The sequence below is a fragment of the Bacillus cereus group sp. BfR-BA-01311 genome (assembly GCF_022664295.1).
GTDB lineage: Bacteria > Bacillota > Bacilli > Bacillales > Bacillaceae_G > Bacillus_A > Bacillus_A cereus.
This window is the reverse complement of the sequence record NZ_JAKUHC010000007.1, coordinates 115,343-173,013: the sequence shown is the minus strand read 5'-3', so window position 1 is coordinate 173,013 and position 57,671 is coordinate 115,343. Positions and strand designations below refer to the sequence as shown.

The window sequence follows — 57,671 nt, the reverse complement described above, 5'->3', positions numbered from 1 at the left end:
TTTCAATAAAGAAGAAAATTTTATCTATTGCGTTTTTAGTTGGTTATGTTGCGATGCCGCTCGATTTAATTCCAGACTTCTTACCGTTTATCGGTATTTTAGATGATATTGGAATTGTATTATTTATTTTGAACCGAATTGTAAAAATGGCGCCAGTTCAATTACAAGAAAAGCATAACGTAAACGTAGGATAGGAGTTGGGATAGAAAATATGGAGCAAATTATTTTAGATATAATCGAGTTTTTAAAGCAATTTTCTTATTTTGGAGTTGTGTTAGCATTAACGTTTGAATTTATTCCAGCAGAAGTAGTTTTGCCCATGGTTGGTTATTGGGTGTACGAGGGAGATATGAATTTTTGGCTTGCTGTATTAGCCGGAACCCTCGGCGGAACGACAGGACCTTTAACGTTATATGCACTCGGTTATTACGGTGGTCGTCCTCTATTAATAAAATACGGGAAATACTTCTTCATTAAAGAAGAACAAATTCAAAAAGCAGATGATTTCTTTGAGAAATATGGACCGGTTGTAGCATTTGTTGGACGCTTTGTGCCAGGAGTTCGAACGCTTATTTCTGTTCCATGTGGTATGGCGAAAATGAACATATGGAAATTTAGCATATATACATTTGTAGCAATGTTCCCGTTAACGACTTTGTATGTTTATTTTGGAATGAAATTAGGTCCACATTGGGAAAAAGCAGCGGATGTTGTTGGGCAATATATGTTACCGATATTAGGAGGCGTTATTCTTATCGTTGCTAGTATCTTTGTCTATAAATATATGAAAAAAAGAAACAAAACAGAATCTATCTAGTCACATGAATATTTTTTGAAAATAGATGAATAGTACAGGCAAAAGACTCTGGGGGACATACACATATAGGGAATATAAAAGAGAGAGGGGAAACAACTATGTCTTGTGAGTGCTCAGGGTCAGCATTAACTTGTTGTCCAGATAAAAATTATGTGCAAGATAAAGTGTGTAGTCCGTGGTCTGCTACTGTAGTTGCAACAGCAATTGATAATGTTCTCTATACAAATAATATTAACCAAAACGTAATTGGTACTGGTTTTGTTAAATATGATGTTGGACCAGGCCCAATTACTGTAGAGGTACTTGATTCTGCTGGGGGTACAATTGATACACAAACATTAAACCCAGGAACGAGTATTGCTTTTACGTATCGCCGCTTTGATAGTATACAAGTTGTGTTACCTGCAACACCTGCTGGAACGTATCAGGGAGAATTTTGTATTACAACACGTTATCCACTTTCATAGCAGAATAGGAGAGGATCGAAATGGGAATGAGAAGTTCCAGTTTGTCTTGTTGTTCTAATAAAACACTTGTGCAAGACCAAGTATGTACAGACTGGTCTATTACAGGTGCTGGTACTCAAATTGTATATACAAATAATATCACGCAAGAAGTATATGGTTCAGGTTACGTGAAGTATGATGTGGGTGCCAACCCGATTACAGTTGATTTTTTAGTAGGTGCAACAGTGGTTGATACAATTACTGTACAACCACAAAGTAGTGGTACTTTCACTGTCCGATATTTTACTACTGTCCGAATTACTACGACAGGAACGACTGTTAATCAAGGAGAGTTTTGTATTACAGTACGTTATCCAATCTCATAAAAAGCATACCGTGAACGGTATGCTTTTTATATTAAGGAAATAATGAAATTGGTATTCTATAAGCAACATGTAAATTCGCAACAGTACTTGCCTTCTAAATATAGTGAAGGATTACTTGTTATATTGATAATATTGATCGACTGTAGGTCTTTTCCTGTGTACGATATTGTATTACCAGGAAACACAGTGAAAATATTGGTTACTGTTCCAACGATTTGAATTGTAATTGCTTCGTTGCTGCTAGTACTATTGTAAACCGAGACAGTACCTGATATAAGTAGTATCCCATCACTTTGCCATAGTATCATTAATTGTGATGCATCTTTGGCAGAGGAGATGGTGTTATTAGTTATGAGGAAATTCCCTGCAAATTCATTTGTTACTCGCTCGCAATTTGGATTTGGAGGAGGGGGCGGTGGACAAGGGTCTGGACAAATAATAGATAAAGGAGCGAAACAGCCGATATTTTTTTTATTCTTCAATACAACCCCTCCTTTTAAGTTGTCTTTTATTACTATTAAATGTAAAAGCATGGCCGATGTGTTAAAAAAAGAAGGAAATATTAAAAATTAAGATTGTCTAATAGGCTTAAACCTTAACTTATCATTAGTGTTATAGAAAAGATTATATGTGAATAGTCATAGGAAAAGAATGATCAGACTCTTTTAGACAAAAGGTGGTTGTATACAATAGTACGAGTAATGTTGAACTTAATTTCTAATTAACTGTATATTTACAAAAATCTAATAAAGTTCATTTGTTATTTAAACGACATTAACATGTATTAGATAAAATAGCCCTTGTAATGAATCAATTATTATGAGGAGGATTCACGTGGACAGAAATGCTTTAAGAAAAGTAAAAGGCCTTATTGGATTATTAATGTTTTTTGTATTAGCATTCGTATCATTTCCATGGAGTACATCAGTCAAGGCGGAAGAGAAAAAGCAAGAAAAGGCATCAAGTGAGAAGAAGATAGTTTTTCCAGTTGTAAGTGATGTGCATATTAAAAACAGTGGAACAGATGATACGTTTCGCTGGAAAAGAGCGATTGAACAGTTTAATACACTAGCACCAAAGCAAGATGCATTTGTTATTGTAGGTGATTTCACAGATACGGGATCAGTGCAGCAATATGATCGTTTCATGCAAGTGTATAATGAAAATGCAAATAAAGATGCCGTGAGAATGAATTCTCTTGGTAACCATGATTATTGGAACGGTTTATCTGTAGAGGGCGCACAGAAGCGTTTCTTAGAAAAAACAGGTATGGAATCAATTTATTATCATAAAGTGGTAAAAGGTTATCACTTCCTTGTTATGTCTCCAGAGAATGGAACAACTCATGGCTATTATTCGGACAAGCAAATTAATTGGTTAAAAGAAGAAATGGCAAAAGCGCAAAAAGATGATCCAGAAAAACCGATTTTTGTATTTTTACATCAACACATTAAAGAGACAGTATACGGTAGTCATGAATGGGGAACACAAGATAGCGCAAAAATTAATGCAGTATTAAAAGAATACCCACAAGTTATTACGTTTTCAGGTCATTCACATTATCCATTAGATGATCCGAGATCGATACATCAAAAAGACTTTACATCAGTTGGTACATCTTCAGTAAGTTATATGGAAGTTGAAGGTGGTAAAGTACAAGGGAATATCCCGCCAGGAGCTAGTACGTTAAGCCAAGGTTTATTAGTAGAAGTAGATGATAAAGAAGTAACGATTAATCGTCGTGATTTCCATACGAATTCTTGGACAGGCGAGCCTTGGAAAATTAAATTACCAGCAAAGAAAGACACATTTACACATGTAGAAGATCGTGATAAAGAAAAGCCTTACTTTGCTAAGGATGCAAAGCTTGCTGTATCAAATGTAACAGAAAATGCGGCAACAGTAACATTCCCACAAGCATTGGACAACCTCCTTGTTCACGCTTACCGTGTGCAGGCTAGAGATAAGCAAACGGGTGAAATAAAAAATAAATTGTTAGCATTCTCAGAGTTTTATCGTGATCCAGTGCCGAAAGATCTTACGTTTACGCTTGCGGGGTTAGATGGCGGGAAAACATATACACTTGAAGTCGTTGCAATTGATTCGTTTGGTAATGAAAGTGTGCAGCCGTTAACGGCAGAAATTACTACGAAAAAAGATGATATTGATCCGAATGTAAAAGTGCCAAAGGCTGATGTTTTTGATGTGAATTTTGCAGATGGTACATTTAAAGACAATTCACCATTTGGAACAAAAGGTGATGTGAAGGGCAATGTGACTATTGAATATGATAAAGCATTGAAAAAGAATGTTATGAAGTTAAACGGACAATCTAATACATTTGGATACCTTCCATTTTCAGCAGCACAAAAAGAGAAAGTAGCAAATACATTTACGTTAGAAACGGTATTTTCAATGAATCAAATCCGTGGACAAGGTATTTTGCAAAATACAGAGAGCGGCGGAATTGGATTTGAGTCTACAGGAAGTGGATATGTTGAATTATGGGCTCACATTGGTGGCAGCTATAAACGTGTTGGAGTTCAATTAGAAGCGAACAAAACGTATCATTTAACAGGAACGTATAACGGAAGTGAAGTAGCTATTTATGTCGATGGTAAAAAAGTAAATAGCCAACCAGCTACAGGGAAAGTGTATCATCCAAATGTACCATTTGCACTTGGAGCGGATCCTGATAGCAATGGAAATGGTGGCATTCCGTTAAATGGACAAATCGCGCTTGCGAAATTATATAGTAAAGCGTTAAGTTCTTCAGAAGTATTAGCAGCGTACAATGAGTTTTCTAACCGTACGAAATTAGAGCAAGTGAACGCGTTATATGAAGAGCTTGGAAAAGGGAAAGAAGTGTTAGCTGGTACGTATGAGTTTGGTGATAAGCCAGGTCAATATTCAAAGGAAGCATTTCAAGAACTAGAGAAAAGCTATAATAATGCAAAACAAGTGTTTGAAAATGTAGGGAGCACGGGAGAGCAAATCGTTCAAACATATAACGAATTAAAAACAGCTAATGTAACATTTGTACAATCTAAAGTAGTAGAACAACCGAAAACACCGAAAGAAAAATTACAAATCAATATTGAATCTGCAAAAGTAGTAGTGAAAAAAGCGCAAGATGCAAATGTAACGGACGGTTCAGTGAAAGCACTGAGTCAAAAAATTACAGTGGCCGAAGCTGTAGTGAAAGATGTAAAAGTAAAAGATACACAGGTAGAAACAATGAATCGTACATTAGAGTATACGATTTCACTTGTTGAAAAAAGCATAAACAAATAAGAGAGAAGAAAAGAAGCTTATCATGATAGGCTTCTTTTTTGTTATACTAAAATTAGTATAGAATGAAGGAGCGAATAATTTGGAACAGAAAAAGCTAAAAAGAATTCTTGAATATGTATGGATCGCGGTTGTGCTCCTTGTAGGATATTATTTCTTAAAAGAAAAAAGTATATGGGTTTTATTTTTAATGACGTTTTTATTAGCGGGTTTAGGCACGTTATTTATTAATTTCTTCTTTGATAGTTTAAATGCCTGGAAGAATAAAAAGAAGGGAACGAAGTAAAGGAGGGAATATATGCAAAAGTGGAAGCTCATATATCAGGTGATTATTTTCCTATTGCTTGTAGGTATTGGAATTGTGAAATACGCAACGCCAATAGGAAATTGGGCATGGTTTACAGCTTGCATCGGCATATTTTTCATTTTACAGTCGTTAACGAAAAAATATAATAGTACAGAAAAATAGCTCGCCGCTAAAACGGCGAGCTATTTTGTTATGCTTTTTTCTTTTCATCATTTGTTTTTTCAATAGCTAAATGACTATGTTTCCTAGAGTAGAAGAAATAGAAGCATAAGCCGACTATAAGCCAAACTGCAAAGCTAATCCATGTTGTTTTAGACAAATTGATCATTAAATATAAGCAGCAAAGAATCGCGACAACTGGTAATACAGGTACGAAAGGTGTACGGAATCCACGTTTTAAATCAGGGTGTGTTTTTCGTAAAATAAGTACTGCGCAGCAAACGAATGTAAAGGCTGTTAACGTACCGATGTTTACTAAATTCGCTAGCAAATGTAAGTCTAAAAGGCCTGCTAATAAAGCAGCAACAACGCCAGTAATCCACGTATTTAATAAAGGGATTTTTACTTTTTTATTTACACGTGCTAACGCTTTTGGAAGTAAACCGTCACGGCTCATCGCATACGAAACGCGAACTTGTCCATACATAACGACTAAGAGAACGGTTGTCATTCCAGTCATCGCTCCAACAGCGAGTAGTCCTGCAATTGTATCCTCACCAACGAAATGCAATGCAAATGCAACTGGATCAGAAACGTCTAATTGCGTATAAGGAACCATACCTGTTAAAACGAAAGATACGATCATATATAAAACAGTACAAATAAGAAGAGAACCGATAATACCAATTGGTAAGTCACGCTGCGGTTTTTTCGTTTCTTCTGCAGCTGTTGCGATTGCATCAAATCCTAAGAAGGCGAAGAACACAGTGGCAGCCCCAGTAATAATACCGTCGTATCCGAATGGGATGAACGGTGTCCAGTTTTCAGGTTTTACATATTTTGCACCTGCTACGATAAAAGCGATAATAACGGCTAACTTAATAAGAACCATAATATTATTAATGCGTGCGCTTTCGCGTATACCAAAACTTAAAAGGCCCGTAATAAGAAGTAAAATACAGACAGCAGGTAAATCGATGAGACCACCTTTTCCTACGCCGGGGGCCGAGGCGATTATGGCGGGCAGGTGTATATTGAACCCTTGTAGTAATGATTGCAAATAACCAGACCAACCGACAGCTACTGCTGCAACGGCAAGTAAATATTCGAGCATTAAACACCATCCGACGATGAAGGCGACGACTTCTCCGACTGTCATGTATGCGTAAGTATACACACTTCCTGAGACAGGAATAGAAGAAGCAAATTCAGCGTAACAAAAGGCTACACAAGCACAAGTAAATGCAGCAATAAGGAATGATAGCATAATACCAGGACCAGAATGTTTTGCTGCAACAATACCTGTTAATACAAAGATCCCTGTCCCAATTACGGCGCCGATTCCTAAAAATGTTAAATCAAGTGCAGTTAATGTTCTAGCTAGCTGCTTTGGTGATTCAGTACTAAGCGCTTTTTTTCGTAATAATGACTTCACTTTGGACTCTCCCCCCGTTTTTTCATTTCCATAACTGCGACTATAGTATGAGCCCATTAAAAAAGAGTAAGTAAGGAAGTGGAGGTGCAGTTATGGTATGTAGTTTTTTAAAATTGCTGGATTAATCTTAATATAATTCAGAATATTTTGTCAAATAAAAATATGACAAATAAAATGCGGATCAATAGGGGAAACTACTTGCAGAAATGGACGGGGGTTAACGACCCACTGATTAAAGTTAAAGTAGGAGCAGATGCTATGTTATTTTATTTTGAACTTGTCGTCATTTTACTTTGTACGAAATTAGCTGGTGACATTAGTGTAAGACTTGGTCAGCCTTCTGTACTTGGTAAGTTAATTGTCGGTATTATTATCGGTCCGGCTGTACTTGGTATTATTAATAGTTCTGAACTGATTGATGAATTGAGTGAGATTGGTGTTTTGTTACTTATGTTTATGGCGGGACTTGAAACAGATTTAGAAGAGTTAAATCGGAATTTGAAATCGTCGTTTGCAGTAGCGGCCGGTGGAATTATTTTTCCTTTCATCGGTGGTTATGTAACAGGATTGCTGTTTGGATTAATACAATCCCATGCCATTTTTTTAGGGTTATTACTTTGCGCAACATCGGTTAGTATTACGGTGCAGACGCTACGTGATCTAGGAAAAATGAATACGAGAGAAAGTACAACAATTTTAGGTGCTGCCGTATTTGATGATGTCATTGTCGTTATTTTATTAGCATTTGTAATGAGTTTTTTAGGAACGCAAGATGTGAATATAACACTGGTCATTGTAAAGAAAATTATTTTCTTTGTAAGTATTGTTTTTATTGCTTGGAAAGTGGTTCCTTGGATTATGAAAATGCTTGTCCCGCTTCGTGTAACAGAAGCGTTAATTAGTGCAGCTCTTATTATTTGCTTCTCTTTTTCTTATTACAGTGAAATGATGGGAATTGCAGGCATTATTGGAGCATTTGCAGCAGGAATTGCTATTTCTCAAACAGAGTATAAGCATGAAGTGGAACATAAAATTGAACCGATTGCTTATGCAATATTTGTTCCAGTATTCTTCGTAAGTATCGGAATGGAAATTACATTTCAAGGCATTGGAAGTCAGCTTTGGTTCATTATTATTATGACTCTCGTTGCGATTTTCACAAAGTTAATCGGATCCGGCTTAGGCGCAAGACTGACAGGATTTAATCGCCAATCTTCTATCAGTATTGGTGCGGGGATGGTATCACGTGGTGAAGTAGCGCTTATCATCGCAGCAAATGGACTTACGGCGAATTTATTAGCGAAAGAAAATTTCACAGCGATTGTTATTGTTGTTATATTGACGACGATTATCACACCGCCACTTTTGAAGAAATATTTTGTATAGACAGGAAGGGCTTATCTGATGTAGGTAAGCTCTTTTTTTATTCCCAAAAGCAATGATCATATAGCATGAAGGGTTTGTAATTATGGTAAAATCTATGTATGTGATATGACAAGGAGAGGGAAGTGTGAAGATTACGAAGGAGAAGGTTATCGGTGTAATCGTACTTATTGCAGTATGTATACCATTTACTGCATGGAAAGAATCAAAAGTGAAAGATTTTCCGGTTTCTATTTTTTCGGAAGAAGCAGATGGTGAGTACGGTCAGAAGCTGAAATATACTGCTTTTTTACCTGATGTTGCGATTTGGATGAACGGTTGGGAAAAGAAGTGGACAGAGGGGGAAAGAACTGTTTATCAAAAAGGGAATCGCATTGTAAATGTGTTTCATCCTCCTGGCGATGATGGTTATTACCTTCTTGAAGCAAGAGAAAATAAGTGAACGCAACCGTAAGAAGTGGAGGTTAAATAGTGAAAGCTTCAACATTACTATTTAAAATTGAAAGTAATATGGATCAATTTTCACCAGCTGAGAAGAAGGTTGCCATGTACATAATGGAGAATGCAGAGATTGTACCGAATTTAACGACGAAAGAAGTGTCAACGAATGCAGGCGCAAGTGAAGCGAGTGTCGTTCGCTTTTGTAAATCGATTGGAATCGGAAGTTTTAAAGCATTTAAGATAGCACTCGTTCGTGAATTAACGATTGCTGATTATAATATTAACGATTTTTCAGTGATGAATACAGAAGATGGACCGTATGATTTATTTAATAAAGTTACTTATGTGAATAAAGCTGCAATTGAGGCGAGTGTTACTGCGATAGATAAGAAGGAACTTGAGAAAGCAGCGGATCGTATCGTCAATGCGGGCAAAATTATATTTTACGGAGTAGGCGGATCAGCTACGCCAGCAATGGACGGGGCTTATAAATTTACGCGGCTTGGATTTACGGCGATGATGCTATCTGATTTTCATATGATGTTGCCACTTGTGACGAATTTAAAAGAAGGCGATATATTTGTTGCGATTTCAACATCTGGTCGAACGAGAGATGTGCTTGAAATGGCGCAGTATGCAAAGAGACAAGGTGCAACTGTTATTGGAATTACGAAATTAGATCAATCATCACCCCTATATAAAGAAGCGGATATTCGCCTTTGTATGCCAGATGTAGAACAAGATCATCGTATTGCGAGTATTGCTTCGAGAATGACACAATTGAATATGATCGATGCTTTATATGTGATTACTTTCAATCGAATTGGTAATAAAGTATTGGATCAATTTATGGAGACGCGAGAAGAAGCGTTGCGGTTACGGAAGTTAAAGTAGAAGAAAAGATGAGGAGACTCATCTTTTTTATTATCTTTGACACAAATATGTCATGTTGTGAAATTTTATTTCATAAAATAAGAAAGGGTTATTGATTTTTAGTTTCTTGAAGTTATAATAAAAGTGTGAAATATAATTTCAAAGAGGGTGGAAATATGTTAGAAAATTTATCGACAGAACATCGTAATGAGAAAACAATGAATCTGGATGAAATGAGCATAAAAGAAGTATTGCAAAGTATGAATGAAGAAGATCGAACTGTTGCGTTAGCAGTTGAAAAAGAGATAGAACAAATTGAAAAGGTTGTACAGACTGTTATTAAATCTTTTGAAGAAGAGGGACGCTTAATTTACATTGGTGCTGGTACGAGTGGTCGTTTAGGTATCCTAGATGCAGTGGAGTGTCCGCCGACATTTGGCACGGATGATAAAATGGTGCAAGGATTTATAGCAGGTGGATTGAAAGCGTTTACTAAGGCGGTGGAAGGTGCCGAAGATCGCGAAGAGTTAGCAGAAGAAGATTTAAAAAGTATTGGATTAAATGAGAAAGATACAGTGATTGGAATTGCTGCCAGTGGCAGAACTCCTTACGTAATTGGCGGCTTGAAATACGCACAGAGCGTAGGAGCGAGTACAGCGAGTATTTCTTGTAATAAAAATGCTGAAATAAGTAAATATGCAAATTTAAATGTGGAAGTAGAAACAGGTGCAGAAATATTAACAGGATCAACGCGTTTAAAAGCTGGTACAGCACAAAAATTAGTGCTGAATATGATTTCAACAGCTTCGATGATTGGTGTAGGAAAAGTATATAAAAACTTAATGGTAGATGTTCAATCCACAAATGAAAAGTTAGTAGAACGGTCAAAACGAATTATTGTGGAAGCAACAGGCGCTAGTTATGAAGTAGCGGCAGAGTATTATGAAAAGGCAGAACGTAACGTAAAAGCTGCCATTGTTATGGTGTTGTTGCAGTGTGAGTATGGGGAAGCACTGGAGAAACTAAAATACGCAAAAGGGTTTGTGAAGAAAGCACTATAAAGTAATAGGGAGGGGGATTCTATTATGAAGAAAGAAGAGAGAATGGCCAAGGAAATTTCGGAGCAACTTGGTGGAATAAAAAATATTCGTAGTATTGCTCATTGTATGACGAGACTACGTTTAACGCTTCATGATGAAAGTAAAGTAAATATGGACCTTTTGAAAAAAGTTGAAGGCGTTATGGGTGTTATAGAAGATGAGACGCTTCAAGTTGTCGTTGGTCCAGGAACAGTAAATAAAGTAGCAGCTGAAATGGAAGGTTTGACAGGACTACGAATTGGTGAGGTAGCAGATCATCACCTTGAAGATATTGGGCAAGAGATGAAATCAGAGATTAAGAAGAAAAATAATACACCGGTGAAAAACTTTTTACGAAAAATAGGAAGTATTTTCATCCCATTAATTCCGGGGCTTGTTGCGTCAGGAATTATAAACGGGGTTGCTAACTTTGCGAAAAATGCTGGTGCTGATCCAAATGCAACGTGGTTACAAATGTTACTACTCATTGGCGGCGGTATCTTTACATTCTTAGGAATTTTAGTCGGCTGGAATACAGCGAAAGAATTTGGCGGGACACCGGTTCTTGGGGCAATTGCTGGTATTTTAATTTTCAACCCGGCGATGGCAAACGTAAAATTGTTTGGTGAAGCATTAGTGCCCGGACGGGGCGGATTGTTTGCAGTTATTTTTGCAGCATGGCTTATGGTTGTAGTGGAAAGACAAGTTCGAAAAGCAGTGCCAAACGCAGTTGATATTATCGTGACACCACTCATTACTGTATTAGTTGTAAGTATCGTAACGATGTTAGCCATTCAGCCATTAGCAGGTTTCTTATCAGATGGTATTACGAGCGGAATTAATGCTATTTTAAATATTGGCGGAGCATTTGCTGGCGCAGTACTTGCGGGAACATTTTTACCTCTCGTTATGGTCGGATTGCATCACGGTTTAACACCAATTCATATGGAATTTATTAATCAAACACACGTAACACCTTTATTACCAGTGCTCGCAATGGCTGGTGCTGGCCAAGTGGGCGCAGCAATTGCGATTTATGTGAAAACAAAAAACAAACGACTTCGAAATGTAATTAAAGGTGGATTGCCAGTTGGCTTTTTAGGAATTGGTGAGCCGTTATTATACGGGGTGACATTACCACTTGGGAAACCGTTTATTACTGCTTGTTTAGGAGCGGCTGTCGGTGGTGCATTCCAAGCAGTTATGCAAACAGCTTCTCTTGGAATTGGCGTATCAGGGCTATCTTTAATTCCGTTAATTGCTGACAATAAATATTTACTCTATTTCTTAGGTTTAGTAATTGCATATGCTTTCGGATTTATCTTTACGTATTTCTTCGGATTTAAAGAAGAAATGGCAGAAAACATATAGAGAAAGGGATTCCTTTCTCTTTTTCTATTAATAGAAAGGAAGATTTATATGATCGGAGTTTCCATTTATCTTTCAAAAGAACGAGTAGAGAAACAAGAAGAGTGGCTAAAAGTAGCGAAGGAAAATGGGTTTACATCTATTTTTACATCACTGCACATTCCAGAAGATGATCCAAATACGTATAAAGAGTTAATTCAAATATTAGGGAAACAAGCTCTTGCACATGAAATGGAGTTAATGGTTGATGTTTCTCCAAAATCGTTACATCATTTAGGGCTAACATATGAAAATGTGGAAGAACTATTGGACTGGGGCATTACCGGTTTAAGAATGGATTACGGCATTGCGCCAAAAGAAATTGCAAGCGTATCTCATAAGATGAAAGTAGCTTTAAATGCGAGTACGATTACAAAGCCATTTTGGAAAGAATTACTTGCAGAACATATAAGAGTAGAGAATGTAGAAGCGTGGCATAATTTTTATCCACGTCCAGAGACGGGACTAGCAAAGTCCTTCTTACAAAAACAAAATCAATATTTACAGGAGTGCGGAATAAAAACGATGGCATTTATTCCAGGAGATGCGGAAAAACGAGGTCCGTTATATGAAGGGTTACCAACGTTAGAAAAACATCGCAATATGCGCCCGCTTGAAGCGTACTTAGAACTTGTTCAAGATTGTGGTGTTGATAAAGTATTGATTGGAGATATAAGCGCAAGTTTGGAAAGTATGCAAGAAGTAGCTAGTGCGAGTAGAGGGATTATTCCATTGCGTTACAAATCATTTATAACTGATAAAGAAGTATTAAAAGTGGTGGAGCAAGTGCATAAAAATAGACTAGATCCGGCTCGTGATGTTATTCGATCTGTAGAATCAAGGGAAGGAAATAGAGTGGTTTTACAGCCGATGCATACAATTGTAAGAAAGAAAGGCAGCATTACAATTGATAATGAATTGTACGGTAGATATGCAGGGGAGATGCAAGTTGCTACACATGATTTACCTGTAGATGAGAAAGTGAATGTTGTTGGAATAGTTGTGGAAGAGGACGTTTCTTTACTGCCTTATATTGGCGCTGGAAAAATGTTTAAACTTTTTCTATGCGATAGAATAAAAGCTTGAATTAGCGCTATTTTGTAGGAAAACATTATCCGTAAAACGGATAATGTTTTTTGTTTTCTTTAAAAAAGTATTTGACGAATGAAATAAAATACCGTATTGTTTTGATTTGTAAATAAAAGTTCACCATAATAAAACAAAAAGGAGAGTTCAAAATGAATCAATATATTGGGAATTTAATTATTCGTATCGTGTTAGGAGTTACGTTCTTTGCACACGGTTTAGCAAAGTTTCAATCAGGTATCGATAATGTAGCAGGATGGTTTACAAGCATCGGTTTACCAGGTGGCCTTGCATACGGCGTAGCAACTGTAGAATTAGTTGGTGGTATATTATTAATTATCGGTTTAGGTGTACGATATGTAGGATTGTTATTCGCTCTTATTTTAGCTGGAGCTATCGTAAAGGTAAATGGAGCAGCAGGTTTATTAGGAGATGGAAAGAATCCAGGATATGAATTAGATCTTGCATTATTATCAATGGGTGCGTATTTATTCGTAGTAAAAGCAGAAGGATATGTAGATCGTTTCTTAAAAGAGAAAGTAATGAAAACGAAGTAAATTTTATTTATAAATGTTGACTTGAAGAAGTATTGTAACTATAATGATTACAACAAATAGATTAAGAGTAAAACAATTTAAATATTTTTTTACACAAGATGTAACTGTATAGGTTACATCTTGTGTAAAAATAAATAAACGGGAGGAAGTAATATGCCTAAATCAAATTTAGAAATTATTCAAAGCACGTATGAAGGATCAGCGTCTTCGAATGCAAAGCATTTAGCAGAAGCCTTCTCTGAAAAAGTGGAATGGACAGAGGCAGAAGGTTTCCCGTACGGCGGAACATATAAAGGCGTAGAAGCTATAATGGAAAATGTATTTAGCCGTTTAGGATCAGACTGGGATGATTATAAAGCAAGTGTAAATACATATCATGAAGTAAACGGAAAAGATGTAATTGTTGCTGAAGGTATGTATTCTGGAGTTTATAAAGAAACAGGAAAATCATTTGAAGCAGAATTTGTTCATGTATGGCAGCTTGAAAATGGAAAAATCGTGAAGTTTAAGCAGTATGTAGATAGTCATATTGTTAGGGAAGCGATGAAGAGCTAATGCTTTTTAAATGGATTGTAGGTATATGTATTACCATTATGGTAATCATCTCTTCTATAGTTGGCGGAAAGAAATTGCTTGCATATGTGGAAAAAGAAAATACAAATATTCAAACCGAGCGAGCGGCAAACGAAAAAGAGAAAAAAGCTGCAGAAGAAGCCCCGCAAATTAGTGAAGGTGAAATTATTTCTACTATGCATAAAATGGTGCACCAAAAGGTAAAATCCTCTGAAAAATGGGGATTTGTAGAGATGACAAAAAAGGAAATTTCTAATGTAAAAAGAGATATTGAAAATAGTACAGGTTTTCAATATAAAATGAAGTTATTTTCTATTATAAATAGATGGGAAAAAGGAGATTTTTCTCAAACTGTTGAGGAGCATAACTTTTTATGGAGCCTTCAAGGTGGAGATACTGGCAAGGCGACGGAACGTTTATCGCCAGAAGAGGAAAAGCAGTATATAAAAGAAATGAAGAGAAAATAAAAACATCGCCAACCCAGATGACGATGTTTTTTCATTAAGAATGTTTTCGCATTAAAGGTCTAACAGGCTGAACGGCAACAGTTTTAAAATGAGAAAATAAATAACATCCTGTTACAACGACAATTGTCCCTAAAATTTGTATCCACGTTAATTCTTCTCCGAGGAATATGAATGCTAAAATGGCTGTGAAAATTGGATTGAAGTTTAGAAAAATACCTGATGTAGTTGCGCCTAATTTTTGTACGCCAATATTCCAAAATACCATACAAAGAACTGTCGAAATAAGCCCAGTATATAAAAGTGATGTGATGAAAGAAGTATTTATATTTGAAACAGTGAAGCTACCTATGTTAAACGGTAGTAATAAAATAACGCCGAAAATACCAGAGTACAACGTTGCCATAAGTGGTGTAGTTGTTTTTGTTGCCCATTTACTACAAACAGAATAGATTCCCCAAATACAAACTGCTGCAATCATCCATAAATCGCCGCTATTAAAATGTAGTGAAAATAAAAGCGAGAAATCACCTTTTAATAGGACGAGGATAACCCCGAAGAATGAAAGAATCATGGATAGGATTTGAAGTGTATTTACTTTTTCTTTTAGAAATAATACTGAAAATAATGCGATTGAAATTGCATTCAATGTAGAGATAAGACCTACATTCGTAGCGGATGTTTTTTCTAATGCTAAAAATTGAAAGATGTTAAAAAGAGCGACCCCTGAAATTCCCATCAATATTAAAGGAAGTATTGCGGTACGTGGTGGAAGGATTTTCTTTTCTTTAAACCATACCATCGGTAATAAACAAACAATCGCAATCATCCATCTTAAATTTGTCAATGTCATCGGCGATGCATGATCGACGAGTGATTTTCCAACGACAAAATTTCCTCCCCATAATAAGCTCGTTAGTAATAGTAAAAAGATGTAAAAATAAGGCATGCTAAAATCCCCTTTTTTGTAATCAATACGAATTGTAAATAATTTTAGCATTTTTCTTTATTATGTAATATATTCTTTTGTATAATGGTGAAAACTCGATAAAATATTTAGTTGCGAATGATATTTACGGAATGATATTCAGTTTTTTGTAAGGTATAAGGTGTTTTTTCGAATAATCATCGGTAAGAAAAAAGGGGGAATTGTAATGGAGTCGTCTGTTATTAAAGTGTTGGATGATTTGGATGTACAAATTTTAGATATATTGCAGAAGGAGTCACAAGTAAGTAATGCAGAGCTGGCACGTCGCGTTAATTTATCACCGGCTGCGATGCATGCAAGAATAAAAAGATTGGATGGGGAAGGTTTCATCGATAAGCAAGTTGCGATTTTAAATCAAGAAAAGCTTGGGTTTGATTTATTATGTTTTATTTTTATGAGTACGAATATTCATCAATTTGACAAGTTGGAAGTGTTGGAGAAAGAATTAGAATCGATGCCGGAAGTGTTAGAATGTCACTGTTTAACAGGAGAGTACGATTATTTATTAAAGGTTGCAAATCGTGATCGTAAAGAACTAGAGCAGTTTATTAGAAAGTTGAATAAGCTTGGTATTACAAGGATACAGACAAGTTTAGCACTTCGTGAAATTAAATATTCGACGGTATTGCCGATACGAAATGAGGAACCGAGCATCGATTAGATTGCTTGGTTTTTGTTTGTATAAATTGATTGACGAGGAGAAAAGAGAGATGTATTATTATATAAAATTATGAATTAAAATTCATTTTAAGTTATAAATATTAATATTGAGGGGCAAGGGGATGTAATATGAAAATCTGTAATGCAGTGACGAGTGATGTGAAAGAAATTTATAGTCTTATTGAGGTTTATGCAAAAGAGGGAGTTGTTTTACCACGTTCTCTTTTGTCTCTTTATCAATATTTGCAATGTTTATATGTTATGAAAGAAGATGAGAGAATTGTTGGAGTTGCTGGATTGCATGTATTAGGAGAAGATCTTGCAGAAATACGATCGTTAGTAGTTTCGCATACATATGCAGGGAAAGGGATAGGGCGTATGCTCGTAAATCATGTAATGGAGGAAGCTACGAAAATAAATGTAAGAAGAGTAATTTCCTTAACATATGAAACAGTATTTTTTCAAAAGTGTGGATTTGATTTTATAAATAAAGAAGCGTTGCCAGAGAAAGTATGGATTGATTGTAGACATTGTCCAAAGGTGGATTATTGTGATGAAGTGGCGATGGTGCGGTATGTTGGATGAAAATTTTATAGAGAAAAAGTTCCCACTATTATTTACATATATAGTGGGAACATATATTTCCATAAGAAATGGACAGGTTATTAAGAATTTGAATTCTTTTGTCTCACGGCAAAATTATAAAGTGGATCTTTAAGTTCATAGTTATACGTTAAACCGTCGACAATTCCTACAACTTTATCATTATCATAAAGGTCGAGCATAAATTGTGCCATTTGTTTTGCAGTGTGGAATTTTGGTACAACATTATCATATTGGAATTCATCAATATCAAATGAACGCTTCGCAAATTCTGTTTCAGTTGCAGCAGGAGCTAAAACTTTTGCTTGCAGTTTTGCGCCTTGTTCTTTCAGTTCGTGAGACAGCCCTTCTGTAAATGCACTTACATAGAATTTCGTAGCGCAATACGTAACAGCATCAGCAACAATTGTGTATCCGCCGCCCGATGAAACGTTAATAAGCTGTGTTCCATCAATCATTGAATAATCTCGAACGAAAAGAGAAGAGAGTATTGTTAGTGCTTCTATATTGACATGCAACATCGTCTCTATTTTATTTAAATTTTGTTCAGCAATTGAGGCGAAATTACCAAAACCTGCGTTGTTAATCCACGTTTCAATTTGAAAAGCTTGTAGGCTTTCATAAAGTTTATAAACATCTTCAGTCACAGATAAATCAGTTTTTCGAATGACAACATCCAACTCAGGATGCATTTCGTTAATTTTCAATTTTAATCCGTTTAATTCTTCTTGTCTTCGAGCTACAAGTACTAAATTTTTTCCGCGAGATGCAAATGCTAAAGCTGCTGCATAACCAATTCCGGAACTTGCGCCAGTAATAACCGTGTATTTCATATAAAATCCCCCTAAATTCAAATTCATTTATGGTTAGATTGTATTTGTTAGAGTATACTCTAAGTCAAACGTTTTTTATAAATTTGATACGGTTATAAAATATATGAGGGTAAGCATGTGAAGGGAGTTTTAGTATGTACACAATTAGCGAGGTAGCAAAATTATTAGGCGTGAGCACACATACACTACGTTATTATGAAAAGGAAAATATATTAATTGCAAATCGTGATACAAATGGAAATCGACTTTACGAAGAGTCACATATAAAGTGGTTGCAGTTTGTAATGAAATTAAAACAAACGCAAATGCCAATAGCGAAAATAAGAGAATACGCTAGATTATATACAGAAGGGGAGCATACAACAGAAGCTCGTTTACAGCTCCTAGAAGATCATAGGAAATCTATTCAGATTCAAAGAGAAAACTTAGAGGTTACAGAGAAGATGCTTGAGAATAAAATTCGTGCATACAAAAACTTATTGGAAAATAAATAGATGGTTGTTATGTGATGAAAAATGGATTTGATCTATGAGTATTTCATCATAAGTGTGCGGACAAATAAAAAAGAGCAGCTAGCAAAAGCTAACTGCTCCATTCAAGGGATCTCTCCAAGGGGGAGTGGAGAAAATATTATGTTACTAGCAGTATTGACAGATTATTAAGAAATATACAAATCAGATGAAAGAAATTTTAAATAAACTTTCGGCATTGACAGTTTTTAAAATGTTCATGTACAATATATATATATGAATGACATTCAGTCATTTTTATGTGACAGGATGCAGTTAGCTTAGAAATGGAACAAATACAATGGTAAATGAGGATGATAGTTGTTTTTATATAGTATTGATGAAAGAGTATATTTTTTTAAAATAAAAATGACTGATAGTCAGTCATAAGAGGTGAGAGGTATGAAAAATAGAGCATGGTTATATGTCATATTAACATGTATCTTTGAAATTTTTTGGGTGTTTGGTTTTAATACGGCTAATACTTGGTGGCATTGGATTATTATTTTAGGAGTTATCGCTGTTGATTTTCACTTCCTTTCTAAAGCGTGTGAACATCTTGCAACAGGGACTGTATATGCTGTTTTCGCCGGAGCTGGTACGGTAGGTACTTTCTTAATGGATTTATTTCTTTTCGGCGGAAGTTTCAGTGTAGGGAAGTTATTTTTTATCGTGATGGTTGTAGCTGGCGTTATCGGTTTAAAGCTAGCTGATAATAAAGAAGAAACTGTGGAAGGAGCTGCTTAAAAATGGGTTGGTTTTTCGTATTTTGTGCTGCAATTAGTGAAATAGTCGGTGTGATAGGACTTAAAATGTATAGTAAAGATAAGACATTAGCCAATGGTGCGATTTATATCGGTGGGTTTGCTACATCCTTCGCATTTTTGTATACTTCCTTCTTATTTTTACAAGTAAGTGTCGCATATGCGGTTTGGATTGGTATCGGAACAGCAGGTGCAGTTTTGTTAAACATGTTCTTGTTTGGTGAGTCGAAAAGTAAAGCGCGTATCATTAGTGTGTTTCTTATTGTATGTGGAGTGACAGGATTAAAGGCACTTTCTTAAAGATATATTGCATTTTTATCTCCTAATTGTTTATTAGGAGATTTTATTATAAAAAAATGAGTTCCTCTTAGAGTTCACTATCATTGACAGTACAATCGATTATCTTATAAAATGAGTGACAGTCATTCAATATGCGTGTGAAAGGGTTTAGATGATGAATAAAAAAGAGAAAATTGTCTATGCAGCTATTGAAGTGTTTCAGGAAAAGGGCGTCGAAAAAACGAAGATTTCTGATATCGTGAAATTAGCTGGCATTGCGCAAGGAACTTTCTATTTATATTTTCCTTCTAAGCTATCTGTTATGCCTGCAATAGCAGAAGTGATGGTTGAAAAGATGATACTTGCAGTGAAAGAAAAAGTACAAAAAGATGTACCTTTTTCAAATAAAGTGGCACAAGTAATCGATGCGGTGTTTCACTTTATAGAGGAATACCGTGAAATACAAGCTTTAATGTATGCAGGTCTTGCATCTACTGAACATATAAAAGAGTGGGAAGCTGTGTATGAGCCTCTTTATATGTGGTTAAGCGAATTTTTAAGTGAGGCGAAAGAAGCCGGTGAAATTCGTGATTCGGTTCACGCAGAGCGAACAGCGAAGTTATTTATCGCTCTTGTTGAATCAGCAGCGGAACAAGTTTATTTATATGATCATAAAGATGATGAGCAAGTGGATTTGCAAAAGGCAGAAGTACTAGATTTTTTAACACATGCACTACATATAAAGAAGTAGTAAGATGAACCTGTCTGAAAAGGTAGGTTCATTTTTGAGGAAAACTGAATGATAGTCATTCACCTAATACTTATGTATGTGTAGAAGGATAGAGTGAAATTCTAATGAGTGGAGGCATCCTCACTCATTACTAGCCCGCAAAGAGCAGGATAAAGAAAAAGCTTCTTGGGTATTATTTTTTGAGAGGAACTTATGGGAAGAGGTGTTAAAAAGTGAAGAAACCGATAAAAGAACAAAAGATGGTATTGGTTATTCTTTTGAGTAATATATTTATCGCTTTTTTAGGGATTGGATTAATCATTCCGGTTATGCCGTCCTTTATGAATGATATGCATTTAACAGGGAAGACGATGGGATATCTCGTTGCAGTGTTTGCAATGGCACAGCTCATTACTTCACCTATTACAGGCCGATGGGTTGATCTTTACGGTAGGAAGAAAATGATAATCATTGGATTATTTATTTTTGGTGTTTCAGAGCTTCTTTTTGGATTAGGAAAAGATGTGTGGATGCTTTATGTGGCAAGGGTATTAGGCGGAATTAGTGCTGCTTTTATTATGCCTGGTGTTACGGCATATGTTGCGGATATTACATCTATTCAGGAACGTCCAAAGGCGATGGGATACTTATCTGCGGCTATTAGTACTGGATTCATTATAGGGCCTGGAATCGGCGGATTTATTGCAGAATACGGTATACGTGTGCCGTTTTTCGTTGCAGCAGCAATTGCTTTTATAGCATGTGTGATTTCAATCTTTATTTTAAAAGAACCGTTAACGAAAGAAGAACTTGCAGAGATTTCTTCTAATACGAAAGAATCAAGTTTTATTGGTGATTTAAAGAAATCATTACATCCAATGTATGCAATTGCATTTATTATCGTATTTGTACTCGCATTCGGATTATCGGCGTATGAAACTGTGTTTAGCTTATTCTCAGATCATAAATTTGGTTTCTCGCCGAAAGATATTGCAGCAATTATTACAATCAGTTCAATCTTTGGGGTAGTTGTGCAAGTATTTATGTTTGGCAAATTGGTAGACATGTTCGGTGAGAAAGTATTAATTCAAATATGTTTAATTGTAGGTGCAGTATTAGCATTCGTCTCAACTGTAGTCTTTAATTATTGGATTGTACTTCTCGTTACTTGCTTCATTTTCTTAGCATTTGATTTACTTCGTCCAGCTTTAACGACGTTTTTATCAAAAGCAGCTGGAAAAGAGCAAGGATTCGTTGCTGGAATGAACTCGACTTATACGAGTTTAGGAAATATCGCAGGACCAGCGATGGGCGGAATATTATTTGATATGAATATTCATTATCCATATGCATTTTCAGGAGTTGTTTTAATAGTTGGTCTCGGCATTACATTTATGTGGAGAGAGAAACAGTTGGCTGAGAGTTTTGCGAAGTAATAAAACCCCTTACGACGGTAAGGGGTTTTTGTTTTATAAACTTAATCCAAACCGTTTTAATTCAATAAAAATCCCCTCTAATTGCTTTCCTTTATCCGTTAATGTGTACTCTACACGAGGCGGAACTTCTGGATATACTTTTCTCGTTATAATGCCTTGAGATTCTAATTCCTTTAGTCGAAGCGATAATGTTTTTGGACTAATCCCATCCATTGATTTTTGTAAATCACTAAAGCGTAATGTTCCTTCGATAAGAAGATCACGAATGATTAAAAATGTCCATTTTGTACTAATTACATCAAGCGTTTTAGCGATAGGACAAGGTATGCCAGGTAAACCTTTCGTTAATTCAACTGGATCTATATTGTTCATGGAACAAGCCTCCATAAAATTTTTTTGGATGAATTTGCTTTATAGTATCACAAAACTATACTTTTGGTAACTATATGAAAAAAATATCACTACTTCCATAAAGGAAGTTAGTGCATATACAATAGTAATACGAAACATAAAGGATTTATATGAGGAGGTGGTGATTTCCATGGGGATAAAAAAGTTATTTGGATTCCTTAGTTTGTTTGTTATTTGTATTGTGCTTGTAGCATGCGGCGCGGAACAAAAAGGTGAAGTTCAGTTATTAAAAGAAATGCCAAGGCCAAAAGCAATGACAATTGATCCCTCACTAAGTAAAAAAGAAGCGACAGAAATGGTTCATGCGGCGCAGCGTTTTTATGCATTTTGGGATACAGGTAAGGAGGAACTTATTCCGCAGACTGTTACTAAAGATTTCTTCGATAATACATTGCCGAAAGGGCGACCACAAGGCATTGAAGGATTAAAGTTTGCAGCGCAAAATTTTCGTAAAGTTGTGCCTGATATACATTGCGAGATTGAAGACTTATTGGTTGTTGGTGATAAAGTAACTGCCCGTCTTTCTTTTACAGGAACGCATAATGGTAAGAAAATTAATTTTTTTGCAATTGATATTTTACATGTGAAAGACAGAAAGATAACGGAGGATTGGCATTTAGAAGATAATCTTACACTACAGCAGCAACTCGGCTTAATAGCTGAAGAGTAGATCATATAAGGGAGAGGAAAGCGATGAAAAATATATTTATTATAAATGGTCATGAAAAATACGGTACAAAGGAAGGACGATTAAATAAAACGTTAGTAGATTATATGGTTACTCTATTAGGCGAGAATCATCATGTGAAAACAACAACGATTCAAGATGGTTACAATATTAAAGAAGAACAGGATAAATTTTTATGGGCCGATGTTGTTATTTATCAAACACCGATTTATTGGTTTAGTGTTCCAGGCTTATTTAAAACGTATATGGATGAAGTATATGAATATGGTTTGTTCTTTAAAGGTGCAGATGAATATGGAACAGGTGGTTTATTAAAAGAGAAAGAGTATATGTTCTCTACAACTTGGAATGCACCTGAAAAAGCATTTGGAGATAAGACGAAGTTCTTTGAAGGAGAAAGTTTAGAATCAGCGCTTAGTCATTTACACCGCGTGCAAAAGTTTCTCGGTATGAGTCCGTTAAAGAGTTTTGCTTGTTATGATGTGGTGAAGAATCCGGATATAGAACAATATTTATTGAACTTGAAAGATCACTTAGATAGAGTAATTAAATAATAGTTTATATTTGTATGTGAAGAAGGTACTACTAAGGATGTAGTACCTTCTCCTTTTATAAAAACTCACACTTTAATGCGTGGATGGCTGTATCCATAACTTCGCAAAATTTGCCCAACCAAATGAATCAATTGTTACGTTTTTTAAAGAAGAAGGGTATGTTTTTCTTTTTAAAACGTGATAGTTAAATAAAATGATGTGTTCTGCTTGTAAAAACTCTTCAATCTCATACATGAGTTCATAACGCTTTTCTTTATTTTCTTCTAGTAAAAATGTATCTAGTAAACAGTTAATTTGTTTTTCGTAGTGCGGGTCCATGAACCGATTTACGAAGCAACTTTTATTTTTAAATACATTTAAGAATGCAATTTCATGATTGGCAGCAAAGACTTCTCCCATGAAAATAATATCAGCATGTTTATCAATAGAGCGATCCATATAATCTGAAACGGGAAATGGGTGAAGCTCTACTTGTATACCTAAACTTTCACATCGTTCTTTTAAGAAATATGCATCATTTGCACTATCTTTAAATGCGAAGAAGTAAATATGTATCGTTTCTCCATTATATGTACTCTTTTTCAAATACTCTTTTGCTTTTTCTAAAGAGTAGGATCTTCTTGTTGCAAGGCGGCTTCTATCAGGGAAGAAGCTTGATGCAGCAATTGTCCGTCTACCCTCTATGTTACGAAGTATCATTTCAACATCATATAGTTCTCTCCAAGCTTTTCGAAAGTAAATGTCGTGATGAGGACCAGGTTTTTTAAAGTTGAAGCTAGCATAAATACAACCTATTTCTTCTATTTGTATATCATGCCTTTCATTTTCCTCTTCGTTTGGTAGTTCATAATCAGCATCTATTTGCACATGGTCAGGAATACCCCAAAATTCAATACGGTCTAATAACGCGCGCTCTTTAAAATAATGGGTGAACGCTTCGAGTACGATATTATCTTCCGAGTAATGAGCAAGTTTGAAAGGTCCAGTACCTATATAATGATGATTTTTAATACTCGTATCACGCGGTAAAATTGCGAGCTGCATGGAACTTACATAGTGTAAGAAGAATAAATTTGGTTTTGCTAAATGGAATCGAATTTGCAGTGGTGATGGCGTTTCAATTTGAACAATTTCTTCTGTTAACCATTCGAAAGGAGAGTGAACTTCTTTTAGTCTTTCAAATGAAAATTGTACATCTTTAGAAGTTAAAACTGTTTCGTTATGAAAATATACATCCTTTCGTAAATAAAAAGTCCACGTAAGCCCGTCTTCACTTAATTCCCACGTATGCGCAATGTGTGGTTCCATTTTTTCAGTAACATCGTTATATACGACTAACGTATCAAAAATTTGACTCGTAAGATGGCTCTCTGTAGTTACAGCCACAAAAGCCGGATCTAATGGGAATATCTTTCTTGATATAGGAATCTTTAATACGTCGTACATATCATTTGAAGGTTCATATCCAAAATGATGATGTAGTTTATTTTCTATCTTTTTTTGAAGTGCGAGGGGGAGGGGTTCTTTTAAAAGAAGAAAGATATCTTTTAATTTTTCTTGCGCTAACAGTTCATCTGTATAGGACTCAATCGCTTCTACGAAATTATGTATAAATAGAATTTCCGTTTTATTTCCGCGGCCTCGTCCTGGAGTCCAGCGAATTAATTGTTCCTCGCTCATTTTCTTTAATAAAATCTTTACGTTTTTCGTACTGCAATATAAAACATCAGCTAATTCTTGTAAGCTATTTTGTATATGTTTTTGATCTTGTGCATGTAGTCTTAGTCTAATGTAATAGTCCATAATTTTCATATATACACTTCCTTCTATCTATAAAAGGGGAAACTCTTTAGAATATTCTAACCTTTTTCTCCCTTTTTTTCAAAGTAAAATAAGTAAGCATAAGGAGGGGGAAACAATGGGATTTTGGAGTATGCATCAAAATATAAAAATTAGAATTATAACTTCGTTTTTAACACGTACTGTGTCCACGATGATTTTTCCATTTATGGCGATTTATTTTTCAATAAAGTTAGGTAGTGCGATTGCTGGTGCTTTACTACTCATTAATGTCATAGCTTCATTAGTAATTGGTTTATACGGTGGATATGTTGGGGATCGGCTTGGGCGTAAAAAGGTTATGATTATCGGTCAAAGTATACAAGTCATTTCCATTGCTTGTATGGGAGTTGCGAATTCGGATTATGTAGATTCACCGTGGTTAACATTTATCTTTATGCTAGTGAATAGTTTAGGATCTGGACTTATGAATCCTGCGACAGAGGCGATGTTAATTGATGTGAGTACACCTGAAAATCGAAAAGTAATGTACAGCATTAATTATTGGGCTATTAATTTATCCATTGCGATTGGAGCAATATTTGGTGGATTACTATTTGAAAACTATAGATTGCAATTGTTTATCGTATTAACGCTTGTTGCGATTATTACTCTATATGTGATGGCTGTGTATATGGAAGAAGTGTATGTAGCACGAAAAACGGTGGAGAAGAAAAATGTATTAAAAGGTATGGCAGATAGTTATAAAGTCGTGATGAAAGATAAAGCATTTTTAATTTTTTGTGCAGCGAGTATATGTACATTGTCTTTAGAGTTTCAAATTAATAATTATTTAGGTGTTCGCTTGCAGAAGGAATTTGAAACGGTGCACTTTTTCTTTGGAAATGGTGTTACGTTTGATTTAACAGGTATTCGCATGCTGAGCTGGATATCAGCGGAGAATACAATTTTAGTTGTGTTATGTTCAGCACTTCTTATTAAAATGCTGAAAAGCTTCAACGATTTGAAAATCTTATATGTAGGTTTATTCATTTATACAATTGGATTTACAATACTCGGAACGAGCAATAGCTTATGGATTTTATTAATTGCAGGGCTTTTCCAAACGGTAGGTGAGATGATGTATGTGCCAGTGCGTCAATCTATTATGGCAGATATGGTGCCAAATGAGGCAAGAGGTTCTTATATGGCGATTAACGGAATGGTCTTTCAAGTGGCAAAAATGAACGGGGCATTAGGTGTTATGCTAGGTTCATTTATTGCATCTTGGGGCATGAGTGCTCTGTACTTTATCGTTGGTATGAGCAGTATTTTATTATTTATGAAGGCGATAGGGAAAGAGAAGTATGAGGATGAGAGAAATGTTTCTCAAATTGGATGAAACTATATAAAAGCGAACCAGTTATACTGGGACTCGCTTTTTATATAATTTTTAGAACGGATCAACTTCAGCTAAATCAGGGTTAGCATTCGGATTTGTTAATAAGGTTTTCAGCTCACCTACTTCTGAGAGAGCAACGAGGATATAACCACTAATAAGAACGATGAGTCCAATGACCCGTAATGTTTGCAGTGTAATATCACGGCTATTGTTTTCGGAGTTGTCTTGGGGCGGAGAAGGTGGATTATTGTTCATAGTTAGGCTCCCATCTTTTGTATTTATATATGTGCGAAATCATTATTTAACTTATGGATAGGAATTATATAGTCATTTTCACTATATGAGAACTGCCTATGAAAAGTGATAAGGAATTTTTGGGCGAGAAAAGGGGGGGATCCAAAAGATTATTAAAACTGAACTTTTGGATTCCCCTCTTTTTATTTATCTTGCTATTTGTGGTGGTCGGATTGCCTGTAAACGACCAGTTGGTGGGGGCTAATTAATCAGTGGGGGATGAATAAAACCTCACTGATTAACTATTTTCATGTAAATAAAAGGAGGTTAGTTATCCTAATATACGCAACGATTCTTCAATAAACGCTGGGATGTCCTCTGGCTGTCTACTTGTTACTAGCTGATTTTGACATACGACAACCTCTTTGTCATGAAAGTTCCCGCCGGCATTTTTCAAATCGACTTCAATAGATTTATATCCAGTGACATCACGTCCTTCAAGTGTTTGTGCAGTGATGAGTAGCTGAGGTCCGTGACAAATAGCGAAAACAGGTTTTTCCGCATCCATAAATGCTTTACTAAAGCGAACAAAACGTTCATCTGCACGAAGTATATCTGGAGAAAATCCACCCGGTATGAAGAGGGCATCAAAGTTCTCTGGAGAAACATCATCAATACTTTTATCAATTACGACTTCACTTTTTCCTTGCTTACCGTGTACTGTTTTCCCTTTTTCCATTTCAATAGTTGTTAATTCATATTCCTTTTGATTAAAAGCTGCTACTGGCTCTGTGTATTCTGTGTCCTCGAAATAATCCGTTATTAAAATAGCAATTTTTTTACTCATTCTAATCCGCTCCTTATATTATATTATCGGTTCCAGAATCTTCCTTGGGCAATACCTTCTATAAATGATTCAATTGAAGTGTTTGTTAGGTTATAAACTCCTGCTCCATCCAGTTTAATCTTACTATTGTCCAAAGCATGAGGATTACTAAGGACATGAGCTATCGGTTTAAAATGTTTAAAAGTAGTTTCTGTAAATTCTAAAACAGGGGGGTGAATGACAGACTCACTACTAAACACTAATACTGCATCAAAAAGCGAAGAGTCTGTTGTTGTATAAGTATCAGTTACTTTAATGGAATCATTGAAATGATAAATTTTATTATCTATGATGCTATAGTTCATTCGGTGCTGTGCAAAAGCTTGAATCCATTCGGACAGAAGGGAGACGCTTGGGTCACCATTTAATAGAATTGCGACATTTTTAGAATCAGATTTAAAAATAGTATTGGACATACTTAGTGCAGGTGATTTTGCATCTGAATTTACTTCGTGATTTTCTTTAGGTAAAGGAGCTCCAACAATGTTAGCGACTTCTTGTGCTAATTGACGATCGACGTGGTTTAGGAGAGCAATTACATTTGCCTTCACCATGTCTGATTTACACTTCCCAACTTCAAAGCAAAAAGCTTCTTTTATGTGCTGCTTTTCAATAGGGCTCATACTATTGTAGAAAAGTTTAGCCTGAGAATAAAAGTTAAGAAAGCTTTTACTACGACCTCTAATTTTATGCCCATCAATCTTTTCTTGATAATGTTCATATCCTCCTTGTTCGGCTTGGACGGTTGCAGGTTGATTGTTATTTAATCCGTTAGGATGATAGCTTGTTTGACCGCGATGAATCTGCATTTGATGCATACCATCACGTTGATTATTATGAAAAGGACATACGGGTTGATTGATAGGGATTTGATGGAAATTAGGGCCCCCTAAACGAGATAATTGTGTATCTGTATAGGAGAATAATCTTCCTTGCAGAAGAGGGTCATTTGAAAAATCAATACCTGGTACGACATGACCAGGGTGAAAAGCTACCTGCTCTGTTTCAGCAAAGAAGTTATCAACATTTTTGTTCAATGTCATTTTACCAACTAATTTTACGGGAACTTCTTCTTCTGGCCATAATTTCGTTGGATCTAAAATATCAAAATCAAATTTATGTTCATCTTCTTCTGGAATTAACTGTAATCCAAGCTCCCATTCAGGATAATCCCCTTTTTCAATTGCTTCGTATAAATCTTGACGATGAAAATCAGGATTTTTCCCAGCAATCCTTTGAGCTTCATCCCATACTAATGAATGAACCCCAAGGGTAGGTTTCCAGTGAAACTTTACGAAATGGGCTTTTCCTGCTGTGTTAATGAGTCGAAATGTGTGAACTCCAAAACCTTCCATCATTCGTAAACTACGCGGAATAGCTCGGTCGCTCATTTGCCACATGACCATATGAGTGGACTCAGGATTATGCGCAACAAAGTCCCAAAAGGTATCATGAGCGCTAGCTCCTTGAGGAATATCATTATGTGGTTCTGGTTTAACTGCATGGACAAAATCAGGAAATTTAATAGCATCTTGGATAAAGAATACGGGCATATTATTACCCACTAAATCATAGTTTCCTTCATCTGTATAAAATTTTGTGGCGAATCCGCGTACATCTCTTACTGTGTCGTTGGATCCTTTAGAACCTTGAACGGTTGAGAACCGTACAAATACAGGTGTTTTCTTTGAAGGATTAGTAAGAAAATCTGCTTTCGTATATGCTTCTAACGATTCATAAAGCTGAAAATAACCATGAGCGCCAACTCCGCGTGCATGAACAATCCTTTCAGGAATTCGTTCATGATCAAAGTGGGTCATTTTCTCGCGAAAGTGGAAATCCTCCATTAAGGTTGGGCCTCTTAAGCCCATCTTTAAAGAAAATTCATCCTCGGCTATTTTTACTCCTTGGTTTGTTGTTAAAGCATGTTTGCGTTGATTATCCGTAACATGGTGCTTCAATTGCTCCATTTTTTTATTCACAATATAGGCCCCTCCTTTACTTTGTTAATTTAATAGATACCCTTTTTATTAGGACGTAAACATGTATTATGATTTTTGTATGTAAAAATCATAATTAAAACCTAAAACATGAAGGGGAAGAAAGGGAGTTTGTATAGCACTCTAAGCTTAAGAAAAACAGGAGTAACATACCTAAAGTTTTTAATTAAGTATGAACGATAGGTTTAACATTAAAAAATAAAAAGGCCAAGGAGATCATTTATTTTCTCCTTGGCTTTTAAGATAATTCTTTTCGTTAAAACGAAGAAATGCGTTGCTTCGTTTTTGGTACAATAATAAATTTGATCCAAAGTAACCCGATAATCATAATGATAAGGCTATGTAAAAATTGACCTGTAGCAATGAGTATAACAATTGAAAATACAACAAGTTGAATGCTTAGCAATATAAAGATTAAGTGAAGAAATTGATTCATTCGCTTTTCAGTATCAATTGGATATAATGCTACAATAATATTTCCCGAAAAATATTTCCACAGGGAACGGAGCTGCATAGAAATCATATATAGGACGATATATGCGATAGCGCCTTTTACGTATATGTTTGGTATAAAATATAAGGCGAAAGCACCGATCAATCCTAAGCGAATATATATACCGAAATAATCATTTCCACGTAAAAATGCTAATGTATGTAAATAGAAGAAAGTTGCTCGTTTTTTATGTAATAAAGGTTCAATCCAATTTGTAAGCCATTTTCTTTTATTTACTTGTTTATTCAGTTGCGGAACATCTGTGAAAATGCTAGCAAATTGATAAAAACGAACGTTCATTTTTTCTTCTTGCTCGATTATGTAATCCCACGGTATTCGTTTTGTAGGCTGTTTTTTCGTATATAGAAGTAGGAAAGCAAGTAGTAAGAGTAGTCCGCCCAATATGAGAACATTTGCGGAATAAAACAGCATGTAAATGATTAGGGCGTTACAAGTAATACGAATGATTAGCCATATATTTTTTTCGTGACTATCACGCCACATCCAATGTATGTACATGTTCCAGGCTTTCGTAATCATTAACACGATAAAGATTGTACATAAAAAAGGTACAGTTAATTGCAATGATTGCATAGCAAGTGGAACGAGAATAAGGAACGTAAATAATAATGGGAAAAGCTGCATGATGTAATTGTATAGAAGAGATTTTTTAAAATAAGATGTTAATTTCTCTTCTAGTGCTAGTAAATAGACAGCATCAGGTTTTTGAATAAATGTACGGATAGGGCATCTCGTTATAATGAATGTAAGTACAATCGTTATAATTATTAAAGATATTCCTTTAGAAGGAGATGCTTTTAGAAACTGAGCATAATAATATGCACCAACGCATGAAATAAAGATAAAGCTATATAGTAAACCGTTAATCATACGTGCAAAGTATGTAATGATATTTTGAATATGTTGTTGGAAGCGACTGCTCCATAGCGATTCGATTGACATGTTTTTCACCTCTTTGTTCTATTATATATGTTTTACAAAAGAAAAAACGAGCAAATTGCGTTATGCAACTTGCCCGTTTTTCTTTTCGTTATTTTTTTTCTGATCACGATTCATTAATGGATAGAAAGCAAATCCGATTACGAATAAACCAATTCCGAGAAGGAACGTTTTTATATCGGATGCGCCCGTTTTAATAACCCATAGTGCGTAGCAAAGTGCGATAACTGCGACTATGCCATCTGTAATTCTTGCCCGCATTTCATTTTTATATGTTTCACCAGTTGCGACTAGTTTTAACTGGAAGATTGGTGAAACGAGATATGGAATGAGGTAGGCCAGTGTTGATACGGTAATAACGAATGTATAAGCTTCCGCAATGGTTCCTGATAATGTTGAGAATAGGAATACTTGCGACATAATGTTTGTTAATCGTAATGAGTAAATTGGACTTCCTTTTTTATTTGTTTTCGTGAAGAAGGAAGGGAAGAAACCTTCTTTTGCTGCTTGATAAGGTACTTCTGAGCTTAATAAAATCCAGCCTAAGATAGAACCGAACAGGGAAGTAAGAGCAAGTAATGCCATCAGTTTCCCGCCGCCATGACCCATTGCAGCGTTTAGTGCATCTGCTAATGGACGTTCAGAAGCTTGTAATTTATCAACGTGAAGTACACCCATTGTTAAAATTGTGATTCCTAAGTAAATTGCAACTGTAATAAGTAATCCCGCAACTGTTGCACGTTTTACCGTTTTTGGAGAAACAGCACGGTTTGATAAAAGAACGGCTGATTCAATTCCGATAAACGCCCAAAGCGTTGTAAGAGCAGCTAAATTTACTTGTGAAAGAAGACCGTGTGATGCACCTGATTTATCAATCATCGGTGTGTACCATTGTCCAAATTTAGAAGCTTCGAATGCAAATAACGTAACGACGATGAATAAAAGGAATCCAGTTACTTTCGTTGTTGTTGCTAAGAAGTTTAGTTTTCCAGCTCCGCTTACACCGTTTGTTAATATAATATGAGTTCCCCAAAGTAAGATGGAACAAATCGTAAATGTAATTAGTTTTCCGACTTCTACGTTAAACGAGCCGATTGAAAATAGTAGTCGCGTATCTTTCATAATTGGGAAGAAGAGTGATAAATATCCCGCAAATGATGTAATGATGGCAACGTTACTTGCCCAGTTTGCAACCCAATATCCCCATACCATACTGAAACCAGCCATTTTTTTCTTTTTTGGTGTTGAGAATAAAGCATATGCATGACTTTGTGGCCCTGTCGTTAAATCAGGACGACGAATTGCTAAATTACCGAAAACAAGAGCTAGCATTAAAACACCAAACCCTGTAGTTAACCAAGCTAAAGTGACACCGAGTGGGCTTGCTGTTTGTGCCAACGTACTTGGCACCATGAAAATACCAGCGCCAACCATGTTACCGACAACGAAAGCTGTTAGTACCCAAAAGCCCCATTTTTTTTGTTGCATAGAAAATACCTCCAAAGTTAGTATAACCAAGTCAAGCGAGGAGATATGTATGTCTTCCTGAGTCAGGAAGAGAAGTCCCAAACAAAACAAAAAAAGCACGTAATTTGCCGCTACATGCTTTCTATCTTATAAGAAACCCACGACATACCTCTCGATAGCTCTCCACAAACGAAACGTTTGTGACAGTTCTGCACTTATTAAATGCAGACCCAGCAAGCGTGCATGGTGGACACGACTTACTTCGGCAACCATTCCTTTCTCATTCCTTCATCAATGCCACTACATCTCCTGAAATGATACTCTTAATGATTGCAACCTCTACCTCACCGAGATACGAATGAGGATTTAAATATTAAATTAACGTCTTTAAGAGTAACAAATGTATTTTTATACGTCAATGGATATAGTAATAATCAGATTATAGAGAAGAGTTTGTGATTAAAAGTAAGAGGGATTGTTATGTGATATTTGAATTTTCGTAATATAATACATGTTATTAGCAGCGCTAGATGATTGAAAAGGGGATGAAGTAAATGTCTGTATGTCATAAACATTCAGTAATAGGTGTGCTAGATTCGGGAATTGGGGGATTAACAGTTGCGAGCGAAATTATAAGACAATTGCCTAAAGAAAGCATTTATTATATTGGTGATAATAAGCGTTGCCCGTATGGGCCAAGAAGTGTAGAGGAGGTGCAATCTTTCGTATTTGAAATGGTTGAGTTCCTCAAACAGTTTCCATTAAAAGCGCTAGTCGTAGCATGTAATACTGCTGCAGCTGCTGCATTGACTGCGCTGCAAGAAGCACTTTCCATTCCAGTTATTGGCGTTATACATCCAGGAGCAAGAGCGGCAATTAAAGTAACAAAGAAAGAGAAAATCGGAGTAATTGGAACTGTAGGTACGATAAAATCTAATATGTACGAAAAAGCATTACACGAGCTTGATACATATTTGGAAGTGCATAGTCATGCGTGTCCGACTTTAGCTACAGTTGTAGAAAATCGATTAGAAGAGATAGCATATGTCACGCAGCAAGTGAAACAAGCTTTACTTCCATTAACGAAAGAAGATATAGATACGTTAATTCTTGGATGTACGCATTATCCACTTTTAGAGTCCTATATAAAAAAGGAACTAGGAGAAGATGTAACGATTATTAGTTCTGCAGAAGAAACGGCGATAGAGTTAAGCACCATCTTACAGCACAAAGGAATTTTGTCTGACAATCTGAATCCGAAGCATCGTTTTTTTACAACGGGATCTGTTTTATCATTTGAACATATTGCTGAGCGATGGCTAGGGTATCAAATTTCTGTAGAATGTGTACATTTGCCTATGAAAAATGCGTGTATGCATAATTAAGATTTAGTAAATTACGTTTTTAAATAAATCAGGTTCGTTTCATAAGAAGGAAAGAATAAGCTTTTAATTGAAATGATTAAGGTCATTTTAATTAAAGGAGAGGTTTGATTATGGAATTATCAAGATCTCAATTATTTGCTTTAGAGTATATTTCAAAATATGCAGAGAACGAAAAACGTGAGGCTAAAGCAACGATTAATCATATACTTAAAATGTCTAATATTACAGATGAAATATTTGAAGAGGCTGTCGCTAATTTGAAATCTCACGCAAGGATTGCTATACACTTTCATCCAGACAGACTAGATTCGAGTAAGAAAAGTGTTGCTGAAGCACTATTTGAGCAAGGAGTATATAAAAGTCAGTTTGAAACATTGCTATCTAATGGAAGCGTATCTGCTTATCCTGGTGGTGAACGTGACCTTTGGGAAAAGAGAATATTTGGAGGGGCATATCAATTAGAAGGCGTAACGAATGAACAACGTCCAAAATACGGAGCGCTAAATTTAATGTTACATCCAGATGGGCCGGCTCCGCGTTTTGGTTCCTGTTATTTTCTCTTATCTCCAAAAGTTTCTTCGCGTTCTACATATACATATTTAGATTCGCATCAAGATCCGAAAGAAAAGGGGACTTATGAGGAGTTTGATATGATTTTAGCTGCTCTTTTGGAAGAGACATTCGTAAGAGATTTTGCAATTGGTGAAGGAAATTTGACTCCAACAATATTAATTAATCATTTACTGGCTAATCTGAAAAGGCCGTTTATAGATGTAGTAAGCAAAGAGCCAGCCCGTAATCTTAATCATTATATTGAAGCGCAGATTCATGGAGAGATTTCTCTAAAAGAAGACGTGGAAGCGCTTGTTGCAGATCCTTCATTTAAGGGTACGGATGTAGGAAGAGTTTTAGAAGAAATTTGCCTGAAGTATGCTATTGATTTGTATTGGCACATCGGTTTTGTACTTGCATTAGACGAAGTTCCGATGGATTTTAGAGGTTCAAAAATGCCATCTTTAGCAAGACGCATTGCACGGAATCATTGTATCGATGCAAATATAATTGGCTCTGCTGTAGTGGATTTGAAACGCAATCCATTATCTTGGAGTGATCGTGGAACTTATGAAGAAGTGCTTCAGGAATTAAAATTATTATGGCATGTTTTAGTTCGATTTGGAAAACCAAATCGGAAGTAGAATGAAATACTCCGTTTTTGGAAGTATTTATATAGAAAAGAAGCTGATCTATTTATAGATCAGCTTCTTTTTATAAGATTAAACTAAGTTTAATACAGTTACTTTTTCACGTGTCATAGACTCAAGGCTCTTACGAATACCTTGTGCGCCCATACCTGAACCTTTTACACCGATGAATGGGAAGTGGTCAGGGCCGCGCTCTGTGCGTCCGTTAATTTGAACAGAACCAGTTTCGATTTTGTTAGCAATTGCAAATGCTTTGTTAATGTCTTTAGTGAAGACACTTGCTTGCAGACCGAACTCTGATTTGTTAGCAATTTCAATTGCTCGTTCATCTGAAGAAACACGGATGATTGGAAGGATTGGGCCGAATGGCTCTTCCCAAGCAACTTTCATCTCTTCTGTTACGTGATCGATTAATGTTGGGTAAATTAAGTTACGCTCACGTTTGTTACCGATAACGATTGTAGCACCTTTTTCTACAGCGTCGTCAACTAAACCTTGAACGAAGTCAGCAGACTTGTCGTCGATTAATGGAACGATTGTGCTATCTTGTTCTGGAGATCCAACTGATAGTTCAGCTACTTGTGCTTTTAATAAGCTAACAAGCTCGTCCGCTACGTTTTCGTGTACAAGTACACGTTTAATAGCTGTACAACGTTGACCAGAGTAAGAGAATGCACCGCTTACGATATGGTTTGCAGCATCTTGTAAGTCAGCATCTTCACGAACGATACCAGGATCTTTACCACCAAGTTCTAATACAAGTGGAATCATTGAAGCTTTTTTCGCTAAATGTTTACCTGTGTTTGTACCACCTGTGAACGATACCATATTGATGCCTTCGTGTTCTACTAAGTAGTCACCAATTACAGAACCGCGTCCTGTAGCTACGTTTACAAGACCTTTTGGAAGGCCAGCTTTATGAAGTGCTTCAACCATTTTAATACCACTAATTGCACCTTGAGTTGCTGGTTTGAAAATAACAGCGTTACCCATAATTAATGCTGGTGCAAGTTTTGCAGCAGATAAGTTTACTGGGTAGTTAAATGGTGCGATTGCTAATACAACACCAAGTGGTGCGCGTTGGATAATCGCAAGCTTAGATTTTGTACCGCCCGGGAAGCTATCGCCCATCATGCTTTCTCCGTGCATATGTAAAGCTTCTTCGATCGTGTAACGAATGAAGTCAGCTGTACGAACAACTTCTTTCTTCGCATCTTTATATCCTTTACCGACTTCTTTCATAATGATATCGGCAATTTCATCCTGCATATTTACGAGCTCATCAGCCCATTTATATAAGTATTTTGCGCGATCCTGTAGGGAAGCCTCGGCCCATGATTTTTGAGCTTCTTTTGCAGATGCAATTGCTTCATCTACTTCTCCGCGAGTAATTGCTTGTACTTGTCCAATTACTTCGTGTAAGTATGGAGATGGAATTTCGATTGTTTCTCCTGAAGAGCTTTCTCTCCATTCTCCGTTTAAATAAAATTTGTACGTATTGCTAGTTGTCATGATTAGTCCTCCTAAAATAGCAACTTGTAAGAGTGAGTATAAGGTGATTGTAGGGGGTTTGATAACATTTTTCAAATGAAATGTTTGTGAAAACGATTTCTTATTCTTTTTTTATTTTGTATGCCCTTTCTTATGGAATATTCCCTTATTTCAAATTAATTTATCGTATCATGCATCCGTATCATTTTTTATGATCGTCGTGTATTTTATATTATTTGTAAAAAAATAATTGACAGAATACTCAATAAAGTTGTAAGATTATAAATGGAAAATAAATGAAAGGGGTGTGCGTAATGATTGTAATCGTAAATGTAATGGGCTTAGCTCTGTTAAATGGCAGAAAACATTCATATCATTACGCAACCCGTACGGATATATAGGGCATCTTTGTCTTATAAAAAGCGTACGTTGCGTATATCGTAACGTACGCTTTTTATGCATTCCTGTGCATATCGTCAAGCGGCGGTATGCTTTTTTTTGTTTATTTTCCCTTGTTTAGTTCCGATAAAAAGCTTTGGAAGGTGGAAAAATGTGATGAGATTGTATGGGTTACGAAATGTAAATGTGATAGGTCTGGATAGTGGATAAAGAAATGAGAGGTAAACGAGAACGAGAAGGGAGAGGTTACATTGTTATCAGTATTACTAAAGCTAAAATGGTTTTTTAGGGAGCACTGGAAGAGATATAGTATTGCCATTGGAGCTCTTTTAATTGTGAATATAGTTGAAGTGATTCCCCCGAAAGTGTTAGGGGTTACGATAGATAACATAAAAACAGGAACGTTATCGAACGAAGCTATTATACAGTCTATTCTTATTTTAATAGGGGTTACGATCGTTGGATATGGCCTCACTTTCGTATGGCAACATCAATTGTTTGGCGGTGCATTCGTACTTGAGAAAACCATGCGCTCTAAATTTATGGGGCATTTACTTAAGATGACGCCGACTTTTTATCAAAAAAATCGTACTGGTGATTTAATGGCGAGAGCGACAAATGATTTGAAAGCAATCGCTATGACAGCTGGTTTTGGTATATTAACGCTTGTGGATTCTAGTTTATATATGCTTACGATTGTCTTTATGATGGGGTTTACAATTAGTTGGGAGCTTACATTTGCAGCGCTTATTCCGCTTCCAATTATGGCGTATGCGATGAATATATATGGAAAGAAATTGCATGAAAGATTTACAGTTGCGCAAGATGCGTTTGGTGATATGAACGATAAAGTGCTTGAATCAATCGCTGGTGTTCGCGTTATTCGTGCATACGTACAAGAGAATGCAGACGAGGAAAGATTTCATCATCTAGGAGATGACGTCTACGAAAAAAATATGAAGGTAGCAAAGATTGATGCATTATTCCAACCAACTGTGAAAATGCTTGTCGGTCTTAGTTATTTAATCGGCTTAGTGTACGGTGCATACCTTGTGTTCCAGTCAAAGGTGACCCTTGGTGAACTCGTTTCTTTTAACGTGTATTTAGGGATGATGATTTGGCCGATGTTTGCAATTGGGGAATTAATTAATGTTATGCAAAGAGGAAATGCTTCGCTTGACCGTGTGAATGAAACGTTAGCGTATGAGCCAGATGTAAAGAATCCGAAACATCCAAAGCTTGTGCAAGAGCCGGATTATATTCAGTTTGATGATGTGTCTTTCTCATATCCTTCATCAACTGAAGAAAATTTAAAAAAGGTTTCTTTCACATTAAAGCAAGGAGAAACGCTAGGGGTTGTCGGAAAAACAGGAAGCGGGAAAACGACGCTTGTACGTCAGCTTCTTCGCCAATATCCGCTTGGAGATGGAGATATTGCAGTTTCTGATGTGACTTTAGATAAAATGACGAATGAAAATGTACTCGGCTGGATTGGTTATGTACCGCAGGAGCATATTTTGTTCTCAAAAACAGCGCGAGAAAATATTTTATTCGGAAATAGGGAAGCGACTGAAGAAGAACTAGAGAAAGCAATTGAAATTGCTGCGTTTAAAAAGGATTTAGAGTTTTTACCAGAAGGGTTAGAAACGCTCGTTGGAGAGAAAGGTGTTTCTTTATCAGGAGGGCAAAAACAAAGGATCTCGATTGCACGAGCTGTTATTCAAAATCCAGAAATTTTAATTTTGGATGATTCTTTATCAGCTGTAGATGCTCGTACGGAAGCAGCGATCATTGAAAATATAAGAACGGAAAGAAGCGGAAAGACGACGATTATTACGACGCATCGTTTATCTGCAGTGCAACATGCGGATTGGATTCTCGTTATGGATGAAGGCGCAGTTATAGAAGAAGGTACGCATGATCAGCTTATCCAAAAGGGAGGCTGGTATGCTGAGCAGTTTGAAAGACAACAAGGTGAAAGTGAAAGTGCGGATAGTGGGGTGAAAATATGAGCGTTTCAAAACGGTTGTTTCAATACGCGATGAAAGTGAAGGGGACGATTTTTGCTGCGATGTTAATGTTATTTATTTTCGTCATCGCAGAGCTTGCTGGTCCTTTCGTCGCTAAAACGATGATTGACGATCATATCGTCGGGATAGAGAAACCTTGGTATGAAACAGAACAGAGTGAAGATGCTGTTTCGTATAATGGGGCTTTTTATAAGCGAAGTGATCGCTTTGAACAAGGCGAGAAAAAAGGAAAAGAAGTACGCGTAATGCAAGTCGGTTTTCAATATTATTTTGTACCGAATAAAGTAAATGCGGAAGGGTCACGGACTGTAAAAGGGGATATGATTACCGTTCAAAATGGTAAGGCGGTGCAAGTGTATAAAGCGAAAGCATTAACGAAAGAAGAAGTGTTTGCATTTTATAAACCAGAAATAAACCGTCTATTATTACTTGGTGGTGGCTATTTCGCTTTATTAGTAGTCGTGTCATTATTTGCATACGGAAAGCAGTTCTTCTTGCAGAAGGCAGCGAACAAAATTATTCAAATTATGAGGGAAGATGTTTTTTCTCATATTCAAACGTTGCCAATTCGGTACTTTGATCATTTACCGGCAGGGAAAATTGTTTCGCGTGTGACGAATGATACAGAGGCCATTCGTGATTTATATGTAACGGTGCTGGCAACATTCGTTTCTAGTATCATCTATATTATTGGGATATTCGCTGCGTTATTTTTATTAGATGTGAAGCTCGCTTCATTATGTTTATTAATTATCCCAATTTTAATTGTTTGGGCGATTCTTTATAGAAAATACGCGTCTGTATACAATCATAAAATGCGCTCTCGCTTATCTGATATTAACGGAACAGTGAATGAATCCATTCAAGGGATGCCAATTATTCAAGCGTTCCGTCAAGAGCGTGAAACGAAAAAAGAATTTGAAGAATTAAATGGCGATTATTTTAAGTATCAAAATAAAATTTTAAATTTAAATGCAGCAACTTCGCATAACTTAGTAGCCGTATTAAGAAATATCGCTTTCACAGGAGTAATTTGGTATTTCGGCGGTGCGTCATTAAGTGCTACAGGTATTATTTCACTTGGGGTACTGTATGCGTTCGTTGATTATTTAACACGATTATTCTCGCCAATTACGAATATGGTGAACCAGCTTGCAAACTTAGAGCAAGCGCGCGTTGCATCAGAACGTGTCTTTGAATTGTTAGAGGAAAAAGGGGAACCGGTAGAAGAAGAACGTATGCCTCGTTTAAAAGGAAATGTAAAATTTGAAAATGTATCATTTTCTTATAATGGAAAAGATGAAGTGTTAAAAAATATTTCTTTTGAAGCGAAACAAGGCGAGACAGTGGCACTTGTCGGTCATACTGGATCAGGAAAAAGTTCTATCATGAATGTACTCTTTCAATTTTATGAGTTTGAAAAAGGAAAGCTTACGATTGATGGTCACGATGTAAAAGAGATGCCGAAACAAGCAACCCGTGAACATATGGGAATCGTACTGCAAGACCCGTTTCTTTTTAGCGGGACGGTCGCTTCCAATGTAAGCTTAGAAAATGAAAAAATTTCAAAAGAGCGCATTGTAAAGGCGTTACGTGATGTTGGTGCTGAAAGATTTGCGAACAATATAAATGAAGAAATTACAGAAAAGGGAAGTACGCTTTCCACTGGAGAACGTCAGCTTATTTCGTTTGCTAGGGCGCTCGCTTTTGATCCGGCTATTTTAATTTTAGATGAAGCAACGTCTAGTATTGATACAGAAACAGAGGCGATGATTCAACAAGCACTAGAAGTTGTAAAAAAAGGAAGAACGACATTTATTATCGCTCACCGCCTTTCAACGATTAAAAGCGCAGATCAAATTATTGTGCTCGATAGAGGAACCATTTTAGAAAAAGGCTCTCATGATGAACTCATGAAAAAGCGCGGGCGTTATTACGATATGTATAAAACGCAAATGGAAGGCAATCAGAGTGCTTAATATGCATGGAGGAGAACTTGTGATTTTCACAAGTTCTTTTTTATTGATGAACATGTCGACTCTTTAGCGAATTACGACAGTTAAATAAGAAGTATTGTTTTACCTTTTTCTCCATAAATGCTATATTAAAAAATGTTACTTATTTTTTGTATGTAGCGTTATTTTTCCCTTTTGTTTGATTATGAAGAAAAAGGATAAACTAAATAAGAACATTTTCATTGAAAAATTGTTCAAGATTGCATACAATCAATATAGTTTTTAAATTCCTATCAGAATACTTGGAGGATTACTATCATGAAGAAATTATTTTCAGTGCTTGCAGTAACTACATTAGCGATCGGGATTGTAGCCGGCTGCGGTAAAGAAGAGAAAAAAGATACAGCTAGTCAAGACGCGTTACAAAAGATTAAACAAAGCGGTGAACTTGTAATTGGTACAGAAGGTACATATCCACCATTTACGTTCCACGATTCAAGCAATAAATTAACTGGATTCGATGTTGAATTAGCAGAAGAAGTTGCAAAACGTTTAGGTGTAAAACCTGTATTTAAAGAAACACAATGGGATAGCTTACTTGCTGGCCTAGATGCAAAACGTTTCGATATGGTTGCAAACGAAGTTGGTATTCGTGAAGATCGTCAAAAGAAATACGATTTCTCTAAACCATACATTTCATCTTCAGCGGCATTAGTTATCGCAAAAGATAAAGATAAGCCTGCTACATTTGCTGATGTAAAAGGGTTAAAAGGAGCACAATCTTTAACGAGTAACTATGCAGATATTGCTAAGAAAAACGGTGCAGAAATCGAAGGTGTAGAAGGATTTAGCCAAGCGGCAGAATTATTAGCTTCAGGACGCGTTGATTTTACAATTAATGATAAGTTATCAGTATTAAATTATTTAGAAACGAAAAAAGATGCAAAAATTAAAATTGTAGATACAGAAAAAGAAGCTTCACAAAGTGGATTCTTATTCCGTAAAGGTAGCGATAAGCTTGTACAAGAAGTAGATAAAGCGTTAGAAGATATGAAAAAAGACGGTACGTATGACAAAATAACGAAAAAATGGTTCGGTGAAAATGTATCTAAGTAGTGCATTAGTTTCAGATCGATTGTCTACTTGGATAGATATTATGCAGACTTCCTTCATGCCTATGCTGAAGGAAGCTGTTTTTACAACAATTCCATTAACGCTTATTACATTTATTATCGGTCTTATACTTGCGACGTTAACAGCGCTCGCACGTATTTCAGGTAGTCGTATTTTACAATGGATTGCTCGTATCTATGTATCTATCATTCGCGGAACGCCACTTCTTGTACAGTTATTTATTATTTTCTATGGTCTTCCAACTCTTAATATTGAAGTTGAGCCATATACAGCAGCAGTTGTTGGATTTTCATTAAATGTCGGTGCATATGCATCTGAAATTATTCGTGCTTCTATCCTTTCCATTCCGAAAGGGCAGTGGGAAGCAGCTTATACAATTGGGATGACATATCCACAAGCATTAAAACGTGTTATTTTACCACAAGCAACGCGCGTATCAATCCCGCCGCTTTCAAATACATTTATTAGCTTAGTGAAGGATACTTCATTAGCATCGTTAATTTTAGTAACAGAAATGTTCCGAAAAGCGCAGGAAATTGCGGCGATGAACTACGAGTTTTTAATTGTTTATTTTGAAGCAGGTCTTATTTACTGGGTTATTTGTTTCTTATTATCAATCGTACAACAGATGTTAGAAAAGCGTTCAGAACGCTATACATTAAAATAATCCTTTTACAAAAGGAGTTTTTGTTTTTATGATTTCAATTCAGCACTTACAAAAAAGTTTCGGAGATAATACCGTACTAAAGCATATAGATTTAACAGTTGAGAAGGGCGAGGTTGTTGTTATTATTGGGCCGTCTGGATCTGGTAAAACGACATTCTTACGTTGTCTCAATGTATTAGAAACGCCAAACGCTGGTAATATTCGTATCGGTAATAAAGAGCTTAACTTCTCTCAAAAAGTAACGAAGAAAGATATTGTTAATCTTCGTACGCAAACAGGTATGGTATTCCAGCACCATAATTTATTCCCGCATTTAACAGCACTTCAAAATGTAATGGAAGGGCTCGTTACAGTGAAAAAGATGGGGAAAGAAGAAGCGAAGAAAAAAGCAAACTATTTCCTTGAAAAAGTTGGTTTAGCAGATAAAGTGGATTTATATCCGTTCCAATTATCAGGCGGACAACAACAGCGCGTTGGAATTGCGCGCGCACTTGCGATGGAGCCGGAAGTGTTACTATTTGATGAGCCGACGTCAGCGCTTGATCCTGAACTCGTTCAAGAAGTTCTGAAAGTAATGAAAGAACTTGCTAAAGAGGGCATGACGATGGTTATTGTAACGCACGAAATGCGTTTTGCACATCAAATTGCGAACCGTGTTATTTTCATGGATGGTGGTGTCGTTGTCGAACAAGGTACACCAGAAGAAGTATTTACAAATCCAAAAGAAGAACGCACGAAGAAGTTTTTACAAATGTTGCAATAAATTAAGGAAGGTCTCAAGGCATATGCCTTGAGACCTTTTTGCCATATATATTTATTTGTGGAATCCGCCAAGGCTTTGCTCAGCCATTGCAACTAGACGTTTTGTGATTTCTCCACCAACTGAACCGTTAGCGCGAGCCGTAGAATCTGCTCCTAATTGTACACCAAATTCTTGAGCGATTTCGTACTTCATTTGATCGATTGCAGCTGTTGCACCTGGTACTACTAATTGATTTGAAGAATTTTGGTTTGCCATAGGAATATATCCTCCTTAGAGTTATAAAAGTTTTTTTGGTTGGACTAGCTGGAGTTGAACCAGATTATCGCCCCGGTTGGCGCTAATCCATCGGTAATTAAGTTTGTACTCATAGTATGGATGTTACCTAGAAAGATATACAAAATAATAATTTGTAAATTTTGTCAAAAAAAACGTATTGATTTCGTAAATTATGAAATAAGAGTAATCGTTGTATTTTTAAGAAAACAGGCCAAACTAAGGGTGATATTAAATATAATTTTTTCATTGTAGCCTGCTACTTGTAGGCTAATTATTAGCTTCTTATTTATGATTTATTGAAATAAAAATGAAATCGGTAGCAACTTCATAGTTCTATTTTTAAGTAGGGATGGAGTGGGCGCTCCTATGTCTGGATAGGTTGCTCTCTTCACTCTAAAAAAGAGAGGCTTATAAACGATAACGTATGGAGGAATCATGATGGGGATTTGCCCGCTTTGCAACGCATTAGAATCACAAACATATTCTTGTCAAAATTGCCAAAGTATACTCCAAGATTATGGGAAGTCTGTAGATTACATAGACGATTATAGTGCCTATATGGATCAAGAATTATTAAGTGCAGTAGATGGTTTAACGCATAATAATTCAAATGAATATTGCAATCATATTTTTTATTGCAGAGTATGTAACGTGGAAACTGAGGTTGTAGTAAAACTTGTGTAAATAGAAAACTTCCACCTTATTATCTAGGTGGAAGTTTTTGTTTTTGTATTTGTGAGTGAATCATAGGAGAAGGGATATGTTCGGTGTTTGATGAAGCCCCTGATTTTATTTGAGACATTTTTTCTTTTGTATCACGTAAAGAATGTTCAGTTAAGTAGACGGCATATTCGTAAAATAACTGGCGCGTCAGTTCACTTTGCTCTTTTAATTTTTTATCTTGGAATACAGTTCGCCCAGGTTTAGAGTTGGCTTCAAAGAGCCACGGATTTTCCTTTGTGTCTAAACCGATATCAAAACCGATTTCTCCAATATTTCCAGTTACTTGTTCATCGAGAGCGTAACTTATTTGTAAGGCAGTATGTTTTAATTTATTTTCAATTTGAACTTGTTTCGTTGAATCTGGAAAAAGCTCTTGTAATAATTTTGTATCACCGCCACTATTTACGTGCGTTGTTAAACTGCCTTTGCCGGCGATTTTGGCGACGATTGCACTAACTATCCAATTACCGAAATGGTTTTTATTTGTATGAATGCGGAAATCAACAGGTTGCCCATCGAAGCGAAGTAACGAAATACCTTGCTGTACGATAAACTTTTTTAAATCATGTCCTTTTAATACGTGGTTTAGAAGCGTTTCTAATGATTGATACTTTCTCAGTTTATTTTCTTCATTTTCGCGATAACGACAGTAGTAGCAATTCTCTGTTTGAGAATAAAATATTTGATGAATATTTCTACCAAAGCTCCCGTGTATTGGTTTCATGTACACTGATTTATACGTGCCAAGAAACCGTTCTACTTGTTCAAAATGCTGAAATGCTTCTGTATTTGGTAATAAGGGTTTAATTGATTCGTCTTTCGTAAGAAGTTGATGAACTTCCCATTTATTGAAAAAACCTGGGTTAAACCATGGAATGCAGTAGTCTTGTTCTAATTTTCTTTTTGCCCTGACAATTGGTTTATAATTTTCCGCTTGCCGATTCGGTAAGCGATCGTAAATGACATTTGGTAAAGGGACTTTTTTCTTTATCCATTGTTTCTCTTGAAAGAAATATCCTTCAATCGTTTCTTCTTCCCAGTGTATATGTTGAACCCCAAAGACGAATACGAACGGTCGTAATGAGAATGGTGGTGTTAATAACTCACTCAGAGCAATTGAACGATTTCCTAAAGGGGTAGAAGAATCATCATTAAAGCCAGTTGTAAAAATGCCAATCAATGGTCCGAAAATAATTGTTTGGTTTTGTGTGAATGCATGAATAGTAGTTGATTGAGGCAGTAAAAGTTTTTCGGCAATATGCTTTCCGATAATAATTTCGCGAGTAAAGGAATAATGAATTTTCACCTCTTCACTTGCAATGTGACGTATACCGAAGGATAGGGATGTAATAGGTGGTGTAATAGAAAAAACGTAAGGTAAAGTAATGCTATTTGGATGTTCATCTGAAATGTTTAATGTATATATATGTTCTTTCAAAATAGGTTTACCTCCTTTCATTATGGTGTAAAGCGACTGAATTTAAGTGGTCCGTGAAATATCTTTTCGGCTAATGAATCACTATGACGAATGTATTGTTCGTAAGGAGGAATCGTGTTGACATACATAAGCCAAATTGCGCCTTTTTGATCCATAATTGTGGAAAGTTCTAGTTCGAATAATGAAGAATAAGACTGATCTAGTGTTTGGAATACTTCATTTATAATGTCGTGTAAAGCGTCTTGCAATAGTTGCACACCTGTACTAGATAGTACGTATTTAATTTTTGAAAATGAATGCAATGAATCATCGTCTGTTGCTGAAGGTAAAAGCTGATTAGGAAATGAACTTTTTTGTATAAATTGACCGATAATATTCCAAGTTTGTTCTTTGTTTTTTTGCAAAATAGTTCGAATGTGGAGTGGGTATGTTAATTGATTTGGTGGTTGTAGCATGGTATGCACTATGTAGCGTGATGAACGTATGTTAGATTTACACCAAGATATAAATTCATCTGTCCGCTTGATTGAAAGAGAAGTATGGTATTTTTCATTTACTGTATCGATATGAAACGTTTTATTTTTGTAAGCGACTCGATATAAGTTATCTTTAGAATGTATATTAGTGGGGCGTATAATAATATCTTTAGATTTTAACAACAATTTGAAAATGTTTTGTATCGTTGCCACTTCAAATTTGGGTATATAAGGAGACAGTTTTTTATTAGTAAGAAATAAATCATGTAGTTCACTTAAGTTAATAAGTGTGTTATTTAAAAAGGTAGTGGAAGGACGGTTGTGCAAAGAGTGAATAATTGATTTTGCTTTTTCAAAGTCTGTTTCCTCGTGAAAAGAATAACGATCATATATATAAGAAGGAATAGGGAATGTTTGCTCTTTCCATTTTCCTGTATCTGTATCGTAAATAAGACCAGAAACAAGGTCTGTTTTAGAATCAATACAAAATGGCGTAAACTGGGCAACGACATTATGATAAAGCCGAGCGCGTTTAGCGATTTCGGTGTAATACGTTTGCTCATAATGAAGTTTAGAAGTTAAAAGGCCGAGAACCAACGAAATCACTCCTTTACTACTATTTGCATAATAGGCGAAGCTATATATTGCAAATACGTTTTTATACCATTATACTTTTGTCCGTATGATGATATGCTATAGTTTTGGAGAAGTGAAAGGTTGATTGTAATGAATATATGGTTAAATATGTTAACGACGACAGGACTCGGAGCAATTATTGGGGGATACACGAATCATTTAGCGATAAAAATGTTATTTCGTCCTCATCGTCCTATTTATATCGGAAAGTTTCAAGTTCCATTTACACCAGGGTTAATTCCGAAGCGTCGTGATGAACTTGCTGTTCAATTAGGAAAAATGGTTGTAGAACATTTGTTAACACCAGAAGGAATTGGAAAAAAGCTAACAAATGAAGAGTTTCAAAAAGGTTTAATTCACTGGGCGCAAGTGGAAGTGGATAAAGTAATTACGAATGAACAATCACTGCGACATATGTTAGAAAAATGGAATGTAGCGCATGTAGAAGAAGAAGCGACTCGAAAAATCGAACATGTTATTACAGAAAAAATTCATGCATTTTTAGCAGAGTATTATACATATACATGGGAACAGGCTTTACCTCATTCTGTAAATGAAAAAGTAGAGAATGCGATTCCGAATGTCTCTGCGTTTATTTTAGAGCGAGGAATTAGCTTTTTTGAAAGTGAAGAAGGGAAAGCACGTCTTTCAAAAATGATTGATGATTTCTTTGCTTCTCGCGGAACGCTACTTAACTTAGTCGGAATGTTTTTAGGAAATGTAAGTGTTGTGGATCGTGTGCAGCCAGAAGTTATTAAGTTTTTAGGGCAAGATGCTACAAAGCAGCTTTTAACTGACGTACTGCAAAAAGAGTGGGAAAAGTTAAAAGGAAGAGATGTAAAAGAATTAGAAGCATTTGTAGAGAAAGAAATGATTGTAAGCTCCGTGCTGTCAGCAGTTAAAGTAGAGGAAACAGTGAGTAAGTTTTTAAATCAATCTGTTCAGCAAGTATGTGAACCAGTTCGAGAAACAATTATTGAAAAAGTGGTTCCAAGTGCAGTAGCGAAAGGCTTAAAGTGGGGAACAGAAAATGTAGAGAGTATACTAAATAATCTACACCTTGCGGAAATTGTCCAGCAAGAAGTGTCTACATTCTCAACAGAAAGATTAGAAGACTTAGTTCTGTCTATTACGAAAAACGAATTGAAAATAATTACGTATTTAGGAGCGTTATTAGGCGGAATGATCGGGCTCGTACAAGGATTGTTACTATTGTTTCTTAGATAATAAGGTGAGTACATAGAAATAAAAGTGAAATTTCTTCACATCTCTTGCATAGTTTGATATGGTAAGAAGAGGTGCGTATGTAAATGCACGTAAAAGGCAGTGCGAGTGAAAAGCGCTAGCCTTCTAAAGGAGGAAAAATAAAATGACAAAGAACATTCATGATGTTGCATATGAATTACAAAAAGCAATCGCTGAAAACGAAGACTTCAAAACTTTAAAAGAGAGCTACGCAGCAGTTCAAGCTGACACAGCTTCAAAGAACTTATTCGATGAGTTCCGTACAATGCAACTTAGCCTACAACAGAAAATGATGCAAGGCCAAGAAATCACTGAAGAAGACAACCAACAAGCACAAGAAGTTGTAGCTCGCATTCAACAAGATGCTAAAATTACAAAATTAATGGAAACTGAGCAACGCCTAAACGTTGTAATCGGTGACGTTAACAAAATTATCATGAAGCCACTTGAAGAATTATATAGCGCGCAACAACAAGCGTAATAGTGGAAGACGCTCCTAGTTTAGGAGTGTCTTTTTTGTTTAGGGAATTTAATAGTTATACCACAAAAACTCCCTTTCAAAATAGCCATTTCTTATTGGTTATTTTGAAAGGGATATGTAACATATCTGTTAATTTTTTTTATTGCTGTTAATTGAAGTTTTAATATTTTTTTCGTTCAAAAACGTTTCAATCTCTTTTTGTTTCCTCCCATTTATTTTCTCAAGGCGTTTTGTAAAAGAAAAATTGGCTTTGAATAAGTTACCATCTTGGGTGAGTTTGTCTAATTCTTGATCTAGCTCTACGAAAATATCCGTAGATGATGACATAAATGCATAGATTTCTTTTGAAGGTTTTTTATAATCAGTAGGTAAATTATTATTACTAATAAACTCATGGAAATTCATATCGTTTTGTTTCGCTAAATCAATTAGTTTTTGTAATTTTTCTCGGTCAGATTCCGTGAAATTCTTATCAGAATTTGTTGAAGCGAGAGGGATAATATTTTCAGATAACTCCCAACTATAATCTATATAATTTTTTATATTTTGTTTCATTTCGTCTTCACTAATAGTTTCGTTTTTCTTTGAGGAACTAAATATATTTTCTGGAACTTTAATAGCAACATCTTTAATAGATTGTACATCGTTTTCTTCCTTAGGTTGTACACTGTTTGAACAAGCTGATAGAAATAAAAGAGTAAGTAGCATGAGTGAATATAAAGTATATTTCTTCATTTTAATCTCCTTTTACATTCATTAGTGTCTTTGTAAAATAGCAATATTCCATTTCAAATACTTTACTAAAAGTGCATATAGATGTTTTACCATTTGATAAGATATGACGGATATGAGTAAACCGACGCAAAAAGCTATAAATACATTATAAACATCGGAATAACTGATTTGATGAAACCCTTTAAAGAATCCTAATCCTATTAATAAGATAGGTGAAATAATTAATAATGGTGTAGCAATGATAAGTGCTAGAAGAAGCGGTAATAGAAAGAGTAATACGAAAAAGGCGATAATGATAAATATAAAGTTTAAAAGACTTAAGCTCATAACAGAAAACAGTGCTGTCATAATGTTTTTTAGGCTGCGCCTATTGTCAGCGTTGCTTATTGCATATGAAACGTTAAGTTCTTTAGCGATAGTTTTAGGGTTTCCTAGTTTTTTAGAAATTTTCTCTTCAGATATTCCATCTTGTTTACCACTAATAAAATGAGTTTCGTACTCCGAGATAATATCCTCCTTTTCTAAATTAGGCATATTCCGTAGGGAAGAACTAAGTTGCTCTAAAAATTCACTTTTGTTCATAACAATCACTTTCCTTTATAAAATGATAAATTACAGCTGAGAATCCTATCTTTTTTCTAAACAGCACACACAATCTATATTTACTTTTTGAAAGGCGATATACTAATCGTAAATAACATTCCAAATAATGGTTATTCCATTATTTACAAATATATCACTTGCTATTATTCTTTGCAAGGTACTATAAATTTGTTAATAATGTGAATAGGTGGAAGTATTTTTGTACATTTTTAGAAGAGATATAAAAATGTTATTTTAAGATAAACAAAAAGTTGTAAGCGCATTCTTTAAATCTTGTCAAAATAATATCGAATTCATATTGTTGGAAAAATAATGCATTTGTAATATAATGATAAATGATACTTCACCACATTAATTAACTAGGTGAAGTTAAAATCTTTATTACACAAATTATGAAACAAAGGAATGATTAGTTTGAGTACAGGTGTAAAAGTAAACGACGTGAAGACAAAAACAAAAGGAGCAGATCTTGTTGTTGATTGTTTAATTAAACAAGGTGTTACACATGTTTTCGGTATTCCAGGAGCAAAGATTGACTCTGTATTTGATGTATTGCAAGAAAGAGGACCAGAGTTAATCGTTTGTCGTCATGAACAAAATGCAGCATTTATGGCAGCTGCTATTGGTAGATTAACAGGGAAACCGGGCGTATGTCTTGTAACTTCAGGACCAGGGACATCAAATTTAGCGACAGGTCTTGTTACTGCGAATGCGGAGAGTGATCCCGTTGTTGCTTTAGCTGGTGCAGTACCGCGTACGGATCGATTAAAACGTACGCATCAATCTATGGATAATGCTGCACTATTCGAACCAATCACAAAATATAGCGTAGAAGTAGAGCATCCTGATAATGTGCCAGAAGCACTTAGTAATGCATTTCGAAGTGCGACTTCCACAAATCCGGGAGCTACTTTAGTAAGTCTTCCGCAAGACGTTATGACTGCGGAAACAACTGTAGAGTCTATCGGTGCGCTTTCTAAGCCACAGCTTGGAATCGCTCCCACAAATGATATTACATATGTAGTAGAAAAAATCAAATCAGCGAAATTACCAGTTATTTTACTCGGTATGAGAGCGAGCACAAATGAAGTGACGAAAGCTGTTCGTAAATTAATTGCGGATACAGAACTTCCTGTCGTTGAAACATATCAAGCAGCTGGTGCGATTTCACGTGAGTTAGAAGATCATTTCTTTGGCCGCGTTGGATTATTCCGTAACCAACCAGGTGATATTTTACTAGAAGAAGCAGACCTTGTTATTTCTATCGGTTATGATCCAATCGAGTATGATCCAAAGTTCTGGAATAAACTTGGCGACAGAACGATTATTCATCTTGACGACCATCAAGCAGATATCGACCATGATTACCAGCCAGAGCGTGAATTAATTGGTGATATTGCTTTAACGGTAAATAGCATCGCGGAGAAATTACCGAAACTTGTATTAAGTACGAAATCAGAAGCGGTATTAGAACGATTACGCGCAAAATTATCAGAACAAGCAGAAGTTCCAAATCGTCCTTCAGAAGGTGTTACGCATCCACTTCAAGTGATTCGTACACTTCGTTCTTTAATTAGTGACGATACAACCGTTACATGTGACATCGGTTCCCATTCTATTTGGATGGCGAGATGTTTCCGTTCTTATGAACCACGTAGATTATTATTTAGTAACGGTATGCAAACGTTAGGTGTTGCACTTCCTTGGGCAATCGCAGCTACTTTAGTAGAACCAGGTAAAAAAGTAGTTTCCGTATCAGGTGACGGTGGTTTCTTATTCTCTGCGATGGAGTTAGAAACGGCGGTACGTTTAAATTCTCCAATCGTCCATCTTGTTTGGAGAGACGGCACATATGATATGGTTGCATTCCAACAAATGATGAAATACGGTAGAACATCAGCTACAGAGTTTGGTGATGTTGATCTTGTGAAATATGCGGAAAGTTTCGGAGCGTTAGGTCTTCGTGTTAACACGCCTGATGAATTAGAAGGGGTATTAAAAGAAGCATTAGCAGCAGATGGTCCTGTCATTATTGATATTCCAATTGACTATCGTGACAACATTAAATTAAGCGAAAAATTATTACCAAACCAATTAAACTAATGGAGGCAGATTTGAGATGACTGTTGCGCAATTAATTGATATTGATGCAAAAAAAACGAAAATGAGTAATGAAGTATATCAAACATCTACAATGCTTGCGCTATTAGATGGTATATATGATGGTGTGATTAGCTTTGAAGATTTGAAAAAACATGGTGATTTCGGCATCGGCACATTTGATCAATTAGATGGTGAAATGATTGCATTTGATAATGAATTTTATCATTTACGTTCAGACGGTTCAGCGGAAAAAGTAGAGCCAGAAGAAACAACGCCATTTGCGACTGTAACATTTTTTGAAAAAGAAATGAGTTATACGGTAGAGCATCCGATGAATCGTGAAGAAGTTGAAGCATTATTACATGAATTAATGCCAAGTAAAAACTTGTTTTACGGTATTCGCATGGACGGTACGTTCCGTGAAGTAAGGACGAGAACTGTTCCAAGACAAGAAAAACCGTATACACCGCTCGTTGAAGTGACGAAATCACAACCAATCTTTTCATTTGAAAATACAGAAGGTACGCTTGCTGGATTTTGGACACCAGATTATGCGCAAGGTATTGGTGTAGCTGGATTCCACTTACATTATATTGATGATGAAAGAAGCGGAGGTGGACATGTTTTCGACTATGTTATAGAAAACTGTACGATCCAAATTTGTCAAAAAGCTCATATGCATTTAGCACTTCCAGAAACAGCTGATTTTATGGCGGCTGAATTATCAAGAGAAAATTTAGAAGATAATATTGCAACTGCGGAAGGTGCAGAGTAAGAGGGAAAGACTGTTCCATTTTGGAACAGTCTTCTTTTATTCGTAATGTTATTATTTGTCGATAAATCGATATTTCTTGTCGAACCGTTGATATATTGTAAGTTACGATAGATATATTCGAAAAATCGTTGATATATTGTAAGTTACGATAGATATATTCGAAAAATCGTTGATATATTGTAAGTTACGATAGATATATTTGAAAAATCGTTGATATCGCTTATTTCTTTGAAACAAACGGATGCCCCTCATAATAAAAACGCCACGGATAATGTACAGCTTCTTCTGCATAGTCGATATTAATACGAGGTCCTGCTGTTATTTTATATTGTGATGATATGTGTTCTTCTTTTGGAACTAATTCAATATGTAACGTATCACTTTGTAACGATACACCGCGTTCTTTTAAAGTGATGCCAAGTGCACGGCATAGTTTGCCAGGACCGTTCGTTAAATTTTTGTACTGCGCTTTTGTAATTTTGGTCTTATTGTAGCGCGCTAGTTTTATTTCTTCTATTCCATCTACCGGCTCAAGAGCTCGAATGAGAACACCTTGTGGGGTGCCCACTGGCGCTGTAATAACGTTAAAGCAATGATACATACCGTAAATTAAATATACGTAAGCATGCCCTGGTGCACCAAACATAACTTCTGTGCGATCTGTCCGTCTGCCTCCGTAACTATGTGCGGCCTTATCATCTGGGCCTTTATATGCTTCTACTTCTACAATGATTCCGCTTCGCTTTATTCCGTCTACAATATGAACAAGTTTTTGCCCGAGTAATTTTTTTGCGACTTCTAACGTATCGCCTTCATAAAAAGAAGGAGGTGCCTGCATTGTACTATCTCCTTTGCTAAGTGTATATGTATATAGTAAACCAAATTTTCAGTAGTAATTCTAACTCGTTCTATTTGCTACATTTATTTCATAAATTATGGATAGAGTACAACAGCGAAGAGGGGGAGTGCGACATGATTTATCGCTTACTAGCTCTTAATATAGATGGGACACTACTATACAACAATGGAAAAATTGCAAAAGGATTAAGAGAAACAATTGAATTTGTGAAAAGAAAAGATGTATACGTTACGTTATTTACGAGTCGTAATTTTCAATCCGCTCATAAAGTAGCAAAGGCGTTAAAATTAGATTCTATATTAGTGACACATGGTGGTGCTTTCGTTTCAGCAACGTTAGATAAGCCGTACGTTCAAAGAAGATTGTCTGAAGAGAAGACTTTTAACATTGTGCAAGTGTTAGAGCACTTTGATTGTAACGTACGTATTTCTCATGAACGGTTTTCGATAGGAAATCGTGAGAGAAATACACCAAACTTAATTGCGCGCACTGTATTATCAAGCGCAGATCCGTTATTTTATCCAGTTCAATTTGTAGATTCGTTAGGTGACGCGCTTCGTGACCATCCGGTAGCGGCGCCAAAAATTGATGTTCTTTTCCAAACTAAAGGTGAAAAAGAACGCGGGCTAAATACATTAAGAAAAGCGTTCCAAGATGTAGAGTATGTTGAATGTGATTCAAAACGAATAGAAATTTTACCGCAAAATGTATCAAAGTTACGCGGGTTACAATTGCTTGGAGAGCATTTAAATATTTCGCTAAATGAAATGGTTGCGATTGGAGATAGTATGGAAGATTTAGAGGTTATTGAAAACGTGGGACTTGGGGTAGCGATGGGGAACTCGCCTGTAGAATTAAAGCAAGCAGCCGATTGGATTACACGTTCAAATAGTGAAAACGGTGTAGAGTACATGATTAAAGAGCATTTCCGTAAGCAGTTCCCGCTTCCGTTTTTGAAGAATCATAAAAATACACCGAAACGATGAAAGAAAAACGTAGCTTTTTGGCTACGTTTTTTGTTGAGCTTATTAAAATGAATGAAAACGTTTTAAAATGTGAATTGTGTATGAAATCTATACAATTCACTTGAATCCTTTAGAAAACTAATGTAAAGTGAAGGATGTTGTCAAAATAGTTACACCACATGAAATATTCTTCAGATTAATTTTATTGGGCTCCCATACGTAAAAGTATTTCCGCATGACAGTTTAGTTCACGTATTATTTCAAAAATGAATTGTAGTAATTTTATTAAGTAGTTGTAGCGTTCCTTTGTTGTATTTAAATGGATTATTTTAAGTTAATGTGAGTAAGACCTGGTACATATGAAATGTACTTCTTTTTGTGATTTTAGGAAGTTTAAAAGGGGGAATGAATTTCTTGAGGAAATCATTTAATCAAAAAATTAAAAAGTTAAGTAGTAGTTTAATAGTTGTATTACTAATATGTATGAATTTTTTAATCCATTTACCATTTAAAGCAGAGGCAGCTACAACAGAGTTAAAAGGTTTAGGTGATGTATCTTATTACAACGCCATCATTTTTGGGGATCATAGTGCAACGAGTGCTGATATTGAAGGTGCGATGGCTGTTCAGAAAAATATGAACGCATCAAGTTATACAGTCGTAGCGGCTGCAACTGGAGCAAATAACTTAGCTGGAGCAACTTGGATAGATGAAGGATATCCATCATTATTACTAGGCGGTCAATTTACGAAAGCGGGAGCAGGACAGGTAATTATTCAAGATGGAACAGTGGCGATGACAAAAGACGGTGACCCAGATGGCGCGATGAAAACATCATATGACCGTATCTCTTATAAAGAGCAAGCGGAGATTGATGCTAAGTTTAAAGAATTTAGAAAAGACGTTGATGGTGTAATTGGGGATGCAAGTAAACTACACACTGATAAGCCAAAACCTAATATGAGCTTTGGAATCGGTGAAGATGTAAACAACCCTAATATTTATGTCTCTTCAGGCCAGACGGGAAAGAAAGCATTCGATGTAAAAGACGTTTTTCTTCCGAATGTAGAGAATAAAGACTTTATTGTTATTTATTCAGATGCAGAAGAAGTGAGTTTTGGTGGCGGTGCAATTTTGTATGATACAAGAAATACTGGGATGGCGACGGATTTAATTAATACATCTCAAGCATACGACCCTAATTCATCTTTTACTGAGTTAGCTAGTAAGGTAATTTGGGTATTTCCTAATGCTACAAAGATAACAACTAAAGGTTATGGTGTAGTAGGTAGTGTGTTTGCACCTAATGCAGTTGTAGAAACAAAAGGTGGTTCTATTAATGGACAAGCCTATGTTGGAGGATTACACCAAAGAGATGGTTTTGAGGTTCATAACTTTAAATTTAACTGGCCAAAATGGAATAAACCAGCAGCTGAAAAAGGACATTTACAAATTAAAAAAGTTGATGAAAACGATGGAAATATTGTTTTAAAAGACGCAAAATTTGATGTTATAGACAAAGATAATAACGTTGTGGCTACTGTTACAACAAACGAAAAGGGTATTGCGGAAGTTAAAGATTTACCACTTGGTGACTATTTTGTAAAAGAAATAAATGCACCAGAAGGATATATAAAAGTTGATACACCAGTCAAAGTAACAATTGATAATACAAACGTAATTGAACTTGTTATGAAGAATACGAAAAAAGTAGAGAATGGCCAATTTAAATTATTGAAAAAAGATAGTGAATCCGGTCAACTTCTGCCAGGTGCAAAATTTGATGTTATCGATAAAGATGGGAAAGTTGTGGAAACAATTGTTACAGATGATAAAGGTGAAGCCTTATCGAAACGACTTCCAGTTGGAAGCTATACATTAAAAGAAGTAGAAGCACCGAAAGGGTATGAATTATCATCTAGTTCAGTTTCTGTTGATGTAGAGGCTAATAAAGTATTGACTGTAGATGTGGTGAATAAAAAGATTCCCGAAAAAGTAACAGGTCAATTTGAAATTGTGAAAGTAGATGCGGAAGATAAAACGAAGGTATTATCAGATGCAGAATTCGAAGTGTATAAGGATGGTAAAAAAGTAGATACGTTACGAACAGATAAAACTGGTAAAGTAATTTCTCAGAAATTAGAGCCAGGAACATACAAATTAAAAGAAACGAAAGCACCACAAGGATATAAGTTGTTAAAAGAAGAAATTGAAGTCGTTGTGGAAGCAGACAAAGTAGTAGAAGTACAAATAGAAAACGCAAAAGAACTAGGAAGCTTACAAGTAACCAAAAAGGATGCAGAGAGTGGAAAAGTTCTAGCAGGTGCAGAATTTAAATTGAAAAATGAAGCTGGTCAAGTAGTTGGAGAAGCGAAAACAACGAATAAAGACGGTGTTGTGAAATTCGAAAACTTAGTGCCAGGAAAGTACACGTTAGAGGAAACGAAAGCGCCGGAAGGTTATAAAGCGCTAGAAGTGATAGTAGAAGTAAACGTTGTAGCGAACGAAGTAGTAAAACAAGAAGTTACGAATGAAAAAGTAACAGGTCAATTCGAAATTGTGAAAGTAGATGCGAATGATAAAACGAAATTGTTATCAGGTGCAGAATTCGAAGTGTATAAAGATGGTAAAAAGGTAGCGGAACTGAAAACAGATGAGAGTGGAAAAGTGATGTCACCGAAATTACCGCTAGGTGAATACACAGTGAAAGAAACGAAAGCACCAGCGGGCTACAAGCTTTCAAATAAAGAATGGAAAGTAACAATTCAAAACGAGAAAGAAGTAGTAAAAGTAGAGGCAGAAAACGAAAAAATCTTAGGTTCTCTACAAATTATTAAAATGGATGATAAAGATCAAACGAAACGCTTAGCAGGCGCAGAATTTACATTGAAAGATGCGAAAGGAAATGTTGTAAAAGAAGGAATTACAACAGATAAGTCTGGAACGGTTA

The 57,671-nt window shown here is 35.8% G+C and carries 60 protein-coding genes and 1 riboswitch (2 of these 61 running past the window's edge); of the genes, 42 read left to right on the top strand and 18 right to left on the bottom strand.

Annotation, left to right across the window (positions count from 1 at the left end; all coding sequences use genetic code 11):
* From MR136_RS18035 to MR136_RS18020, 4 genes are all read left to right on the top strand, one after another.
* Positions 1–194, top strand: partial view of a YkvA family protein gene (locus MR136_RS18035; protein ID WP_000733844.1) — the 3' portion only. Its footprint begins 88 nt before the window's first position; only the last 194 of its 282 coding nucleotides appear in the window; its start codon lies off the left edge, out of view; the stop codon is at positions 192–194.
* Positions 195–211: 17 nt separating this feature from the next.
* A complete protein-coding gene (locus tag MR136_RS18030; protein ID WP_000435017.1) occupies positions 212–817 on the top strand; it encodes a DedA family protein in 606 nt (201 codons plus the stop codon).
* A 98-nt stretch (positions 818–915) separates the two neighbouring features.
* Entirely contained in the window at positions 916–1,284 is a 369-nt protein-coding gene (locus MR136_RS18025) for a DUF3992 domain-containing protein (RefSeq protein WP_001277537.1), read from the top strand.
* 20 nt (positions 1,285–1,304) lie between these two features.
* Positions 1,305–1,649, top strand: a complete 345-nt coding sequence (locus tag MR136_RS18020) for a DUF3992 domain-containing protein (protein WP_000525819.1) — start codon at positions 1,305–1,307, stop codon at positions 1,647–1,649.
* A 56-nt stretch (positions 1,650–1,705) separates the two neighbouring features.
* On the opposite strand, the gene MR136_RS18015 is transcribed toward MR136_RS18020, so the two are convergent.
* Positions 1,706–2,086 (bottom strand): S-Ena type endospore appendage, encoded by a 381-nt coding sequence (locus MR136_RS18015; protein WP_224201637.1) that lies wholly within the window; start codon positions 2,084–2,086, stop codon positions 1,706–1,708.
* Between MR136_RS18015 and MR136_RS28620 the strand changes: the two genes are divergently transcribed.
* From MR136_RS28620 to MR136_RS17995, 4 genes are all read left to right on the top strand, one after another.
* Positions 1,974–2,222 carry a hypothetical protein gene (locus tag MR136_RS28620; protein ID WP_002025365.1) on the top strand — a complete coding sequence of 83 codons (249 nt, stop codon included), beginning with the start codon at positions 1,974–1,976 and terminating at the stop codon, positions 2,220–2,222. The two genes, MR136_RS18015 and MR136_RS28620, sit on opposite strands and share 113 nt — an antisense overlap.
* Positions 2,223–2,483: 261 nt before the next feature.
* Entirely contained in the window at positions 2,484–4,943 is a 2,460-nt protein-coding gene (locus MR136_RS18005) for a LamG-like jellyroll fold domain-containing protein (RefSeq protein ID WP_242259552.1), read from the top strand.
* A 79-nt stretch (positions 4,944–5,022) separates the two neighbouring features.
* Entirely contained in the window at positions 5,023–5,226 is a 204-nt protein-coding gene (locus MR136_RS18000; RefSeq protein ID WP_000435797.1) for a hypothetical protein, read from the top strand.
* A 12-nt stretch (positions 5,227–5,238) separates the two neighbouring features.
* Entirely contained in the window at positions 5,239–5,409 is a 171-nt protein-coding gene (locus MR136_RS17995) for a hypothetical protein (RefSeq protein ID WP_001174838.1), read from the top strand.
* Positions 5,410–5,437: 28 nt separating this feature from the next.
* Here the strand turns inward: MR136_RS17995 and MR136_RS17990 are convergent, their stop codons facing one another.
* On the bottom strand, positions 5,438–6,898 hold the full coding sequence (locus MR136_RS17990) for a branched-chain amino acid transporter BcaP (protein ID WP_002197441.1): 1,461 nt from the start codon (positions 6,896–6,898) through the stop codon (positions 5,438–5,440).
* 105 nt (positions 6,899–7,003) lie between these two features.
* Here MR136_RS17990 and MR136_RS17985 point away from each other — a divergent pair, with 105 nt between their 5' ends.
* The 9 genes from MR136_RS17985 to MR136_RS17945 all read left to right on the top strand — a co-directional run bounded on the left by MR136_RS17985 (position 7,004) and on the right by MR136_RS17945 (position 14,707).
* Complete coding sequence (locus MR136_RS17985) at positions 7,004–8,227, top strand: cation:proton antiporter (protein WP_060852387.1); 1,224 nt, start codon at positions 7,004–7,006, stop codon at positions 8,225–8,227.
* A gap of 124 nt (positions 8,228–8,351) precedes the next feature.
* A complete protein-coding gene (locus MR136_RS17980) occupies positions 8,352–8,666 on the top strand; it encodes a hypothetical protein (RefSeq protein ID WP_000704958.1) in 315 nt (104 codons plus the stop codon).
* A 29-nt stretch (positions 8,667–8,695) separates the two neighbouring features.
* Positions 8,696–9,559, top strand: coding sequence for a MurR/RpiR family transcriptional regulator (locus MR136_RS17975; RefSeq protein WP_000648168.1), 864 nt, complete (start codon positions 8,696–8,698; stop codon positions 9,557–9,559).
* Between the two features lie 155 nt (positions 9,560–9,714).
* Positions 9,715–10,599, top strand: coding sequence for an N-acetylmuramic acid 6-phosphate etherase (gene murQ / locus MR136_RS17970; protein ID WP_000892350.1), 885 nt, complete (start codon positions 9,715–9,717; stop codon positions 10,597–10,599).
* A gap of 24 nt (positions 10,600–10,623) precedes the next feature.
* A complete protein-coding gene (locus MR136_RS17965; protein WP_000711293.1) occupies positions 10,624–11,988 on the top strand; it encodes a PTS transporter subunit EIIC in 1,365 nt (454 codons plus the stop codon).
* A gap of 48 nt (positions 11,989–12,036) precedes the next feature.
* Entirely contained in the window at positions 12,037–13,110 is a 1,074-nt protein-coding gene (locus MR136_RS17960; protein WP_017674426.1) for a DUF871 domain-containing protein, read from the top strand.
* A 152-nt stretch (positions 13,111–13,262) separates the two neighbouring features.
* The gene (locus tag MR136_RS17955; protein WP_001077751.1) at positions 13,263–13,667 is read left to right on the top strand and encodes a DoxX family protein; all 405 of its coding nucleotides are present in this window, start codon (positions 13,263–13,265) and stop codon (positions 13,665–13,667) included.
* A 153-nt stretch (positions 13,668–13,820) separates the two neighbouring features.
* Positions 13,821–14,222, top strand: a complete 402-nt coding sequence (locus MR136_RS17950; protein WP_001126699.1) for a nuclear transport factor 2 family protein — start codon at positions 13,821–13,823, stop codon at positions 14,220–14,222.
* A complete protein-coding gene (locus MR136_RS17945; RefSeq protein ID WP_000897995.1) occupies positions 14,222–14,707 on the top strand; it encodes a PRK06770 family protein in 486 nt (161 codons plus the stop codon). Before MR136_RS17950 ends, MR136_RS17945 begins: the two co-directional genes overlap by 1 nt.
* Positions 14,708–14,741: 34 nt before the next feature.
* Here the strand turns inward: MR136_RS17945 and MR136_RS17940 are convergent, their stop codons facing one another.
* Positions 14,742–15,653 carry a DMT family transporter gene (locus tag MR136_RS17940; protein WP_001146231.1) on the bottom strand — a complete coding sequence of 304 codons (912 nt, stop codon included), beginning with the start codon at positions 15,651–15,653 and terminating at the stop codon, positions 14,742–14,744.
* A 205-nt stretch (positions 15,654–15,858) separates the two neighbouring features.
* Here MR136_RS17940 and MR136_RS17935 point away from each other — a divergent pair, with 205 nt between their 5' ends.
* Together MR136_RS17935 and MR136_RS17930 are read left to right on the top strand one after the other, a co-directional pair.
* Positions 15,859–16,353: an Lrp/AsnC family transcriptional regulator gene (locus MR136_RS17935; RefSeq protein ID WP_000446097.1), complete on the top strand. Its 495-nt coding sequence runs from the start codon at positions 15,859–15,861 to the stop codon at positions 16,351–16,353.
* Between the two features lie 128 nt (positions 16,354–16,481).
* Positions 16,482–16,937 carry an N-acetyltransferase gene (locus MR136_RS17930; RefSeq protein WP_000686663.1) on the top strand — a complete coding sequence of 152 codons (456 nt, stop codon included), beginning with the start codon at positions 16,482–16,484 and terminating at the stop codon, positions 16,935–16,937.
* 80 nt (positions 16,938–17,017) lie between these two features.
* On the opposite strand, the gene MR136_RS17925 is transcribed toward MR136_RS17930, so the two are convergent.
* Positions 17,018–17,788 (bottom strand): SDR family NAD(P)-dependent oxidoreductase, encoded by a 771-nt coding sequence (locus MR136_RS17925; RefSeq protein WP_000878068.1) that lies wholly within the window; start codon positions 17,786–17,788, stop codon positions 17,018–17,020.
* A 134-nt stretch (positions 17,789–17,922) separates the two neighbouring features.
* Here MR136_RS17925 and MR136_RS17920 point away from each other — a divergent pair, with 134 nt between their 5' ends.
* The 5 genes from MR136_RS17920 to MR136_RS17900 all read left to right on the top strand — a co-directional run bounded on the left by MR136_RS17920 (position 17,923) and on the right by MR136_RS17900 (position 21,506).
* Positions 17,923–18,282 (top strand): MerR family transcriptional regulator, encoded by a 360-nt coding sequence (locus tag MR136_RS17920; protein WP_000288065.1) that lies wholly within the window; start codon positions 17,923–17,925, stop codon positions 18,280–18,282.
* 417 nt (positions 18,283–18,699) lie between these two features.
* Entirely contained in the window at positions 18,700–19,044 is a 345-nt protein-coding gene (locus MR136_RS17915) for a DMT family transporter (RefSeq protein ID WP_017674425.1), read from the top strand.
* A 2-nt stretch (positions 19,045–19,046) separates the two neighbouring features.
* Complete coding sequence (locus tag MR136_RS17910; RefSeq protein WP_000539671.1) at positions 19,047–19,361, top strand: DMT family transporter; 315 nt, start codon at positions 19,047–19,049, stop codon at positions 19,359–19,361.
* 151 nt (positions 19,362–19,512) lie between these two features.
* Complete coding sequence (locus tag MR136_RS17905) at positions 19,513–20,091, top strand: TetR/AcrR family transcriptional regulator (protein ID WP_002025356.1); 579 nt, start codon at positions 19,513–19,515, stop codon at positions 20,089–20,091.
* A gap of 212 nt (positions 20,092–20,303) precedes the next feature.
* Positions 20,304–21,506, top strand: coding sequence for an MFS transporter (locus MR136_RS17900; protein ID WP_000742953.1), 1,203 nt, complete (start codon positions 20,304–20,306; stop codon positions 21,504–21,506).
* Positions 21,507–21,539: 33 nt separating this feature from the next.
* Here the strand turns inward: MR136_RS17900 and MR136_RS17895 are convergent, their stop codons facing one another.
* Complete coding sequence (locus tag MR136_RS17895; protein ID WP_001059470.1) at positions 21,540–21,878, bottom strand: winged helix-turn-helix transcriptional regulator; 339 nt, start codon at positions 21,876–21,878, stop codon at positions 21,540–21,542.
* Positions 21,879–22,047: 169 nt separating this feature from the next.
* Between MR136_RS17895 and MR136_RS17890 the strand changes: the two genes are divergently transcribed.
* Both MR136_RS17890 and MR136_RS17885 read left to right on the top strand, forming a co-directional pair.
* Entirely contained in the window at positions 22,048–22,587 is a 540-nt protein-coding gene (locus MR136_RS17890) for an ester cyclase (protein WP_000511552.1), read from the top strand.
* Between the two features lie 23 nt (positions 22,588–22,610).
* On the top strand, positions 22,611–23,159 hold the full coding sequence (locus MR136_RS17885; protein ID WP_000789173.1) for an NAD(P)H-dependent oxidoreductase: 549 nt from the start codon (positions 22,611–22,613) through the stop codon (positions 23,157–23,159).
* 72 nt (positions 23,160–23,231) lie between these two features.
* On the opposite strand, the gene MR136_RS17880 is transcribed toward MR136_RS17885, so the two are convergent.
* Positions 23,232–24,971 carry an SgrR family transcriptional regulator gene (locus MR136_RS17880; protein WP_000699823.1) on the bottom strand — a complete coding sequence of 580 codons (1,740 nt, stop codon included), beginning with the start codon at positions 24,969–24,971 and terminating at the stop codon, positions 23,232–23,234.
* Between the two features lie 106 nt (positions 24,972–25,077).
* Here MR136_RS17880 and MR136_RS17875 point away from each other — a divergent pair, with 106 nt between their 5' ends.
* Positions 25,078–26,340, top strand: coding sequence for an MDR family MFS transporter (locus MR136_RS17875; protein ID WP_242259551.1), 1,263 nt, complete (start codon positions 25,078–25,080; stop codon positions 26,338–26,340).
* A 51-nt stretch (positions 26,341–26,391) separates the two neighbouring features.
* On the opposite strand, the gene MR136_RS17870 is transcribed toward MR136_RS17875, so the two are convergent.
* A complete protein-coding gene (locus MR136_RS17870) occupies positions 26,392–26,595 on the bottom strand; it encodes a hypothetical protein (protein ID WP_001063856.1) in 204 nt (67 codons plus the stop codon).
* A gap of 98 nt (positions 26,596–26,693) precedes the next feature.
* On the opposite strand from MR136_RS17870, the gene MR136_RS17865 reads away from it, so the two are divergent.
* Positions 26,694–26,843, top strand: coding sequence for a hypothetical protein (locus MR136_RS17865; protein ID WP_017674423.1), 150 nt, complete (start codon positions 26,694–26,696; stop codon positions 26,841–26,843).
* Positions 26,844–26,905: 62 nt separating this feature from the next.
* On the opposite strand, the gene MR136_RS17860 is transcribed toward MR136_RS17865, so the two are convergent.
* The 4 genes from MR136_RS17860 to MR136_RS17845 all read right to left on the bottom strand — a co-directional run bounded on the left by MR136_RS17860 (position 26,906) and on the right by MR136_RS17845 (position 32,401).
* Complete coding sequence (locus MR136_RS17860; RefSeq protein ID WP_000037531.1) at positions 26,906–27,421, bottom strand: type 1 glutamine amidotransferase domain-containing protein; 516 nt, start codon at positions 27,419–27,421, stop codon at positions 26,906–26,908.
* Positions 27,422–27,444: 23 nt separating this feature from the next.
* Positions 27,445–29,442, bottom strand: coding sequence for a catalase (locus MR136_RS17855; protein WP_001035774.1), 1,998 nt, complete (start codon positions 29,440–29,442; stop codon positions 27,445–27,447).
* A gap of 274 nt (positions 29,443–29,716) precedes the next feature.
* On the bottom strand, positions 29,717–30,916 hold the full coding sequence (locus tag MR136_RS17850) for an ABC transporter permease (protein ID WP_071740647.1): 1,200 nt from the start codon (positions 30,914–30,916) through the stop codon (positions 29,717–29,719).
* Positions 30,917–30,976: 60 nt separating this feature from the next.
* The gene (locus tag MR136_RS17845; RefSeq protein WP_001186301.1) at positions 30,977–32,401 is read right to left on the bottom strand and encodes an amino acid permease; all 1,425 of its coding nucleotides are present in this window, start codon (positions 32,399–32,401) and stop codon (positions 30,977–30,979) included.
* Positions 32,402–32,548: 147 nt separating this feature from the next.
* Positions 32,549–32,730: riboswitch (Lysine riboswitch) on the bottom strand.
* Positions 32,731–32,934: 204 nt separating this feature from the next.
* On the opposite strand from MR136_RS17845, the gene racE reads away from it, so the two are divergent.
* On the top strand, positions 32,935–33,765 hold the full coding sequence (gene racE, locus MR136_RS17840) for a glutamate racemase (RefSeq protein ID WP_242259550.1): 831 nt from the start codon (positions 32,935–32,937) through the stop codon (positions 33,763–33,765).
* Between the two features lie 110 nt (positions 33,766–33,875).
* Entirely contained in the window at positions 33,876–34,961 is a 1,086-nt protein-coding gene (locus MR136_RS17835; RefSeq protein WP_146718270.1) for a DUF3626 domain-containing protein, read from the top strand.
* A gap of 78 nt (positions 34,962–35,039) precedes the next feature.
* On the opposite strand, the gene gapN is transcribed toward MR136_RS17835, so the two are convergent.
* A complete protein-coding gene (gapN, locus tag MR136_RS17830; RefSeq protein ID WP_017674419.1) occupies positions 35,040–36,479 on the bottom strand; it encodes an NADP-dependent glyceraldehyde-3-phosphate dehydrogenase in 1,440 nt (479 codons plus the stop codon).
* A gap of 629 nt (positions 36,480–37,108) precedes the next feature.
* On the opposite strand from gapN, the gene MR136_RS17825 reads away from it, so the two are divergent.
* The 5 genes from MR136_RS17825 (at position 37,109) to MR136_RS17805 (ending at position 43,406) form a co-directional block, all read left to right on the top strand.
* Positions 37,109–38,869 (top strand): ABC transporter ATP-binding protein, encoded by a 1,761-nt coding sequence (locus MR136_RS17825; RefSeq protein ID WP_000953783.1) that lies wholly within the window; start codon positions 37,109–37,111, stop codon positions 38,867–38,869.
* Positions 38,866–40,866: an ABC transporter ATP-binding protein gene (locus tag MR136_RS17820; RefSeq protein ID WP_000116642.1), complete on the top strand. Its 2,001-nt coding sequence runs from the start codon at positions 38,866–38,868 to the stop codon at positions 40,864–40,866. Before MR136_RS17825 ends, MR136_RS17820 begins: the two co-directional genes overlap by 4 nt.
* Positions 40,867–41,160: 294 nt before the next feature.
* The gene (locus MR136_RS17815; protein WP_000732840.1) at positions 41,161–41,958 is read left to right on the top strand and encodes an amino acid ABC transporter substrate-binding protein; all 798 of its coding nucleotides are present in this window, start codon (positions 41,161–41,163) and stop codon (positions 41,956–41,958) included.
* The gene (locus MR136_RS17810) at positions 41,945–42,643 is read left to right on the top strand and encodes an amino acid ABC transporter permease (protein WP_000281501.1); all 699 of its coding nucleotides are present in this window, start codon (positions 41,945–41,947) and stop codon (positions 42,641–42,643) included. Before MR136_RS17815 ends, MR136_RS17810 begins: the two co-directional genes overlap by 14 nt.
* A 28-nt stretch (positions 42,644–42,671) precedes the next feature.
* Positions 42,672–43,406, top strand: coding sequence for an amino acid ABC transporter ATP-binding protein (locus MR136_RS17805; protein ID WP_000623610.1), 735 nt, complete (start codon positions 42,672–42,674; stop codon positions 43,404–43,406).
* A 51-nt stretch (positions 43,407–43,457) separates the two neighbouring features.
* On the opposite strand, the gene sasP is transcribed toward MR136_RS17805, so the two are convergent.
* Positions 43,458–43,661 carry a small acid-soluble spore protein, SasP family gene (gene sasP, locus MR136_RS17800; RefSeq protein ID WP_000013338.1) on the bottom strand — a complete coding sequence of 68 codons (204 nt, stop codon included), beginning with the start codon at positions 43,659–43,661 and terminating at the stop codon, positions 43,458–43,460.
* A 459-nt stretch (positions 43,662–44,120) separates the two neighbouring features.
* On the opposite strand from sasP, the gene MR136_RS17795 reads away from it, so the two are divergent.
* Positions 44,121–44,366, top strand: coding sequence for a hypothetical protein (locus tag MR136_RS17795; protein WP_000510476.1), 246 nt, complete (start codon positions 44,121–44,123; stop codon positions 44,364–44,366).
* Between the two features lie 19 nt (positions 44,367–44,385).
* On the opposite strand, the gene MR136_RS17790 is transcribed toward MR136_RS17795, so the two are convergent.
* Positions 44,386–45,843, bottom strand: a complete 1,458-nt coding sequence (locus tag MR136_RS17790) for a YheC/YheD family endospore coat-associated protein (protein ID WP_000658103.1) — start codon at positions 45,841–45,843, stop codon at positions 44,386–44,388.
* A 20-nt stretch (positions 45,844–45,863) separates the two neighbouring features.
* Positions 45,864–46,916: a YheC/YheD family endospore coat-associated protein gene (locus MR136_RS17785; protein ID WP_000242824.1), complete on the bottom strand. Its 1,053-nt coding sequence runs from the start codon at positions 46,914–46,916 to the stop codon at positions 45,864–45,866.
* Between the two features lie 129 nt (positions 46,917–47,045).
* Between MR136_RS17785 and MR136_RS17780 the strand changes: the two genes are divergently transcribed.
* On the top strand, positions 47,046–48,182 hold the full coding sequence (locus MR136_RS17780) for a DUF445 domain-containing protein (protein ID WP_146718269.1): 1,137 nt from the start codon (positions 47,046–47,048) through the stop codon (positions 48,180–48,182).
* Positions 48,183–48,324: 142 nt separating this feature from the next.
* A complete protein-coding gene (locus tag MR136_RS17775; RefSeq protein WP_000164614.1) occupies positions 48,325–48,681 on the top strand; it encodes a YlbF/YmcA family competence regulator in 357 nt (118 codons plus the stop codon).
* Between the two features lie 129 nt (positions 48,682–48,810).
* Here the strand turns inward: MR136_RS17775 and MR136_RS17770 are convergent, their stop codons facing one another.
* Together MR136_RS17770 and MR136_RS17765 are read right to left on the bottom strand one after the other, a co-directional pair.
* Entirely contained in the window at positions 48,811–49,416 is a 606-nt protein-coding gene (locus MR136_RS17770) for an NDxxF motif lipoprotein (protein ID WP_074554193.1), read from the bottom strand.
* A gap of 21 nt (positions 49,417–49,437) precedes the next feature.
* Positions 49,438–49,998: an HAAS signaling domain-containing protein gene (locus MR136_RS17765; protein ID WP_074554191.1), complete on the bottom strand. Its 561-nt coding sequence runs from the start codon at positions 49,996–49,998 to the stop codon at positions 49,438–49,440.
* Positions 49,999–50,433: 435 nt separating this feature from the next.
* Between MR136_RS17765 and alsS the strand changes: the two genes are divergently transcribed.
* Positions 50,434–52,122 carry an acetolactate synthase AlsS gene (gene alsS, locus MR136_RS17760; protein ID WP_097856508.1) on the top strand — a complete coding sequence of 563 codons (1,689 nt, stop codon included), beginning with the start codon at positions 50,434–50,436 and terminating at the stop codon, positions 52,120–52,122.
* A gap of 16 nt (positions 52,123–52,138) precedes the next feature.
* Complete coding sequence (gene alsD / locus MR136_RS17755; RefSeq protein ID WP_000215004.1) at positions 52,139–52,897, top strand: alpha-acetolactate decarboxylase; 759 nt, start codon at positions 52,139–52,141, stop codon at positions 52,895–52,897.
* A 220-nt stretch (positions 52,898–53,117) separates the two neighbouring features.
* Here the strand turns inward: alsD and MR136_RS17750 are convergent, their stop codons facing one another.
* Entirely contained in the window at positions 53,118–53,735 is a 618-nt protein-coding gene (locus MR136_RS17750; RefSeq protein ID WP_146719447.1) for a DNA-3-methyladenine glycosylase, read from the bottom strand.
* A gap of 134 nt (positions 53,736–53,869) precedes the next feature.
* On the opposite strand from MR136_RS17750, the gene MR136_RS17745 reads away from it, so the two are divergent.
* Both MR136_RS17745 and MR136_RS17740 read left to right on the top strand, forming a co-directional pair.
* The gene (locus MR136_RS17745; protein WP_000640431.1) at positions 53,870–54,742 is read left to right on the top strand and encodes a Cof-type HAD-IIB family hydrolase; all 873 of its coding nucleotides are present in this window, start codon (positions 53,870–53,872) and stop codon (positions 54,740–54,742) included.
* Between the two features lie 393 nt (positions 54,743–55,135).
* Positions 55,136–57,671, top strand: partial view of an MSCRAMM family protein gene (locus tag MR136_RS17740; protein ID WP_242259549.1) — the 5' portion only. It continues 1,346 nt past the right edge of the window; 2,536 of the gene's 3,882 nt are visible here — the first part of the coding sequence; its start codon is at positions 55,136–55,138; its stop codon lies off the right edge, out of view.

Coding starts and splice junctions, on each gene's coding strand:
- MR136_RS17765 (WP_074554191.1), bottom strand. CDS start 49,998: ATGAACAAAAGTGAATTTTTAGAGCAACTTAGTTCTTCCCTACGGAAT.
- MR136_RS17885 (WP_000789173.1), top strand. CDS start 22,611: ATGAAAAATATATTTATTATAAATGGTCATGAAAAATACGGTACAAAG.
- MR136_RS17985 (WP_060852387.1), top strand. CDS start 7,004: ATGACAAATAAAATGCGGATCAATAGGGGAAACTACTTGCAGAAATGG.
- MR136_RS17895 (WP_001059470.1), bottom strand. CDS start 21,878: ATGAACAATATAGATCCAGTTGAATTAACGAAAGGTTTACCTGGCATA.
- MR136_RS17930 (WP_000686663.1), top strand. CDS start 16,482: ATGAAAATCTGTAATGCAGTGACGAGTGATGTGAAAGAAATTTATAGT.
- MR136_RS17815 (WP_000732840.1), top strand. CDS start 41,161: ATGAAGAAATTATTTTCAGTGCTTGCAGTAACTACATTAGCGATCGGG.
- MR136_RS17925 (WP_000878068.1), bottom strand. CDS start 17,788: ATGAAATACACGGTTATTACTGGCGCAAGTTCCGGAATTGGTTATGCA.
- MR136_RS18030 (WP_000435017.1), top strand. CDS start 212: ATGGAGCAAATTATTTTAGATATAATCGAGTTTTTAAAGCAATTTTCT.
- murQ (WP_000892350.1), top strand. CDS start 9,715: ATGTTAGAAAATTTATCGACAGAACATCGTAATGAGAAAACAATGAAT.
- alsD (WP_000215004.1), top strand. CDS start 52,139: ATGACTGTTGCGCAATTAATTGATATTGATGCAAAAAAAACGAAAATG.
- MR136_RS17950 (WP_001126699.1), top strand. CDS start 13,821: ATGCCTAAATCAAATTTAGAAATTATTCAAAGCACGTATGAAGGATCA.
- MR136_RS17770 (WP_074554193.1), bottom strand. CDS start 49,416: ATGAAGAAATATACTTTATATTCACTCATGCTACTTACTCTTTTATTT.
- MR136_RS17905 (WP_002025356.1), top strand. CDS start 19,513: ATGATGAATAAAAAAGAGAAAATTGTCTATGCAGCTATTGAAGTGTTT.
- MR136_RS17890 (WP_000511552.1), top strand. CDS start 22,048: ATGGGGATAAAAAAGTTATTTGGATTCCTTAGTTTGTTTGTTATTTGT.
- MR136_RS17745 (WP_000640431.1), top strand. CDS start 53,870: ATGATTTATCGCTTACTAGCTCTTAATATAGATGGGACACTACTATAC.
- MR136_RS17775 (WP_000164614.1), top strand. CDS start 48,325: ATGACAAAGAACATTCATGATGTTGCATATGAATTACAAAAAGCAATC.
- sasP (WP_000013338.1), bottom strand. CDS start 43,661: ATGGCAAACCAAAATTCTTCAAATCAATTAGTAGTACCAGGTGCAACA.
- MR136_RS17795 (WP_000510476.1), top strand. CDS start 44,121: ATGGGGATTTGCCCGCTTTGCAACGCATTAGAATCACAAACATATTCT.
- MR136_RS17945 (WP_000897995.1), top strand. CDS start 14,222: ATGCTTTTTAAATGGATTGTAGGTATATGTATTACCATTATGGTAATC.
- MR136_RS17965 (WP_000711293.1), top strand. CDS start 10,624: ATGAAGAAAGAAGAGAGAATGGCCAAGGAAATTTCGGAGCAACTTGGT.
- MR136_RS17940 (WP_001146231.1), bottom strand. CDS start 15,653: ATGCCTTATTTTTACATCTTTTTACTATTACTAACGAGCTTATTATGG.
- MR136_RS17820 (WP_000116642.1), top strand. CDS start 38,866: ATGAGCGTTTCAAAACGGTTGTTTCAATACGCGATGAAAGTGAAGGGG.
- MR136_RS17875 (WP_242259551.1), top strand. CDS start 25,078: ATGGGATTTTGGAGTATGCATCAAAATATAAAAATTAGAATTATAACT.
- MR136_RS17835 (WP_146718270.1), top strand. CDS start 33,876: ATGGAATTATCAAGATCTCAATTATTTGCTTTAGAGTATATTTCAAAA.
- MR136_RS17990 (WP_002197441.1), bottom strand. CDS start 6,898: ATGGGCTCATACTATAGTCGCAGTTATGGAAATGAAAAAACGGGGGGA.
- MR136_RS18020 (WP_000525819.1), top strand. CDS start 1,305: ATGGGAATGAGAAGTTCCAGTTTGTCTTGTTGTTCTAATAAAACACTT.
- MR136_RS17850 (WP_071740647.1), bottom strand. CDS start 30,916: ATGTCAATCGAATCGCTATGGAGCAGTCGCTTCCAACAACATATTCAA.
- MR136_RS17960 (WP_017674426.1), top strand. CDS start 12,037: ATGATCGGAGTTTCCATTTATCTTTCAAAAGAACGAGTAGAGAAACAA.
- MR136_RS17995 (WP_001174838.1), top strand. CDS start 5,239: ATGCAAAAGTGGAAGCTCATATATCAGGTGATTATTTTCCTATTGCTT.
- MR136_RS17955 (WP_001077751.1), top strand. CDS start 13,263: ATGAATCAATATATTGGGAATTTAATTATTCGTATCGTGTTAGGAGTT.
- MR136_RS17780 (WP_146718269.1), top strand. CDS start 47,046: ATGAATATATGGTTAAATATGTTAACGACGACAGGACTCGGAGCAATT.
- MR136_RS17750 (WP_146719447.1), bottom strand. CDS start 53,735: ATGCAGGCACCTCCTTCTTTTTATGAAGGCGATACGTTAGAAGTCGCA.
- MR136_RS17910 (WP_000539671.1), top strand. CDS start 19,047: ATGGGTTGGTTTTTCGTATTTTGTGCTGCAATTAGTGAAATAGTCGGT.
- MR136_RS18025 (WP_001277537.1), top strand. CDS start 916: ATGTCTTGTGAGTGCTCAGGGTCAGCATTAACTTGTTGTCCAGATAAA.
- MR136_RS17860 (WP_000037531.1), bottom strand. CDS start 27,421: ATGAGTAAAAAAATTGCTATTTTAATAACGGATTATTTCGAGGACACA.
- MR136_RS17915 (WP_017674425.1), top strand. CDS start 18,700: ATGAAAAATAGAGCATGGTTATATGTCATATTAACATGTATCTTTGAA.
- racE (WP_242259550.1), top strand. CDS start 32,935: ATGTCTGTATGTCATAAACATTCAGTAATAGGTGTGCTAGATTCGGGA.
- gapN (WP_017674419.1), bottom strand. CDS start 36,479: ATGACAACTAGCAATACGTACAAATTTTATTTAAACGGAGAATGGAGA.
- MR136_RS17870 (WP_001063856.1), bottom strand. CDS start 26,595: ATGAACAATAATCCACCTTCTCCGCCCCAAGACAACTCCGAAAACAAT.
- MR136_RS17865 (WP_017674423.1), top strand. CDS start 26,694: ATGAAAAGTGATAAGGAATTTTTGGGCGAGAAAAGGGGGGGATCCAAA.
- MR136_RS17880 (WP_000699823.1), bottom strand. CDS start 24,971: ATGAAAATTATGGACTATTACATTAGACTAAGACTACATGCACAAGAT.
- MR136_RS17935 (WP_000446097.1), top strand. CDS start 15,859: ATGGAGTCGTCTGTTATTAAAGTGTTGGATGATTTGGATGTACAAATT.
- MR136_RS17845 (WP_001186301.1), bottom strand. CDS start 32,401: ATGCAACAAAAAAAATGGGGCTTTTGGGTACTAACAGCTTTCGTTGTC.
- MR136_RS17805 (WP_000623610.1), top strand. CDS start 42,672: ATGATTTCAATTCAGCACTTACAAAAAAGTTTCGGAGATAATACCGTA.
- MR136_RS17920 (WP_000288065.1), top strand. CDS start 17,923: ATGTACACAATTAGCGAGGTAGCAAAATTATTAGGCGTGAGCACACAT.
- MR136_RS17810 (WP_000281501.1), top strand. CDS start 41,945: ATGTATCTAAGTAGTGCATTAGTTTCAGATCGATTGTCTACTTGGATA.